This window comes from Achromobacter sp. Root170, from assembly GCF_001428165.1.
Classification (GTDB): domain Bacteria; phylum Pseudomonadota; class Gammaproteobacteria; order Burkholderiales; family Burkholderiaceae_B; genus Achromobacter; species Achromobacter mucicolens.
Genome location: NZ_LMHN01000015.1, coordinates 223530 through 279981 on the forward strand (window position 1 = coordinate 223530; position 56452 = coordinate 279981).

Here is a 56452-nt window from a genome sequence, read left to right on the forward strand (position 1 = left end):
CATCAGTTGCGTCACGATCGGTCCTTCCACTCGGAAATGCGTATCGTGGTTGGTGGCGTCGCCCGCCAGCGCGCTGACAAACGCCGCCCGCACGTTCATGCCGCCCGTAAAGCCCACCCGGCCGTCCACCACCAGCACCTTGCGGTGGCTGCGCAGATTGGCATAGGGCATGCGCAGCACTCCCATCGGATTGGTCATGAACCGCGCCACCGGCACGCCCGCCCGCGCCAGCATGCGCACGATCGGCGGACGGGAGTACTTGGACCCCACCGCGTCGATCAGCACCCGCACCTGCACGCCCCGCGCCTGCGCCTCGATCAGCGCCTCGGCCACTTCCCGCCCGATCGGATCGTTGTCGAAGATATAGCTCTGCATCGCCACCGTGTGACGGGCCTCGCGAATGGCCTGCAGCATGGCCGGATACGTCTCGTCGCCACCGGCCAGCGGCCGGACCTCGTTGCCGGCTAGCAGCTGAAACCGGCTGACCCGGTCACCCAGCACCTTCAGCGACGCGAACTGCTCCCCCGAGATCGCCACCACATCGACCGGCGCAGTCTCGACCTGCTCGGCATCTTCCTGCATGGCGTCGTCGCGCTGCTGCGACACCCGCGTCTTGTGGATCCGATTGATCCCGGCGACGAAATAGAAGAGCGCCCCAAGGATCGGCGAGAACATCGCCACCCCCACCCACCCGATGGCCGCCCGCACATCCTGCTTTGTCATCGCGGCATGCACCGCCGCGCCCGTGCCCGCCACGATGCTGATGGCAAAGGCAATATGAGGCCAATATTCGATCAAAAATGCGTGTATGCGATCCATGGCGAGGGCTTGAGACGCGGCCTCCATCGGTTATCCAAGCGCAAGGATAGCAAGGCTGCCGCGGGTGGCAAACGTGCGACTTCGGGGCGATTTCACACGCTTTAAAAAAACGTGCTAGAATTCGGCCTCTTCGTTGTTGAGCTTCCTTCGAAACACGTTTCAGAGAAGTTTGCGGCGAAAGCGCTGTAGAAGTTAAGCAGTGCTTAGCAGTACCAGTGGTGGCTGTAGCTCAGTTGGTAGAGTCCCGGATTGTGATTCCGGTTGTCGTGGGTTCGAGTCCCATCAGCCACCCCAAGAATTCCTTAGAAATCAGCCGCCTAGAGCGGCTTTTTTCTTTTGTGCGTTCTGCAAAATGGTGGCATGAATCAAGAATGGTGACATGCATTGAGCGCTGCCCTCGATTTCGGCCACCCGGCGCCCATCATCAACGCGGTGCGTCGTTGCCGCAGTCGCGTGCGTTTCCGGGTTCTCGTCCCTGCCCACCAGCACTATCGCAAAGTAGGCGTGCAGGCCGTGAAAGGTGAACCGCTCGCGGCCAGGCGTCTTAACCCAATCTCCCCTGATTTTGGAACATAGCGCCCCGAAGCCCTGTTCGGCGCATAGTTGCTGGCCATTCCAAATATTGACCAGGTACACGGATTCCCGAATGGCCAATTTAACGCCGCGCGTTATTTGGTCCAACTGAGCAAGGTCGGCAAACAGTTGGCGCAGGGCCGCAGTCCATTCGATCGGGGCGCTAGCCGAGCCTGGGATGTTCTCAATGCGTTCACTGAGGAATTTGCAGTGCGGGCACGAGATATTCTGATTGAGCTAGAGCGACGCCTGAAAGCTGCTAAAGAATTCCGCCAGTAACAGGGCGGCAGAAAATCGGTGACTATAATCGCCCGGGGCCGAAAGCAGCGGCCGCCCGATTATCACATCACGCAGATTAGAAAAACATTACGAATGTCAGACGTGCATCTGAAGTACCGGCCTGAAATCGACGGACTACGCGCTATTGCAGTGTTGGCGGTCATTCTGTTTCACGCGAAAATTCCCGGAATGGCGGGTGGTTTTGTCGGCGTTGATATTTTCTTCGTCATAAGCGGCTACCTGATCACGACGATCATCGCGCGCGAACTGGATGCCGGGTCGTTTTCGTTCGGCAGCTTTTATGAACGGCGCGCGCGGCGTATTCTTCCCGCGCTCTTGGCCGTCCTGATCGGCACCACCATTGCCGCCTGGTTTTTGCAGGGACCGTATGCACTGGTTCGTCTTGGACAGGGGCTGGTCGCGGTGACCACTTTCGTCTCCAATATCTTCTTTTGGAACACGACGAACTATTTCACCGCTGGTCTGGACAACCCGCTGCTCCACACATGGAGCCTCAGCGTCGAAGAGCAGTTCTATGTGCTATTCCCGCTGCTCATGATCGCAATTTGGCGTTTTGCACGCAGATCCGTTGTCTGGGTCTTGTTGCTTTGCGCGCTTGCATCGTTGGCGGTGAGCGAGGCGGCGGTACAAACTGGGCGTTCTCTCGCCGCGTTCTATTGGCTTCCGACCCGCGCTTATGAGCTGTTGATCGGCTCCCTCGCCGCGGTGTCTCCCTTCGGAAGATTCCTGGCTGCTCGGCCAAATATCCGCACCCTGGTTGGGTGGATCGGGGCCGCCGGCGTGTTTGGCGCCATCCTGTCTTTCGACAGCGCCGTGTTCTTCCCGGGCCTGTCCGCGCTGATTCCCGCCGTGGGTTCGGCGTTCGTTCTCTTGGGCGCCACGCGGACCAATTCGCTGGGGCGGATTCTGTCGGTGCGGCCGCTGGTGTGGGTCGGGCTAATCTCCTACAGCGCCTACCTGGTCCATCAGCCGTTGTTCACGTTCGCGCACATTATCCGGCCCGGCTTCGGGATTCGGGGCAGCTTGATCTTGACCGGACTGGCGCTGGTGCTGGGCTGGATCAGTTGGCGTGTGGTCGAAAAGCCATTTCGTGACCGTGCAAAATTCAAAACCCGGCCGGCCATGTGGACCCTAGGGCTTGGATCGTTGGCCGTCTTTGGAATCGGCATGGCGCTGTGGGTCTGGCAGGGCGCCATTGTTCGTCACAACGAGGAACAGAAGCGCTGGCAGGAGTACGACAACGTCCAGGCGCAGACGCCCTACGTCATCACTCGCTTTAACGCGCTTGAGAAGGACTTCGACGAAGTCGGCAAGCGCCGCGTGCTGGTGATCGGAGACAGCCAGGCGCAGGACTTCGTGAATATGGCTGCCGAGGCCGGCGCCTGGAAGGCCGACGAGGTCCGGACTATTTACGTGCCTGCGCAATGTCAGATTGTCTGGACGGATGACGATGTGTCGGCGCACATTCCTGCAGCCGAGCGGCACATGTGTGCGAACGCCCGCTCCTTGAAGAAGTCCACGGCTCAGGTTGCGAAGGCTGACGTGATTTTCCTGGTCGCAAACTGGCATCTATGGTCCGCATCCAGGCTGCGGGAGACAATTCAACGCATGAATTTGCGTTCGGATCAGCGCTTGTTTGTGGTCGGCACGAAGGAGTTTGCTCCACCGGACATTCGCAACATGATGAGAATGACGGCGAAGCAGCGTGCCGAGGTGCGGTCTTTCCCCAACGCTGGTCACCTGGAACTCGGCCGAACGCTGCATGAGGGCGTTGCGGGCTTTGGGACATACGTGGACTTCTTCAACGCGGTATGCGCAGATAATGGCTGCCCAGCCGTCACCCCGGACGATGAGCTGATTTCCTACGATCGCATCCACCTGACAGAAGGCGGTGCGCGGTATCTTGGCCCGATCCTTTTCAGAAACAACACACTACGTGAATTCGCGGGAGCCGAATGAGTCGTGCGTGGCGGCCGCGTACCCTGATTGCCGTGCATTCCACCGGAGCGGTATTTCAGTTCGGCCGCCCGGTGCCGTTATCTGAATATGACGATGCCTTGTCGGAGCGCAGGTAGATGAACCACATGGAAAAGTTGACCGGCGCGGATTGGGCGCTGTTTGGGCTGGCGCTTCTGTTGCTGGCCCCTCCGGTGGTGGTGATCATGTTTCTGAACGACGGCGACGCTGCTTCGTTTTTCACTTCCTCGGACGGAAGGGCGTACTTTCTTTCCTATTGCTCGTTCTGGCTTGCCGCCATGGCTGGGTTGACTGCGGGCCGTGGCGTCGTCCGGCATCAGCGGGGAACACCCAAAGCCGAGCTGGCCATCGCGTCGATCCAGGATTACATCGAAAGCGGCATGTTGCTGGTCAGTTCCGCCTGCGCGCTGGCGCTGACGGCGCATGATGATCTGCTGCCGCATCGCACTTTTTTGAATCTGTTGATTGCGTATCCCCTCGTTTACGCCGGCTACCTGCTGGTCCTGAAGATTTGGGAAAAAGGGCGGCTCAAGGGGAAAAAGGCGGTTTCATTGCCATCCGCGGGACTTCAGAATGCCAGGCGTGCCTTTTTGGTAGTTGCCTCGGTTGCGGCTGTCGTGATCTGGATCATGGACCGATCTGCCGTCCTGACCCTGATAGGGTAAATGCAGGCTCAAAACAGCAGCCAGACGATCACCGTGCCCCATGTCGTGATCAGAATATGTCCGAAGGCGACTGTGCCGGAATAGCCTATGACCGCGACGGGGCTATCGGATTTTTCTTGCACCGCGGCAAGGCCGGCTGTCATGGTTTGCACGCCGGCCAATGCGCCCAACAATAAAAGCGGCTCAAGCTTCAACAAATATCGGCCCACCAGCAAGCCAACGAACAAGGGCACCAACGTCACGACGATGCCCGCCAGAAAGATCGTCAGTCCAACTTCTTTCAGCGCGTCGACAAAAAGAGGCCCGGCTTTCAATCCGATCATGGCGACGAAACCGGCCAGCCCGATCGACTTCATGAATTCCAGGGAAGCGTGGGATATTCGGCCGAATAACGGCTTGCCAGCGTTGCGCCAGCCAACCAAAAGGCCCAGCACCAACGTTCCGACGCTGCTTCCAATGGCGATCGGCATGCCGCCGATGGGCAATACGAGCGAGGTGCCGATCACCGCGCCAAGAAACACGCCGAAGCCCAGCGCGACGAAATCGGTGGAATCCGCTTCCTGCACCACGCTCCCCACAAGCGCGGCCACGCGCTCCACCGCCGTTTCCGGGCCAACGATGGTCAGGACATCGCCGCGTTGGAGTACGGTGCCGGGGCCAATCGGGATCTTCTCACTTCCGCGCCGGATATCCCGCAGGAATACGCCTCGCACTTCCTCGGCGCGATCGGCGATTTGAGCGACCGTTTTACCGACAAACTCTCGCTTGGACAGCACGACATCAAACATGGCGCTGGGAATGTCGAGCAGCTCTCGATCGGCTTGTTCGATGGCGTTACGATCCAGCACTCTGAGAAGGACTTCGCTTTTGCCGGAGACCGCGATGACGTCGCCCGGTAGCAGGCGGGTCTCGGGGGTAGAGACAAGCAGACTGCCGTTACGTCTGATTCGCTCTATGAACAGGCGCTCCGGCGCGAAAAGTGATTCGGCCTGAGCGACCGATTTTCCTGCGATCGTGTGATTGTCCTGGACCAGATACGCGCGCAGGTCGAATCGTCTCCATGCGGAGGTCACGCCGACTTTCTCGCGTTCGATGCCATAGACCTGTTCAAGCCTCGCGCCTTCAGCTTTCAAGTCAATGTGCAACAACTTTGGTCCCAGGCTCGAGCAGAACCAGATGACGCCGAACGTACCGAAGATGTAGCACAGCGCGTCGGCCACGGCGATTTGGCTGATAAGGCGATTTTGTTCGTCGGCGCTGATCGGCAGGTGCCGGATCGCCTCGCTGCCTGTTCCGATGACCGGAGATTCGGTCAGCCCGCCTGAGATGAGGCCCACCGCATAGCCGATCTCGAGCTTCAGCAAGGTGGCAAGCGCCCACGCGGTCGCCAACCCCGCTACCGGCACGACGACGCCCAGCACCGCCCATCGCCAACCGCCGTCCTTCATTCCCCGGAAGAAGCTTGGGCCCACGGAGTATCCGATTCCGAACATGAATAGCAGAAACAGCACCTGCTTTGCGGTATCCGATATCGGAACTTGAACGAAGTATCCGATCAGCAGCCCGGCCAGCAACGATCCCGTTACAGGACCAAAGCCGACGCCGCGAACCTTGAATGCCCCCACCCAATAGCCGATCCCGATGGCAAGGAATACCGCCAGTTCCGGGTTGCGCTGCAGCAAATTGCTAAAGAAGTCCATGGCATTTGTCTCCCCGTAAGAGGAAGCTCCAGCGCTTCGAGCACGTCCGGCTTCGAGCCGGCACCCCGCTTTGATTTTGATTGTGCAGATGGCAGCGACTTGCGTCCCAAACAGTTTCAGACATGGGCCGTTGGGTATGTTGACCAATGTCAATTTCGTTGATGCGGGCTGCTCTACTCTGGCGCTGCACATCCGCGCTGCGCGGGCGTCGCACTGGATTTCCGAACCTGCATGACTCAGTGCTTTCCATTCAGGAACAGTCAAGGAGAGAATCATGAGTTGGTTTGTGGACACGCTTAAAGCCTATCCGGAAATCGCCATCTTCCTGGCGCTCGGCTTCGGATACTGGATAGGCGGCAAAAGCTTCAAGGGCTTCAGTCTGGGCGCCGTGACCTCGACGCTGCTCGTCGCAATCGTCATCGGCATACTGGGCGTCAAGATATCCCCCAACGTGAAGTCGGTCTTTTTCCTGATGTTCCTGTTTGCGGTGGGATACGGGGTGGGGCCGCAATTTGTGCGCGGCATTGCGAAGGATGGACTACCCCAGGCGATTTTTGCCGTCGTCATGGCGCTGTTGTCCCTGGGCGCGGCCGTCGTTGCCGCGATCCTTGCCGGTTACGACCTGGGTTCCGCGGCCGGCCTCTTCGCGGGGTCGCAGACCATCTCCGCGTCCATGGGGCTGGCGACCGATGCGATCGGGCGCCTTGGCCGCTCGCCCGAAGATACCCAGGCGCTGCTGGACGCCATGCCGATCGCCTATGCGGTCACGTACATTTTCGGCACCGTGGGCTCGGCGATCATCCTGGCGCAGATCGGCCCGAAGCTTCTTGGCATCGACCTGATGGCCGCCTGCAAGGCCTACGAGGTGAAACTGGGAGCCGGGCAGGGCGGGGCGGACGCGACCAACTGGTACGAGTTCGACGTCCGTGCCTACTCGGTGGCACAGAACAGCCCGTTCATCGGCAGGACCGTCAGCGAGATCGAGGCCGGCGTGCAGCCCGGATTCCGCGCGTTTGTCGAGCGGATCCGGCGAGGCGGAAAAATCATCGAGGCAGATCCGGCAACCGTCATCCAGGCGGGGGACGTGGTCGCGATCGGCGGCAAGCGCAACCAGATGATCGAACGGCTTGGCCCCAGCGGGCGCGAAGTCGAGGACGCCGAGCTGCTCGACATCAAGACCGAGGGCGTCGACATCTACATCTCGAACAAAAATGTGGATGGCAAACCGCTGGAAGAACTGGCGCATTGGCCGGGCGCCCGTGGCGTGTTCCTGAAAAAGATCCGGCGCGGTCCGACCGAGACGGTGATACCCATCCTGCCAAAGACCCAGTTGTTCCGGGGCGACGTCATCACCGTCGTCGGGCGCACCCAGGACATCAATGCCACCGCCAAGAATCTCGGATACGTTGACCGGCCGACCACGGTGACGGATGTTGCGTTCATGTCCTTGGCCATCACGATCGGCGCGCTTGTCGGCGCCGTCGTGATCAACGTCAGCGGCATCCCGCTCACGCTCTCCACCGCGGGCGGTGCGCTGATTGCCGGCATCGTCTTCGGCTGGTTCCGCGCCATCCATCCTACCTTTGGCCGCATTCCCGAGCCCACGCTCTGGTTCATGAACTCCGTCGGGCTCAACGTGTTCATCGCCGTGGTGGGTATATCAGCCGGGCCGGGTTTCGTCGCCGGGCTGCAGAAGTTGGGCATCAGCCTCTTCCTGTGGGGCATATTCGCGACCGCCGTTCCGCTCGTGCTGGGGATGCTGATCGCCAAGTTCATTTTCCGCTTCGACCCGGCCCTGATCCTGGGCATCTGCGCCGGAGCGCGCACCACCACCGCGGCGCTCGGCATGGTCTGCGAGGCCGCGAAAAGCCAGGTTCCCGGCTTGGGATACACGGTGACCTACGCCGTCGGCAATACCCTGCTGACGATCTGGGGCATGGTGGTGATCATGATTCTTTCCTAACGACACCCACGCGCCTCGGCAGGCTGTCTGCCGGGGCTTATGCCGGCCATTTGGGGACTGCCATGACATCCGACACGAACGATCACCGCCAACTTGACCACCTGCTCTCGAACTCGGCCGCGCGCCTGGACCGGTGGCGCGACCTGAATGCCAAGGCGCAAGCCTGGGCCGCCGAGGTCCGGTGCGCCAGGTCCGGCGCGGGCGCGGGACCCGTGCAGGAAGCGCTGGCGGACCTGCGCCCGATGGAGAGCTACTTCGCCTACCCTGGCGTGCGGCTGCTGCATGCGCTGGATGAGCGAATTGCGGACGGCGACGGCATGGGCGCGGCGCGTCTCATCCTGCGCATGAGCAACTCCCTGCTATCGGGCAGTTATCGCTACGACGAGGGCGAATGGCAGGCGACAGAGGAATTCTCCGCCGAAGGGCCCGACCGCACCCCGCCCGGACTGGCGGGAAGCCACGCCAGCCGGCCATACTTCGAGGCGCTATTCGTGAGCCCGGCGCCCGCCGTCCGCGCTGCGGCGATTACCCGAGAAATCCGTGAGCTTCGGCGGCACGACGACCCGCTGATCTACGAGCCCGTCCTGGTTGGAAGCGTCGAAGATGCCTTGCTTGCCACGATCCTCAACGGCAAGCTGGAAGCCGTCGTCATCTATGACGGCATCCCCATCCCTTCCAAGCACGATGCCCCGCTGCTGCGGGATTTTCTGAGCGTCTACGAGCACCTGGACGTGACGGTCGACGCGCCGCGCGAGATCGGCGTGAGGCTGGCCGACATGATTGCGCACATCCGGCCGGAGCTGGACATTTACCTGCTGACGGACAGGAACGTGGAACAACTGGCGGGCGACCCCAGCGCCTCGGCGATCCGCCGCGTCTTCTACGAGGTCGAAGAGCCCATGGAGGTGCACCTGAACATTCTGGAGGGCGTGCGCGATCGGCAATCCACGCCTCACTTCGACAATCTCAAGCAGTATGCCGCTAAGCCAATCAGCACCTTTCATGCGCTGCCCATCGCGCGGGGCAAGTCGATCATCAAGTCCAACTGGATTCGCGACTTCGGCGAATTCTACGGGTTGAACCTCTTCCTGGCGGAGACGTCCGCCACGACAGGCGGCCTGGACAGCATGCTGGAGCCCACGGGCAACATCAAGGTCGCCCAGGAGAAGTTCGCGCGCGCAGTCGGCGCGGACCACGTGTTCTTCGTGACCAATGGCACGTCCACGTCGAACAAGATGGTCTACCAGGCAGTGACCAAACCGGGCGACATCGTGATCGTGGACCGCAACTGCCACAAGTCGCACCACTACGGGATGGTGCTGTCGGGCGCGCAGCCGCTGTACGTGGAAGCCTTTCCGATGACGGAGTATTCGATGTATGGCGCGGTTCCGCTGCGCACGGTCAAAGAGGCGCTGCTGGCGCTGAAGTCGGCGGGGCGCCTGGACAGGGTGGCCATGGTCACGCTGACCAATTGCACCTTCGACGGGCACATCTACAACACCCAGCGCGTCATGGCCGAGTGCCTGGCCATCAAGCCCGACCTGATTTTCCTGTGGGACGAGGCGTGGTTCGGGTTTGCGCGTTGGTCGCCATTCTTGCGCATGCGCACGGCGATGGGCGCCGCAGCCGCGCTGCAGGCATGGCGCGACGACCCCAAGGCGCTCGAGGCCTGGCAGGCACAGTGCCGCGAACTTGGCGAGGATCTGGACCCCCAGGACCCGCGGCTGCTGGATCGCGTCCTGGTTCCCAATCCGCGGGCCATGCGCGTACGCGTCTACGAGACGGATTCGGTGCACAAATCCATGTCTAGCCTAAGACAGGGATCGATCATCGCCGTGCGCGATGAAGACTACGAGCACCATGTCTCGGCATTCCACGAAGCGGTGTTCATCCATGCATCCACCTCGCCCAATGCGCAGATCATTGCCTCGCTGGATGTGGCTCGCCGTCAGATGGAGCTGGAGGGCTACGAGTTGGTCATGCGCGCCATCGAGGTCGCCCTGGCCATCCGCCGCGAGGTCGCGAATCATCCACTGATTTCGCGGTACTTCAGCGTGCTGGGGGCCGACAAGATGATCCCCGAGGAATTTCGCGCATCGGGCTTTGCCGACTATCTGGCGCCGGGCATGAACTGGCTGACGGCCGTGAAGTCTTTCAAGGAAGACGAGTTCTGCCTGGACCCGACCCGGCTGACGCTGGTGTGCGGCACGGCGGGATACGACGGCACCACGTTCAAGAACCTGCTGGCTTCCCGCTACAACATCCAACTCAACAAGACCTCACGCAATAGCGTTTTGCTTCAGAGCAATATCAACAACACACGCAGTGACGTCGCGATGCTTATCAAGGTGCTGCTGGAAATTTCCGAGGAAATCGAATCAGGATTCAAGGAAAGCGGCGAAGCGGGCAGGGCAGAGTTCGCCGAGAAAGTCAGGAGCCTGATGGAAGATGTGCCCAGCCTTCCCAACTTCAGCCGCTTTCATGACGGCTACCGGGATGACCCGCGCAGCCCCACGCAGGAAGGCAACATGCGAGACGCCTTCTTCGCGGCCTACAACGAAGCGGATTGCGAATACCTGCCGCTGTCTAGTCAAGATATTGACAAGCGCCTGGAGGCGGGCCCCCCGCTGGTGTCAGCGAATTTCGTCATCCCCTATCCGCCGGGCTTTCCGATCATGGTGCCAGGCCAGATCATCGACGCGAACACCATTGAGTTCATGCGCAAGCTCGACGTCAAAGAGATCCATGGCTATAACGGGGCGCGCGGCATCAAGCTGATAAAGCCGTCGGTCTTCAGAGGCGCCGAAGGAAATAGAGCATGAGCAGAATCTTCGTGACGCTGTTCAAGACGCTTTTTGCAGGAAGGCGGCGCCTTGACGCTGCGTTCGGCCTTGCCCTGATCATGGCGGCCGGGCTGTTTCTTCAAGGGTGCACCGCGACGCCCGCCAGGTTGCAGGCGGTGCCGCACGGCTTGGTCGACCAGGTTGAAGTTCCTGGAATGCCTGGTGTGCGCTATCTGGTTGTGGCCGACTCGCCAAAAATCATTCAGGCGGCCTACGAGTCGTTGAAAAGGGAACAGGATTATCTTGCGAGGCAGGGGTATTCGGGCAAGCTGGGACCCGCTGTATTCCTTGCGATTTCTGGGGGTGGCGACAACGGGGCGTTTGCTGCGGGGTTGTTGAACGCATGGACGGAAACAGGCACCAGACCGGAGTTCAAGCTTGTGACCGGCATCAGCACGGGGGCACTGATTGCCCCTTTCGCTTTTGTCGGCAAGAAATACGACGCGACGCTGAAGGAAGTCTATACAACGACTTCGCCGGGCGACGTGATGATCAAGCGCAGTTTGCTTGGCGGCGTGTTGAGCGACGCGATGGCGGACAACCGTCCGCTATTGGCCCTGACCCGAAAGTTCGTGACTCAGGAATTCCTGGAGGAGATCGCCGCCGAGCACGCCAAGGGGCGCATGCTGTTGATCGGCACGACGGACCTCGATACCGGCCGTGGCGTCATCTGGGATATGGGCAAGATTGCCACTTACGGCGGTCCTGCGGCATTGGACCTGTTCATAAAGGTCATGGTCGCCTCGACGTCGATTCCGGGCGCTTTTCCTCCGATGATGATTGACGTGGAAGCCGGCGGACGACGCTACCAGGAGATGCACGTTGATGGCGGTGTGGTGGCGCAAGTTTTTGCCTATCCCGTTACCCTGCGCATCGCTGAGGAAGCGACGCTGCGCGGCGCCAATCGCGAGCGGGAACTCTATATCATCCGCAACGCCCGGCTGGACGCGGACTGGATTCAGGTGCAGCGCGCCACAATGAGCATTGCGGCGCGCGCGGTCGCGTCCATGATTCAAAGCCAAGGTATCGGCGATCTTTACCGCATCTACACGACGGCGCACCGTGATGGCGTCCAGTTCAACCTTGCGTTCATTCCATCGAGCTTTCGGGCGCCGCATCGAGAGGAGTTCGACACGGAATACATGCGATCGCTCTACGACACCGCCTATGACATGGCATTGAAGGGCTTCCCGTGGTCCCATGCGCCGCCGGGTTTCGCGTTGCCGACGGTTGATTCACCCGGCAAATAGATCGCGGGCTGCGTCGCGCGTGTCAGGGTTTGGCTCTTACGTCCGGAGACGCAGGCGCGGAGTACCAATGTTCCGGCGGCACGATCTTGGGCTGTTCGGGGTCTCCCTCGTAGGCAGGCGTCATGATTTGCACCTGGTATTCGTTGAAGACATCAATGATGTGGCGGTGCAGCTCGGCGTAGCGTTTGCCGATCATTTCTGTGTCGCGCACATAGACGTTCAGCTCGTATGAAACCGAAAAATCTCCCAGTTTGGTCAAGAGAATGAAGGGGCTCGGATCTGAAAGCACGCCGGCGGTCCGCCCGGCGGCGGTGAGCATCATGGCCTCGACCTGCCGCCACGGCACCTCGTAGCCGATTCCGACCGTGGTGTGAAGAATCAAACCTTTGGTGCCGGCAAGGGCACTGTAATTCGTGACGTCGCTGTTCAGAATCTGGGAGTTCGGTATCGTCACCTCTTCGTTTTTAGTCGTACGCAGATGCGTCACCTGAAGGCGGACGGTCACGACTTCGCCGACGACATCGCCCACCTTCACCCGATCCCCAACCTTGAAAACCCGCCGGTAGGTCATCAGGTAGCCCGCGATAAGGTTGGATATTGCCGTGGAAGAGCCTAATGACAGCATGAGACCGATGAAGATCGAGATGCCCTTGAAGGCTGCGGTTTCGGAGCCAGGAATGTAGGGGTACGCAACGACCACCGCAAACGCCAGGATCAGCACCCGGAGCAGTTTGTAGGTCGGCATGGCCCATTCCGGTTCGAACTGCGTGAAGACGACGCGCTTTTGTTCCACTGCGGCGAAGAATTTCCGGGCTCGGGCCAGCGTGAAGCGGGTCAGCAAATAGATGATGATCAGAATCAGGACGTCGGGAATGATTTCGGCTGTGGACTTTCCAAGTCTGCGGGCAGCATGGGTCGACAGGTTGAGCAAGTCGTTCGAGGCGGAACGGGTCCAGGGAAAGAGCGCGAACACGTATTGCAGGTATGCGTAGATCGACACGACGATGGTCATGATCCCGATCGCCAGGATCACGCCATGCAACGCTTTCCAGATCGTGTCCGATCGCACGACCTCGAACGACTGGATGTCCACGTCGTGAACGCGACGCTTCAGAATCCTGGAGACGGCCTTGTCCAGCCAGCGATTGAGCAACAACAAGACCGCAATGCCTGCCGCCAGCAGGACGGTGGCGCCGGCCGCGTGTAGGGCCGCCTTGATCAGGTAGTCCGTGCTGCGGGTCAGGCGGTATTCGTCGATGGCCTGGCGAATGCGCGCCAGGTGCAAGGCCGCGAGGTTCTCGCGCGTGGTTTGCTCGAGCTGGGCGTCCGCATCTGTGACGACCATCAATGCCGTCTTGCCTGCCAGGATGACCGAGCCAGTTTCGATGGTGTCCACTTTCAGTCCGGCGCTCGCGAAGGCGGCATCGGCGGCCGCTTCCTCGATTCTCCGCCCAATGGATTGCGCCCGTTTCTCGGCGGGAAACGATGACAGCCCACGGACCGTGAACAGAACGTGGCCGTCGATCTCGACGGGGGCTGTTTCCAGCGTCAATTCAAGGGCAGGGGCCGTGGAACGCGCCTCGTCGCCAGCGGCCCCGAACGCGAGCAGGGGCGCCAACAACACGGCGGCCAGGATGAACGACTTGAGTCTGCGGGCCATTTGTGTCTCCCACGCTCACCGCACCGTTGAGTCGTGCTTCACCGGCGAGCGTGCGCGCAAGGCTCGCTTCGCACGATTTATCCGGCATGACGACCATCCGGACAGAATTGCGGATTAAGACAGCGTCGATGTTGACTTCCATCATTAAAACGCCGGCAGCAGTGGATGCCGTTGCCACGCGAGGCGCTTGGGAGACGGACGGCCCAAAGAATCGAAGATTTCTGATGGGAACGCTTGTGGGCGCGTTCCTATACTTCGTCACTTGCGCGCAGTGCTACCCAGATTGCCGGGATGCGCGATTTTGCGTTCTTGCCATAACAGACGATGCCGTATTCCGAACAGTCGCTGCACTGGGGGCAGTACCACCCTCGGTTTATCCATGACGCGTTCCATGCGCCGCGCGGGGTGGCGGTGCGGGCGGCCCACGCGGACTCATTTCCCATCGGCGCGAAAGCCTACATCGTCGACGAGGACGAGTCATCGGAATGGGCCGTTCGTCGGATCCTGGCCAATTTTTCCATCGACGTCATACAGAGCCGGACAGTGCGTGATTTCCTGTCTATTTATTCCGAGGGCGAGTGCGACTGCCTGATCATGGACTTTGGAAAATTGACCGCAGATAGGGCCGTCGATCGCGATTTGGCCCAGGCAAACGCCGCTCTGCCGATGATCTTCATCAAGTCCGAGCCTGAATTCGGCGACGCCGTCGAGGCCATGCGGCGTGGTGCGGTGGACTTCTTTGCCAAGCCGCTCAATTCCAGCCGCCTCTACCATGCCATTCACTTCGCGCTTCACCTGAGCCGCAGCGCGCATCTGAACCGCGTCCGGGCAAACCAGGAAGAAGCGCGAAAGGCGCTGCTGACGCAGCGTGAGCTTGTGATCGTTCAAGGCGTGATTGCGGGTCATTCCAGCAAGGAAATCGCTGAGCATCTGCATATCTCCGTGCGAACCGTCGACAACCACAAGGCGCGTGTTTATTCCAAACTGAATATCAATTCTTCGCTTGCGTTGGCCCGGCTGTTCATCGGTCTGATAAAGCCTGGCACTGACTGGCGCACGAGCGAGGGGCAATCCGATTATGTGCTGGCAAAAGGGTAGTTTTACTCTCCATTCCAGCGTCCTGTTCTTGAAATAATGTGTCGCCCAGTCTTCCGATACGTCAGTGCTGATCGTGGCCTGCAGCCTTGCGCGGTTCTGCGATGTAAATGCAAAGAGACATGGCGGAGCTTCAAGTTTGTCTGAGGCGCACGCGGTTATTGGGTCTCGCAGGCCGAGCGTTTTTGCGCTCGGCCTGTTGAGTGATATTTAACGCGCAGAGCGCATCGTTGATTGAGTCACAAGGACTGTTATGAATAAAAAAATAATCTCCCGATTCGCGTGCTTGGGAGTCGCTGTTGGACTGATCGCAGTCAAGCCAGGCCAAGCCATCGCTGCCGAAGACTTCAAACCGCCCGTGGGCAAAATCTCGCAACGCGCCGCGCCCGTCAAGGGCACGCCTGCCGCCTCCCCGACGTCCACGGGCGGTCAAGAAATTGCCCGGTCCCGCGGCACGGCCATTGCTCCCGACAAGGGGCTGTCCATCACGTCGGGCGCAACGCTTAATTCGCAATTGATCCGTGTGCGCACCTCCGGCGGAACCGGCACCTTGAACTTCCGGTTGCTCGACACCAGCGGCAAGCCCGCCGAACTGCCCGCCGGCCTGGTGTTCGGATCCGACGGCTCGCTCTCGGGCGCCGCACCCTCCGTCGCCAGCCCCAAGACGCTTACCTACCTGATCCAGGTCGAAGACAGCGGTGGCGGCAAGGCCAGCCGGGCGGTGCAACTGACCATCAACCCGCCTTTGAATGTCGAAGGCGGTTCCATTCAAGCGACGGCGGGCGGCCGGATCAAGAGCCCCGTCAAGTTCATCAACGTCAGCGGCGGTACCGGTAATTACGCCGTGTCCTATTCCAACGCTGATGGCAGCGCCATGCGTATCCCGTCCGGCCTGGTGCTCGACGGCAGCGGCCGCGTCAGCGGCGCGGTGCCTAAGTCTCTGGAAAAAATGGCCGGCTTGACCGCCACCATCAGCGACGAAGGCGGCGCCCGCGTTTCCATTCCGGTCGACTTCAACCTGGCGCCCGCGCTCGAAATCTCGACCAACCCGATCGAACTCACCGCCGGCGCCACGATGCCGACGGCATTGCCGGTGGTGAACGCCACGGGCGGCAGCGGCGCGGTGCGCTACGCGCTCTTCGACAAGGACGGCACGACGCCTGCCCGACTTCCCGAAGGCCTGAAGTTCGACGAGGCCACCGGCACGCTGCGCGGTCTGGTGCCGCCCACCCCGCAAGAGGGCCGTTACGTGGTGCTGGCCCAAGACGCCGGTGGCGGCGAGGCAAGTGCCCGATTCGAATGGAAGATCAATCCCCAGCTTCAGATTTCATTCGAGTAAATCGAAGTATTAAGTAAAAATAAAAAACCCGCCTTCCGCATTCTGGAAGGCGGGTTTTTATTTTTTGGGGACGTATTGGAATCGCGCCCTGTGGTGCTGCACCCCGGGGTTTTCCTTTTATTGCACAACCCCCCTGTGCCCCACCGCAGCGATTCAGTACGTAACATCTCTTTCCGTATGAGCGGCTGATCCCATTTGCCGATGGCGATATGCTTGGTGCTTAACTCGTATTTACGGGAAAGCCATGAGCGCATCGATTGAAGAACAGACTGCGGCTTTCAAGCCTGAACCCCGCATTTCGACCGGTAATTCCGGGATTGACGATATTCTGGGCGGGGGTTTGGATCCCAACAGGATGTATCTCTGCGAAGGGCGTCCAGGCGCTGGCAAGACCACCATGGGCATGCAGTTTCTGCTGGAGGGTGTTCGCCAGGGCGAGCGCGCGCTGTATGTCGCGTTGTCGGAAAGTCCGGCTGAGCTCAACCTCGTCGCGCACCGCCATGGATGGTCGTTGGATGGCGTCGAGATCCTGGAAATCGTGTCGGAAGACGTGCTGGACCCCGAGCGCGAGCTCACGGTCTTGCACCCCGCAGAGATGGAGCTGACCGAAACCACGCGGCTCATTCTGGACAAGGTGGAATCGCTGAATCCGTCGCGGGTCGTCGTTGACAGCCTCTCTGAACTTCGACTGCTGGCGCAGGGCTCTCTGCGCTATCGCCGCCAGATCCTGGCAATGAAGCACTTCTTCGCGAATCGCCAATGCACCGTGATTCTGTTGGACGATCAGGCGGCCAAAGAGGACGACCTGCAGCTGCACTCCATTTCGCACGGCGTCATCGCTCTTGAGCAGGTGGCGGTCGATTACGGCGCCCAGCGGCGACGGCTGCGCGTTCTTAAAATGCGCGGCGTCGACTTTCGGGGCGGTTATCACGACTTCACGATCAAGCGGGGAGGCCTGGAGGTCTATCCGCGGCTCGTCGCTGCCGAGCATCACAGGGAGTTTCACCCGACGCCCACTCCCAGCGGCAATGCGGAGCTGGACAGCCTGTTGGGCGGCGGCCTGGACCGTGGTACCAACGCCCTGTTGATTGGCGCGGCCGGCGTGGGCAAGTCCTCGTTGGCTGCCACCTACGCGGCATCCGCAACGCAGCGAGGCGAGCATGCGGCAATTTTTGCGTTTGACGAAACCCGGTCCACATTTTTTGCGCGTGCCCGCGCGCTGGGGATGGAACTGGATACCGCGCTGGATGCCGGGTTGCTGAACTTCAAGCAAATCGACCCGGCCGAAATGTCCCCGGGCGAATTTACGGCGTTGGTGCGCCGCGCTGTCGAGCAGGGCGGCGCGCGCATCGTGATTTTCGACAGCCTGAACGGGTATATGAACGCCATGCCCGACGGACGGTTTCTGATTCTGCAGATGCACGAACTGCTCAGTTACCTTGGCCAGCAGGGGGTGACGACCGTGATGGTGCTTGCCGAGCATGGGCTGGTGGGCCCGATGGAAACGCCGCTGGACATCAGCTATCTCAGCGATACGGTAATCATGTTGCGTTACTTCGAATACGGCGGACGCGTGCGCCGTGCGATTTCGGTCGTCAAGAAACGCAGCGGCGCGCACGAACACGTGATGCGCGAGTTCACCATGTCGTCGGCAGGTCTGACCCTGGGGCCGCCCTTGACCGCCTTCCATGGACTGTTTTCGGGCACCCCGCAGTACACGGGCGAAGACCTGCGACTATTGAGCGTACCCGATGCTTCGTCCTGAGGATGCCGAAGCGCGTGTTCTGGTGTATGCCCCGATCGGTCGCGATGGCACGGCCGGCGCGCGGCTGCTGCAGCGCGCCGGCTTCTCTACATACGTGTGCAAGGATGCGGAAGACCTGCTGATGCAGGCGGAAACCGGCGCCCTGACGGCTTGCATCACCGAGGAAGGGCTGTTCGGCAAGAATCTGGACTTGGTGAGCGAATGGCTGAAGGCGCAGCCGGCCTGGTCCGGACTGCCGTTTGTCGTGCTGACCGGCAAGTCGCAGAGCGGACCCGTCGTGCGGTGGCGCAAGAAGATGACGGAGCTGCTGGGCAACGTGTCGCTGCTGGAGCGGCCGACCCAAAGCCTTGCCCTGACCACGATGGTGCAGACGGCAGCGCGCGCAAGGATGCGCCAGTATGAGATCCGTTCTCTGCTGTTGGCCGAGAAGCAGGCGGCCCAGGCGCTCGAGTCCATGGTGGCAAGCCGGACCCGGGAGCTGGAAATGGCCAATGCCGAACTTCAGCAACAGATGCTCGAGCGCAGCCGGATTGAAGAGTCGCTGCGCCAAGCCCAGAAGCTTGAGGCGCTGGGACAACTGACGGGGGGCGTGGCCCACGATTTCAATAACCTGCTGATGGTCATTTCGGGGGGACTGCAAATGCTGCAGCGTCCCATCGACGACGGGCGGCGCACACGCCTGTATGCGTCGATGCGGCAGGCGGTGGACCGGGGCGCCTCGTTGTCGCGGCAGTTGCTGACGTTTGCCCGCCGCCAGGCCTTGCGCCCACAGGTGGTGGACCTGAACACAGTCGTTCGCGACATGCTGGACATGCTGGAGCGCAGTCTGCGCGGCGACATTGTCGTTTCGCTGGCGTTGGCCGACGGCCTGTGGCCGGTGGAGGTCGATCCGGGCGAGCTTGAACTCGTCATACTGAACCTGGCGGTCAATGCGCGCGATGCCATGCCCAACGGCGGCGTGATCGAAATCCGGACCGAGAACGTGGCTGCGCCGGGGCAGGGCGAGTTGACGGTCGACCACGTTGCGTTGCGCGTGACGGATACCGGCACGGGCATGTCCGAAGAGGTGGCGGCGCGCGTGTTCGAGCCATTCTTCACCACCAAGGATGTTGGCAAGGGATCGGGCCTGGGGCTGCCGCAAGCGTATGGATTTGCCAAGCAGTCGGGCGGCGCCATCGAGCTTTCCACACAGCCGGACATGGGCACAACCGTCTCGGTGTGTCTGCCCCGGTCGGCAAAACAAGCCGCCACGCGCGGCCGCCCGGCCGATGTGCGTGCGGTTCGGGAACGCGCCTCGACGCTGAATGTCTTGCTGGTTGAAGATGACGCCGAAGTGGCCGCGTTGACGGCCAGCATGCTGCAAGAGCTGGGTTATGCGGTCACGCCCGCTTCCAGTGCCGCCGAGGCGTTGGAAGTGCTGAACGGCGATGGCCGCGTCGACGTCATGTTGACGGATGCCATGATGCCGGGCGGTAAGAACGGCATCCAATTGGCTCGGGAAGTGCGTATCCGGAACCCGGGGCTGCCGGTGGCGCTGATGACCGGGTTCATGGGCGAGGAAGTGAAAAAGGCCGGGCAGGAGGGCATTCCCCTTCTGCCCAAGCCTTACCGGCTCGAGCAACTGGCGGGCCTGTTGATCCGTTTGACTGGCGGGCGCGCGTCGGGGCGGACGTAGCCGTCCTGGCGCGGGAATGGCAATTGCTGCGCGAGCCCTGCCCGCCAGGCTTGACAGCCACGCGCCAAGGAGACGCCATGATTGCAGAACGATTGCGTAGATTGCGCCGCATCGCGGCCTTTGCCGCCGAACGCTCGGGGGACTATGTGGAGTTGGTGGGGATCGAGTTGTCCCTTTACCGCTCGGCGCTGGTGGCCACCGTGATCAGCAGCGTGGCCCTTGTGTTTTGCGGGTTGGGCACGCTGGGGTTTATCTCGGTGGCCGCGATTGTGAGCTTTTGGGATACCGAGCATCGCAAGCTGGCCGCGTGGCTGGTGGCCGGCGCCTGGCTGCTGATCACGATGATTTCGCTGGTCATTTCGACACGGAGCGCGCCGAAAGCGTCGCCCTTCGCGGAACTGAGTCATCAGGTGCGCCTGGATACCGCTGCTGCACGGAGCCATTATGCCCAAGACGACCACACTGGCTGATAAAGAGGCCCTGCTGGCCAAGATGGAGCGCGACCGCCAGGCGCTCGATGTTCCCATGCCGCGACGTTTACCGCTCAACAGAGCGGGCGGGGCGTGGGCCCGGACGGCCGCGCTGGCCGCCGGTGCGACGCTGGGATGGCCGCGCTTTTTGCGCCAGCCGCTGCGCGCCATGGCAGCGGTGGCCATGCGCGACCGGGTTGCGGAACTGATGGGCCGCATGCAGGTGCGGCGCGTCAGCGATCCGATGTCGGACCCGGAACTGGCCCGGTTGGAGAAGATGATGGCGGACGTGCGCGCCGCTGCCGCCAGGTCGGCCGACGACGCGGAGATCGAGCGGCTTCGGGCGCTTTTGGATCTTCAAGTGGCGCGGCTGCGCAAATTGCGTGTGCAGCAAGGTCAGCGCGCCCAGCACGTCCAGCAGTCTCAAGTCATGCAGACCATTCCGCCCACTCCGCGAACCCGGCAGACCCCTCCCGTGCCGACCGCGCCGGCGGGCCGGGACGTTTCATCGATTCCATAGCGCAAGGCAAACGCGAGACGCGCCCGCGCTTGCTGCACGGGCGGACCCTCGCGGGTCCAATCCCCGGGCGGATCATGGCCGGTCCAAGAGCGCCCACGGACCCGCACCCCATCACTGCCGGCGGCGACTGCGTGCGCGTTGCCGATGCTGTTTCCGCGCCCGGCTGGTCAGCGCGGACGCCAGGGCAAGCAGCTTTTCCTCGTCCAGTCGTTCAGCGTCGACCAGTTGCTCGTCGGCGCCTTTCACCGCAATCAGCAGTTCGTCCAGCTTCAGGTGCAGCGCCTCGCTGTCCTTGTTCTGGCTTTGCTGAATCAGGAAGACCATGAGAAACGTGATGATGGTGGTGCCGGTGTTGATGACAAGCTGCCATGTCTCGGAAAACCCGAAGGCCGGGCCCGAGAACGCCCACACGACCACGGCGATCAGCGCGATGCCGAATGCGACAGGCGATCCCGCTCGCTTGGTGACTTGCGATGCGAAACGGTCAAAAAAGTGGGAGATCGGGTTCACTTTTCCGGCCTTTCCGGGCCGAGATTTCGGCTCGCAGTTTGCTCGCCGCTTTGCTGCATTTCTCTTCGGCATGGCGCTCCATTCCTTCACGCTCGGACCTGCGTGACGTAAAACCCGACAGCAAGCCTCATGCCCGATTGCTTGCGCGCCACGCGGCACGGCACGTGCTAGGCTCACGGTGTTTTTCGCCCGCCATATCGCAATGAAATCCCTACTGCAGTCTGAAATGTTCCTGCTGCTGGCCTGCGGGCTTGCGGTCGCGGGGCTCTTTGTTGAGCCGCATCTGGAAGGGCTAGGCCAAGCCGGTAGCCTTGTCGAAACGGTCGTGCTGATCGCCGCGATTCTTGCCGCGTCGCTCAGTGTTGCGCGCCATGCGGAACGAATCGCGCAGAAGCTGGGCGACCCGTACGGCAGCATGATCCTGACTTTGTCCGCCGTGCTGGTCGAAGTGATCGTGCTGGTGATCGTGTCGGCGAAGGCGGGCTCGCCGACGCTGGTGCGCGACAGCATCTATTCGGCGGTGATGCTGGACATCAACGGGATCCTTGGCGTGGCCGCGCTGATCGGCGGCTTCAAGCACGGCGAGCAGGCCTACAACGACGATTCGGCGCGCACGTACAGCGTAATGATCCTGACCGCTGTCACGGTGTCGATGATCATCCCCGAGTTCGTTCCGCAGCCAAGCTGGCGGGCCTACAGCGCTTTCACGGTGGTGTCGATGCTGCTGATGTACGGCGTGTTCGTGCGCATGCAGACCGGGCCCCACAGTTATTTTTTCAGCTACAGCTATCCGGACAAGAAGACGCGCAAGCCCGCGCCGGCGGGCGCGCAGCCAAATTGGCGCCAGTCGGCAGTCGTGATGGCGGTGGGCATTGTGGCGGTGGGCGCGCTGGCCGAACTGATGTCGCACTCGCTGAATCGCGGCCTGAAAGGGATGGATGTGCCCGTCGGCCTGATCGCACTGGTCGTCGCGGGAATCTCGGCGGCGCCCGAGATGTTGACGGCGTTTCGCGCGGCGTTGGCCAACCGCATGCAATCGGTGGTCAATATTGCATTGGGCGCGTCGCTGTCCACGGTGATCCTGACCGTGCCGGCGATGGAGGCGATGGCCTTGATCACCGGTCAGCGGATCAACATGGCGATGACGCCGCTGCAGACGCTGATGATGCTGGTCACGTTGGTTGTCGCGGCCATCAACCTGAACGACGGGCAGACGAACGCCATCGAGGGCCTGACGCACTTTGTGCTGTTTGGGGCGTTCCTGATGCTGCTGTCGCTGGGGTTGTAGCGGGCGGGCCAGGTGCAAGCGCTCGCCCGGTCATGGCTGTGCCGCTTTCCGGGCGGTAAGGGCTAGTCCTTCGGGCCAGATTTCTTGGGCAGCACGGCAGGGGTGTCGTCAGCGGGCTTGAACACTCCGCCGTCGGTATCCGCTTCCGGAGCGGGATTGCCATCGATGGCCGGCGCCTTGCCGACGGACTCGCCCTCGCGTGCGCGTTCCCGGTCATTGGCCTTGTCCAGGCCCTTCTGGACACGGTCTGCGATGTCCACCTGGTCTTCGGTTGACGGTTCCGGGGCGGGATTGCCATCCGCGTTCGCGCCTGCGTGCCGCGGATCGCGGGTGCCGGATGCATCGAGGCTGCGGGAAGGGTGTGCGTTCATGGTGCTCTCCTTGAAAACGTCCCTGGGCGGCAAGTGCCGTGCCTGCCCTCGCGCATCCCGCGCTTACCCACGCTCGGACGCCATCACGGGTTCTGCCTCGGCCTCGCCATCGGCGGCGCTGACGTGGACGATGCGTTCGGGCAGCGCCAGCGCGATGCCTGCCGCCTTGAGCGACCGCATGATGCCTAGGTTGATGGACTGCTGCGTATCCATGTAGCGGTTGTAATCCGCGCTCATCAAGTAGTAGACGGCCTCGTACTCCAGCGCGCTGTCGCCGAATCGCGCCAGGTGGGCGCGGTCGAATCGCACATCGCTCTGCTCGTTGATCCGGTCGCGCAGGATGCCGGGCACTGCCGCGGCACGTTCGACGTCGGTCTTATAGCTGATGCGTACCGAGAAGACGATGCGCCGTTGCTGCATGCGCTTGTAGTTCTGGATCGTCTGCTTGAGCAGTTCGGTATTCGAGCACACGATCTGTTCGCCGCCCAGGCTGCGGATGCGCGTGGTCTTCAGGCCGATGTGCTCGATGCTGCCGGCCACTGCCCCGAACACGATGAAGTCGCCCACTTCAAACGGCTTGTCCAGGCCGATGGAAATGGAGGCGAAGAGATCGCTCAGGATGGTCTGCACGGCGAGGGCCACGGCGACCCCGCCGATGCCCAGGCTGGCGACCAGCGCCGTGATGTTCACCCCCAGGTTGTCCAGCATGGCCAGCAGCGCCACGGCCCAGACGAAGGTGCGTAGCAGCAGGCCGAGCAGGGTGGCGGTCACGCGGCTGGCGTCGCCACGTGCTAGCACCGCGCGGCGCACCAGCACGTCCACGGCGCGCTCCAGCCACAAGGCGCCCTGCAGCGCCAGCAGCACGAACCACAGATGGCTGATGGTGGCGCCGCTCCAGGGCAGGGGCGCATCGCTGACGTCGATGCCGGCCATCAGGCACAGCAGCGCCAGCACGACCCAGTTGGTCCGCCGCAGTATCTGCGACATGGCGCTGGCGAAACCATGGCCAGGCAATTGCGCGCGCGCCTCCAGCCGCGCGCGCACCACCTTCAGCACGGTCGCAAGCACCATGAAAAGCACCGCGCCCACGCCGAGTGCGATGATCCAAAGCGCCATCGGGTGCGCGCTGAGCCAATCTCCAAATATCCATGAATTCATTACGGGGCCTCCCATGCACGGAGCGCCGACCGCAGCAAATGTTGTTCCTCGTGCGCTTGGGAAGCCGAGGCAGGCCCCCGAAGCCTGAGCCTCAGGGGCGTCGAGACATTTACTTTTTCAGACCCGCCAAGGCGTCGCGCAGCATGAGCTTGGGGTTTTCGTTGCACTGCTTGACCAGCATCGGCGTGCGGGTGCTGATGCCCTCTACGTCGACCACAGCCTCTTCGGGCTTGCCTTTGTTGTTCAGCGCTTCTGCATAGCTGACGACGACGGGACGGAAGCTCTCTTGGACGTCGAGGAAGTCCTGGCATTGCCACATGCCGAGAGGCTTTTTCGCATCAGCTGCCTGGCCGGTGACCGAAAAGGTCAGCGAGCCAATGAGACCAATCATCAGTAGGTGCTTCTTCATGTTCGAGCTCCTGGGTTGGCTTGCAGATGGAATGTCTTACAGGGATAAGTGAGCCGGGAGGCTCACCGATTTACATTACTGAAATCGGATGGGCGTCGTCAACGCGGCCGACATCCAATGGCGGAGGGGGATCCGCTTATACCGGTGACGCCGCAACGCCCGGCGACATCATTGCAGCGCCGTGTCCAGCAGCATCATGAGCACGAATCCCAGCATGAGGCCGCAGGTCGCGGGAACCTCGTGGCCTTTTCGATGGGTCTCGGGAATGATTTCGTGGCTGATGACGAACAGCATGGCGCCAGCCGCAAAGCCCAATCCCCAGGGCAAGAGCGAGGCCGACCAGCCCACAATGGCCGCGCCAAGCACGGCGCCCAGCGGCTCCACCAGCCCCGATGCCATCCCGAAGCCAACGGCGAATGCGCGCCGATAGCCCGCGGCGAGCAGGGCAATGGCCACCACCAGTCCCTCGGGAACGTCCTGGATTGAAATGCCCATGGCGAGCGAACCCGCCTGCACGGGATCGGCGCCGGCGTAGCCGACGCCGATCGCCAGGCCTTCTGGAAAGTTGTGCAGCGTGATGGCGAAGACAAACAGCCAGGTACGGCGCAGGTTGCGTGCCGGTTTGCCTTCCTTGCCCTTGATGAAATGCTCGTGGGGCAGCACGCGGTCCAAGAGCAGCAACGCCAGTGCGCCGAGCAGGATGGCGCCGGCTATGGTCAGTCCCGCGGCCCAGGGGCCGCTGCCGAGTTGCCGGGCCGCGTCCAGGCCCGGAATGATCAACGAGAACGCGCAGGCGGCCAGCATGATGCCCGCGCCGAATCCCAGCAGCGTGTCCTGCACCCGCTCGGGCACGCGTTGCGAGAACGCGACCGGCAACGCGCCCAGCGCGGTCGCGCCCGCCGCGAGCAAGCCGCCCAACAAGGCGGCGCCAACTGCGGGATGGCCGGCGTCCAGGTATCGCCATAACGCGAACACGCCCAGCCCGCACACGACGAGCAGACCCGTTCCCATCAGACCTCTCAGCATCGAGGTCCGCGGGTCCGGCAGCGCCTGGCCGGCTGGGGAAGTCTGGCGGGGCACTTAATACGATCCCGAAAAGAGGCCGCGCGCTGCCGCAAGACGTGCAAGCGCAGACGCGGTCAACGTTGAATCCGGTTGTGAGCCGTGGCATGGCCGATCCATGGATGCTCCTCAGGGTGAAGACCGGAGCTTTGTTCACCAGGGGCTGCCGGCCGGGTGTGGCCGTCGAGCCCTAGCAATGCGCGTGCCTGGGCGGCCGGTAAGTCCCATGAAAAGAGCGCCCGAAGGCGCTCCAGCGGACCGCGCGCGGCGCGCGTCAGGTCAGGCAGAACTGCGGCGTGCCGCTAGGGTCGACGCGCCGGATGCCCTTGAGAATCCACTTCGCGTGCCGCTCGGCTTCATGCTGAGCCGAAAACAGCTTGCCGCTCGGAATGGGCCAGACTGCTTGCTGGTCCTCAAGGTCGCCGTCACGCCGGGTCGTGACGTCCAACCGGTACTTGCCGCTGGGCAACTCAATGACGTCGCAGTGGACTTTGAATCCATCTACGCAAATACCTTGTTCAGTATTCATCGTGCGCTCCAGAGAGTGTGGTGTATGAGAATCGTGCTGCCACGGGATTTTCCAAAAACTGCCTCCGCCAGGGTGCAACAAAGTGCAATAATTCCCAACCAACCTCAGCATGGTTTGAGCGACCGACCAGTAGTTGGCTGGCCAGGCTGCCAGGGCCCCAAGCAATTCGGGCCCTGGACGAGGTCCAGGGCCCGGCGGGACATGCACAGCAGGCGGATACTACCTGCGCGTGCTCATGAAGGGGGACGAAGGGGCGCGGCTCACTGCCCGAGATTTGACGCCGTCTTTCCAGCCGGCTTTCCACATCTCGACGCGGCTGCGCCATTCATTGACGGATTCGCCGGTGTGCGCAGGCATGGCTGCGGTGCGAAGGTAGGGGCAATCCAAAAGGGTCAACCCCTGGCGCGCGGCGTCTGCTCCCAGCTTCTGGATATCCACTTGCATGGCAACTCTCCCAAAAGATGCGAGCGCCTAGTTTGCCCAGCGCAAAACGCTCGCGCAACGAAGGGCGTGTAACTTCGCGTTTCTCTGTTACATCGCCGTAAGACCTGCCTGCCGATCCGCAAAAAAGTGCCCCGCAATGCGGGGCAAAGACTCACGGTTCAAACAAAACGCAAGGCCACAGCGACGTGGCGAGGCCGTGCCAGCCATCGGGCTCCCCAACCAGAATCCGATAACTGTGTCGCTGTGACACCTCGACGTCCGCAACTAACGTTCCCATCCCACACGTGCGCGGCCTACTGATTGCAAAGCGATTGCGCACTGCGTGACGCCCGCCTCGTGACGCGTGCGGGGTGAGGGGATTTCTACACGACCGGAAAAAATGACTGGCGTCGCGCCGCGTGCGTGAACAGCTCGCGGCACCGCCAATTGGCGCGGTTCGGTCAGGCCCGCGACTTGCGGCGGTCGGGCATCGCGTATCGACCACACGACAGGAGGACCGCATGAAGTTCACCAAAGCCACCAACGCCAAAGCGCAAGGCGACGCCATTGTGTTCGAGATGGAGACAGCCGGCGTCACGCGGCAGTTCGAAATATCCGGTGATGTGCTGCGGCGCCGTTTTGGCGCCGCGGACGATACGGCGCCGGAATTGCTGCGCGCTTTCGAGCGCAGCGAGGACGCGTTGCGCGACTTGGCGCATCGTACGCAATGGGTTCCGACCGATGGGCCGATAGCGGTGGGCGAAGGCGATTTCGGTTGAATGTGAGCCCGGCGATGCTCGCCGGGCGCGAAACGAAGCTCGCCATTGGGAATGACGTTTGCTGGAACGTGCCCGTTCGTCAGACGGCATCGCGCCGTCATCCGGCGACGCTACTTCTACTGGAGGTCCGAATGAAAAACCGTCTTTTGAAGGCAGGACTTGGCGCTGCAATTGTCCTCAGCATGGGTTCGGTTGCGCTGGCGCAGACGCCCGCCGCCCCTGGAGGGCAGGTGCCCGCCGCAACGAACAAGCTGGACAGCGAGGCTCGTGGCTTTTTGAGCGACGCGGCCGAGTCCGGTCATCTCGAGATTGCTGGCAGCAAGATGGCGCTGGAAAAGTCGCAGAACGCCGAGGTCAAGAAGTTCGCGCAGATGATGATCGACGATCACACGAAGGTGGGCCAGAAGCTCGAGGCGTTGGCCAAGAGCAAGGGTTTCGAACCGCCGAAGGACCCGTCGATGATGCAGTCCGCCAAGCTCAAGGCGATGGGCTTGCGCGACGAAGGTTTCGACAAGGCTTACGCGGACGAGATCGGCGTGGATGCGCACGAGGACGCCGTCAAGCTGTTCGAAAAGGCCTCGAAGGAAGTGAAGGATCCCGAGGTCAAGCAATTTGCGATCGAAACGCTGCCCAGTCTTCAGCAGCATCTGCAGGCCGCCAAGGCGCTGCAGCAAAGCGTGTCCGCCAGGAAGTAGCGCACACGCGTGCGCCGGCGCCCTGTGCGGCGCCGGGCCGTTCAAGCGGGCCTGCCCGCCACTCGTTGCACCAGGGCTCACCGGCATGCGCCTTGCTGTACTGGGGCTGGGCCAGGCCCGCTTTCCAATCGATCCACCTACAGGAGTGATCATGAGCCAAAAGACCTTGAAGGAATTGTTCGTGCACGAGCTGTCCGACATCTACAGCGCCGAAAAGCAATTGACGCGAGCCCTGCCGAAGATGGCCCGCGCCGCCAGCGACCCTGCGTTGGCCGACGCATTCACCGCCCACCTTGAAGAAACCCGTGGTCAGATCGAACGCATCGACAAGATCGTGGAAGGCGCGGACTTCCGTTTGAAGCGCATCAAGTGCGCCGCGATGGAAGGGCTGGTGGAAGAAGGCCGCGACGTGATTGAAGATGTCGAAGAAGGCCCGGTGCGCGATGCCGCGCTGATCGCAGCGGCGCAGAAGGTCGAGCACTACGAGATCGCCAGCTACGGAACGCTATGCACGTTTGCCAAGCAACTGGGCGAGACCGAAGCGCTGACGTTGTTGAAGGAAACGCTGGCCGAAGAAAAGGCCACCGACGAGAAGCTGAGCATGCTGGCGCTACAGCAGACCAACGCCGAGGCCGCCAAGGCAGGCAAGGCAAAGTAGTGGAAGGCGCGGCAGCGTGCCCGCTGCGGCGATGAGGGCCCTGCGCGGCACTTGCGCGTGCAGGGCCGTAATTCGTACTATGCGCTGAAATGGGGCGCCCAGGAGAGCATCATGAAACCAGCAGACGAGTCACCTTCGCGCGGCCGGCCCGCGCGGCGTGGGGCCAGGACCGGCCGCGGGCCCTGGTTGATGCTTGCCTTCTGGATAGGCGCCGTCGCCGTCTTGTTTCTGGTCGGCGTATTGATCCGCGGAATGTAGCGGCCCGGCAATCATTGGCACAACCTTGACGCCACCATGGTGACGACGGTGCCATCCGGAAGCTTGTAGTGTCCGTCGCCTTCCCAGGTCACGAGCTGGCCATCGGGAAGGCAGCAGTACGAGCGGGCTTTTCCGTCGCCGAGGGGCTGCGAAGAATATCTGTCGATGCGGTAGGTATTGCCGTCGGCGGCGGCGGCAACCACTTCCATGACGCGCTTGTAGGTTGGGTTTGACATTTCTGTCTCCTGTTCATCCGGCCGGAGTATTGGGGCATGCTGCCGGTACGGGGTCAATACGCATCGCAGCATCGGTCACGTATATGCGGTGGTCAGCAAGCGTCGTTCCGTCGCGAGTGGTTCATAGGTACGGGTTTTGCTGCACGCGCGGTACGAACAGGAGGATTCCACATGCCCGCAATTCCTTTGGCCGCCTACTGGGAGCGCGATGCCGCGCAAGAGGCGGTGCAGCTCGCCCGGCCCATGTTGGAGGCCGCCCTCTCGAATACCCGCGTTGGCGAAAGCGGATTCCTGCACGTGGTGGTCATGAATCCGCTGGCGCATCCGGGCAGCTGCGAATTCGCGGACGCGATCCTGTACGAGGAAAGCATCGGTGATCCCGCGGAGTGGGACGCGGACTATGGCGCCTACGCCCGCGGCAAGGCGCGCGTGAGCTGGCGCACGGGCTTGGGAACGCACGAGGTGATGGCGCTCAGGCCCCATCTGCTTCGCGCCCGGGATACGCAGGTCTGGGGCAGCGTGTGCCTGGACGGGATCGTGGTGGCGGTCAGCGGCGCGAACCCGTGGTTCGATGAGGCGTTTGCCGCCGCGGTCGCCTCGCTGTTCAAGGCGGCAGTGCAGGGTCGGCGGGAAGCGCTGCAGGTGCGATAGCGCGAGGCTGGTCTGCTGCGTGAGGGGCGCCTCGGAACGCCAGTTGCTGGCCCGCCGGGCTCCTCAGGAGGGCGCGATCGATGAGCGAGCCGGACAGCAGCACCAGTGATTTTTCCCGCAAGGAGGTCAATCGCACCATCCTGCGGGCGCTATGGAAATACCGCGGGCGCACGGCTGCGGCCGTAACGCTGCTTGTGGCGGCCAAGCTGCTGATGGTGGCCGTGCCGGCAGTGCTGAAGGCCATCGTCGATCTGTTCAGCGCGCCAGGACCTTTGGTGTTGCCGGTATTCCTGCTGCTGGGCTACGCACTCATGCGATTTGGGGGCGGTGTCTTCACCGAGTTGCGTGATGTCGTGTTCGCGCGGGTTGCGCTGCGCACCGTGGCGGACTTTACGGTCAGCGTGTTTTCGCGATTACAGCAGCTGGGCGCCCGGTTTCATGGCGGCAGGCCGACTGGCGCGCTGGCGCGCGACGTGGAGCGCGGCACTGCGGGCGTGGGGTTCTTGCTTGGCACGGGGCTATTCACCTTGCTGCCGACGCTGGTGGAGATCGTGTCGGTCGTGCTGATCCTGGTCATGGGGTACAGCATCTGGTTCGCCGCCATCGTGACCATCACCTTTATCGCCTATTTTTCCTACACCACGGTGCTGCTGCGCAAGCGCGTCGCCTATCAGCGCCGATTGAACGAGCTGGACTCGCGCGCAAGCGGGCAGATGGTCGACAGCCTGCTCAACTACGAGGCCGTCAAGCTCAATGCCAACGAAGCGCTGGAATCGGACCGCCTGTCGCGCGTGCTGGAGGAGTGGACGCGGGTCGGCGAGCGCAACCAGCGTTCGCTGTCGCGCCTGCACGTCGGCCAGAGCGGCATCATCGCCTGCGGCGTGGCGGCAGTCATGCTGTTGGCCGGGCAGCAGGTCGTGGGACGCGAAATGACGGTGGGCGATCTGGTGCTGGTCAATGCCTACATCATCCAGATTTGCCTGCCGTTGAATACGCTGGGCCTCATTTTCCGCCAGGCCAAGGAAGCGTTCGTCAATGCCGAGCGCGTCTGCGACCTCTTGAGATATCCGCCGGAAACGGGGGACGACGCCACGCTGCCGTCATTGCAGGCGGGAACGGGCGAAGTGCGCTTCGAAGGCGTGGATTTCGGCTATGAGCCCGGACGGCAGATCCTGTGGGACGTGGATCTGACGGTGCCTGCGGGGACGACGCTGGCCGTGGTGGGCGGCAGCGGCTCGGGAAAATCGACGCTCGGCCGCCTGCTGTTGCGCTTCTATGACCCGGATGCCGGGCGCATCCTGATCAATGGACACGATCTGCGCACCGTCAATGTGCGCAGCGTGAGGCGCGTGGTGGGCATCGTGCCGCAGGACACCATGCTGTTCAACGAGACCATCGCCTACAACATTGCGTACAGCCGGCCGGATGCGACGCGCGATCAGATCGTGCAGGCGGCGCGCGGCGCGCGCATCCACGATTTCATCGAAAGCCTGCCGGGCGGATACGAAACGCCCGTGGGCGAACGCGGCGTGAAGCTCTCGGGCGGCGAGCGCCAGCGCGTGGGCATCGCCCGCGCGATCTTGAAGGATCCGACGATCATGGTGTTCGACGAGGCGACCTCGGCGCTGGACACGCGTACCGAGCGGGCGATCCAGGCCGAACTGGAGCGGCTGTCGCGCGGCCGCACGACGCTCATCATTGCGCACCGGCTATCGACCATTGTGCATGCCGACAACATCGCGGTCCTGGACCGGGGCAGGGTCGTCGAGCAGGGACGCCACGACGATCTGCTGGCGCGCCAGGGAATCTACGCGCAGATGTGGACCTTGCAGCGGCAGCAGTCCGCCCTGGAAGAGGCAATGGGAAGGGATACCCGGCAGCCTGTCAACCTGGTTGCCGTGGTGGCTGGCGTGCTGGATGGCTCGCGGGAAATCGCGCAGGACAAAGGCGTGAATGTCTACACGCTGATCGGCAACGAGGCGGCGCGCATTACCGGCGACCCCAGCGCGTTGCAGCAGCTGGTATGGGACTTGTGCCTGCATGCGATAGCCGTCACGCCGCCGGGCGGGCGCATCGAGATCAGCCTGCGCCGCGAGGGTCCGCTGACGCGCCTGTCGGTCACGGACGGCCGCACTGAGCAGGACGCGGATCCCGCGCTGTTGCCCACCGATGGCATGCAGAACCCGACGGACGGCCTGCGCGTCGCGGCAGCGCTGGATCCGGCGGAATTGGCCGTGCGGGCGCAGCGCCAGGGGGGCACGTTCCACAGTACGGCCGCACCCTCGGGCGGACGCTGCTACTCCGTCGATTTTCCCGTGCGCGCCATGGAGCCAGCACCGCTGCGCGCGGACGTCAGCGTGCCAAATCTGAACGGCGCGCAAATCATGCTGGTGGACGATCAGGCCGAGGCGCGCGAGATGGTGGCGGAAATCCTGAAGGACAACGGCGCCGACGTGACGACGTATGCGGATGGTGAAACTGCCATGGCCGCGTTCGAGTCCATGCCCGCGGCAACCTGGCCGCAAGTGCTCATCTGCGATCTCTCGCTGGGCGACGTGGACGGCTACGAGGTCGTGGCGCGGGTGCGAGCGATGGAAGCGCAGCGTGGGGCGGCGCTCTCGCACCGTCTGCCTGCCATCGCGCTATCGGGCCACGTCAGCCAGGAGTACCGCCTGCGCACGTTGCTGGCGGGCTTTCAGGTGCATCTGTCCAAACCCGTCGATCCGCACGAATTGCTGGCCACGGTGGGCGCCTTGCTGCCGGCGGCGCCGGCTCAGCAACGGCGCGAGCCCTGATGGCTCGAGTAACCCGGCACTTTCTTACGCGTGCTTGTAAGAAGTGCCGGATAAAAGCGGTTCTTCCATTCGACGCGCGTGAAAGCGTATCGGCACACGACTTGCTCTCGACCCAGCGTATGCCCGATGCGGACGAATCGCGCGGAGTCCCCCCAAATGAGGTGCGCAACCCTCGTCCACGAATGCGAGCAGCCGTTGTCATCGGCATGCGCTTCTCCGTTGCGAGATCCGATGCCGGCACGGTTCCGGCTCGAATAACGGAGTTGCCCTCATGAAGAAGATTGCCATCATCAGCGAACACGCCTCGCCCCTTGCGCTGGCGGGCAGCGTGGATAGCGGTGGACAGAACGTGTATGTCGCAAACGTGGCGCGTGAATTGGCGCGCGCAGGCATGGAGGTCGATGTATTTACGCGCAGGGACAATGCGGCGCTGGATACCGAGTTTCGGTGGATGCGCAACGTCAAGGTGATTCATGTTCCCGCAGGGCCCGCCAGCTTTCTTCCGAAAGAGCAGATGCTGCCTTACATGGACGACTTCTCCGCGTATCTGATGCGGTACGTCGGCCGTCAGCCCGCGGGGTATGACGTCATCCACGCCAACTTTTTCATGTCGGCGATGGCGGCGCTGCCGGTGGCGCAGCTTTACGGCGTGCCGCTGGCCGTCACGTTCCACGCATTGGGCAAGGTGCGGCGGCAGTATCAGCAGTCGGCTGATCTGTTTCCGGATTCGCGCTTTGACATCGAGGACGACATCGCGCGGCGCGCGGACCGTCTCATCGCTGAGTGCCCGCAAGACCGGCGCGATCTCATCGAGCTGTACGGGGCCGATCCGCGCCGCATCGATATCGTTCCCTGCGGCTACGACGCCGCGGAAATGACCGCGCAGCCGATGGCGCTGGCTCGCAAGGCGTTGGGCTGGGACGACGGCGTGTTTACCGTGCTGCAGCTGGGAAGAATGGTGCCGCGCAAAGGCGTGGATAACGTCATTCGTGCCCTTGCGCGGCTGCGCCACCGCCATGGTGTCCAGGCACGGCTGTGCGTGGTCGGCGGCAACACGGAGGATGCCAGCGAGCTGGCCACCCCCGAGATCGGCCGATTGCGCGGTATTGCGCGCGAAGAGGGCGTGGCAGAGTGGGTCGAGTTCGCGGGGCGGCGGCGGCGCGAGGAACTGGCCGCCTACTACAGCGCGAGCGACGTGTTTGTGACTACACCCTGGTACGAGCCGTTTGGCATTACGCCCGTCGAGGCGATGGCGTGCGCACGTCCCGTGATCGGCGCGGACACGGGCGGAATACGCAGCACCGTGGTGCACGGTAGAACGGGGTTTCTCGTGCCGCCCAAGGACCCGGACAGCCTGGCCGACAGGCTTGCGGAACTGGCGGGGAACCGGGCCTTGTGCGAGCGCATGGGCGAGGCGGGACGCATGCGTGCGCGCCGCCTCTATACGTGGAAGCGCGTGGGCCAGGATTTGCAGTCCGTCTATGGGCGCATGGCGGCCGAGACGCCTCGGGAAGATCGGATCGCCGCGCGCATCGCGGCTTAAAGGAGCGGAACCATGCACGAATTCGAGAGCCTGGACGGGCGGGTAATCCTGGTCACTGGCGGCGGCAGCGGCCTGGGCGCGGCGCTTTGCGAGCAGCTGGCGGCCGAAGGCGCCCGCGTCGCGGTCAGCGACATCGACGAGCAGCGCGCCCATGCGGTCGCCACCAAGCTGAAGGAAAGCGGCGCGGACGTCATGGCCTGCATCATGGACGTCGGCGTTGCAGCAGACGTGGCCGAATGCATGGATGCCGTCGTGCGGCAGTTCGGCAAGCTGGACGCCATCGTCAATAGCGCCGGCGTTGACGTGACGGCCCCCATCGACCAGCTGGAGGCGGACGTCTGGGAGCGCGTGCTGCGCACCAATCTGACCGGACCCTTCCTGATGGCCAAGCTGGGCAAGAACCGTTTGAGCCCCGGCGGGCATATCGTCAACGTGGCGTCCACCGCAGCGCGGCGCGCCTGGCCGAACGCGTCTGCCTACCATGCCAGCAAATGGGGGTTGATGGGCTTGTCGCATGCGCTGCACGCGGAACTGCGCGGCATGGGTATCAAGGTCAGCGCCGTGATCGCGGGCGGGATGCGCACGCCGTTTCTCCTGGACCGGTTTCCCGATATCGACACCGGCACGCTGCAGGATCCCGCCAACGTGGCGCGCGCCGTGCGCTTCGTGCTGACGCAACCTCCGGAAACGGTCGTGCCTGAGGTCATGGTGTTGCCGATGAAGGAAACGTCATGGCCTTGAGGGCAGCCGTGTTTCTGGACAAGGACGGGACCGTGCTCGCGGATGTGCCTTACAACGTGGCGCCCGAGCGCATGGCGTATGCGCCCATGGCGCTGGCGGGCCTGTCCCGGCTTGCTCAGACGGACCTGAGCCTGGTGGTCATCAGCAACCAGCCGGGGGTTGCGCGGGGCCTCTTCGCGGCCGATGCCCTGAACGCGGTGGGCGTAAAACTGGCTGCAATGTTCCAAGCGGCCGGCGCGCACCTGGACGGGTTCTATTGGTGTCCACATCATCCCGAGGGCGTGGTGCAGCCTTACGCAATGGCGTGCGACTGCCGCAAGCCCAAGCCGGGGCTGTTGCTGCGGGCCGCGCAGGAGCTGGGGCTGGACCTGGCCGAGTCCTGGTTCATCGGCGACATCCTGGATGACGTGGAAGCCGGAAATCGGGCCGGATGCCGCAGCATCCTGCTTGACGTGGGCAACGAAACCGAGTGGCGCACGGGCCCAGACCGGGAGCCGTATTGCCGCGCCCCGGACCTGGATGCGGCGGCGCGGATCGTTGCCGAAGACGCCACCATGCGTCCGGGAGCGCAAGCATGAACGGGAATGCGCCGTGGCCGCGCGACGCGCATGTCCTTTGCATCCGGCTGGACAACATGGGCGATGTGCTGATGTGCACGCCGGCCATGCGCGCGCTGCGCGAGCAAGGCGCTCACCGCATCACCCTCCTGACCTCGCCATCGGGCGCGGCCCTCGCGCCTTTCATGCCGGAAGTCGACACCGTCATGGCCTATGACGCCGCTTGGGTCAAGAACGCATCGCAGGGCCGCGAGGAAGACGTGGGCGCCATCGGCCGGCTGCGCGCGCTGCGGCCTGACGCGGCTGTGGTTTTCACGACGTTCAGCCAAAGTCCCCTGCCGGCGGCGCTGCTTTGTCACCTGGCTGGCGTGCCGCGCGTGCTGGCGCATTGCCGCGAGAACCCGTATCGGCTCATCAGCGACTGGGTGCGGGAGGTCGAGCCGCAAGAGGGTATCCGGCACGAGGTGCAGCGTCAGCTCGACCTCGTGGCTACCGTGGGCGCCCGCAGCGAAGACGATTGCATGTCGTTCAGGATGCGCGAGCGCGACCGCGCGTCGCTGCGTGACAAGCTGCACCACGCGGGCGTCACCGAAACCGACGGATGGATCTGCGTGCATGCGGGCGCGACGGCGGCGTCGCGCCGGTATCCGGCCGCGCTGATGGTGCAGGCGCTGATTGCGTTGCGCGGCGACGGCCGGCGCATTTTGCTGCTCGGCGGTCACGAGGATCCCGCGTTGGCCGCAGCGCTGGCCGAGGGGCGGCGCTGGCTGCCGGGCCTGATCGACCTGTCGGATGGCCTGACCCTGGGCGAACTGGGCGCCGCGCTCGAAGGCGCGGCGGTGGTCATCTGCAACAACAGCGGCCCCGCGCACATCGCCGCCGCGGTCGGCGCGCCGATCGTGGACCTGTACGCGCTGACCAATCCGCAGCATACGCCCTGGCGCACCGACGCCCGGGTGCTGAGTAACGATGTGCCCTGCAAGTACTGCTATCGCAGCGTGTGCCCGCAGGGACACCATGCGTGCCTGGCGGGCGTACCGCCCGGGGAAGTCGCGTTTGCGGCCCGCGAGCTGCTTGGGCATCACCCACGGTTTCAGACGGGCCCGCGCGCCGTCAAGGAGACGATTTCATGTTCACTCTAGGCATCAATGCGGCGTATCACGACTGCTCCGCCACACTGGTTCATGACGGCGTCGTGGTGGCAGCCGCCGAGGAAGAACGCTTTACCCGCGTCAAGCACGGCAAGCGGCCCGTCCCGTTCACCACCTGGCAGTTGCCGTATTACGCGATCGACTATTGTCTGTCCGCGGCGGACATTCGGCTGCGCGACGTCGATCACATCGTTTATTCCTACGACCCGGCGCTGCTGGCCGGCGGTGCGGCGCTGCCGCAGGAGATCACGCTGCCCCTGGAGCCATCGCGGGCCGGCGCCGGCGCGGAAGGCGCGTCGCCGTGGGACGCGCTGTTTCTCTCGTATCTGGTGAACGCGCCGCGCCAGCTTCTGGATGGCGCCCCGCTGCATCTGAAGTCGCCACGCTTTGACGATCTGACGCTCAAGCACATCATGGATCGATGGATCTATCTGGACCATCACCTTTCGCACGAGAGCAGCGCGTTCCTGGCGGCCCCGTGCGCGGAATGCGCGGTGCTGACGATGGACGGCCGGGGTGAGCGCACGACGACGAGCTATGGGCAGTTCGCCGGCGGCGAGTACGCGCGGCTCAAGCAGATCGACCTGCCGCACTCGCTCGGCCTGTTGTACGAGGAAGTCACCACCTGGCTGGGCTTTCTGCATTCGTCGGACGAGTACAAGGTGATGGCCCTGGCCTCGTTTGGCAAGCCCGAGTACCGCAAGGAGTTCCGCGAGATCCTTCGGCTGGAAGAAGAGGGCGGCTATTCGCTGCAACCCGCACGCCTTACCGAGCGCTTCGGCCCGGCCAGACGCCGCGGCGCGCCTTTTGAAGACCGCCACAAGAATGTGGCCAGTTCATTGCAGTATGTGCTGGAGGAAACCGCGCTGCACATGGCGCAGTGGCTGCACGAGAAGACGGGCGCGAAGAGCCTGTGCATGGCCGGCGGGGTGGCGCTCAATTGCGTGATGAATGCGCGCATCGCCCGGGACGGCCCCTTCGATGAGGTGTGGGTGCAACCGGCCGCGGGCGACGCCGGCACGTCGCTGGGCGCGGCGCTGTACGTGGACTACCATCGGCGCGGGGGCAAGCGCGCGTGGACCATGGAACACGCGTATCTGGGGCCGTCATACCCGGACGAGGAGATCGAGCGCTTCCTGGACAAGGCGCACCTTTCCTATCGCAAGTTGAGCGACGTGTCGGGCGAGGCTGCGGCGTTGCTCGCGCAGGAAAAGGTGCTGGGCTGGTTCCAGGGCCGCATGGAGTTCGGCCCTCGCGCGCTGGGCGCGCGCTCCATCCTGGCGTCGCCCCGGGACAGTGCGATGCAGGCCCGGTTAAACGGTCTGAAGGACCGCGAGGACTTTCGCCCCGTGGCGCCCGTCGTGATGGAGGAGCGGGCTGCTCAGTGGTTCGACGGACGCGGCACGGCCTCGATCTGCGCACCGTTCATGTTGTTTGTCTATGACGTGTTGCCGCACCGCGCCAAGCAGATTCCGGCGGTGCGGCACATCGACGGCACGGCACGGGTGCAGACCATCCGTCGGGATCAGAATGCACGGTATTACGACTTGCTGGCCGCGTTCGAACAGCTGACGGGCGTGCCGGTCCTGGTCAATACGTCGTTCAATACGCGGGGCGAACCGGTGGTCTGCACGCCGCGCGATGCCGTTGAATGCTTCTGGACCTCGCCGCTGGATGCGCTGGTGATCGGCTCCTACCTTGTCGAGAAGCCGCGATGACGGCCCCGGGCGCAACAGTCGCGGTATCCGTGGTGGTGCCGACCTACAAGCGGCCAGACCTGCTGGCGCGCTGCCTTGAGGCGCTCTGCAGGCAGCGGCTCTCCGTGCCGTACGAGATCCTGGTGTGCGACGACGCCGCCAGCGAGGCCACGCACCGGCAGGTTGCGGCCTATTCGGCGCGTTGGGGCGATGCGCGGGCGTTGCGCTACCTGCCGGTGTCCGGCACCCGCGGGCCGTCGGGCGCCCGCAACCTGGGTTGGCGCAGTGCCAAGGCCGAGATCATCGCTTTTACCGACGACGACACGATTCCGCATCGGGACTGGCTTGCGCAGGGACTGCGCGGCTTCGCGCCGGACGTGGCGGCGGTGACCGGCGTCACGGAGATGCCCATCCCGGACCCGCCCAGCGACTACGAGCGCGACGCCTCGGGCTTGACGCGCGCCGAGTTCATCACCGCGAATTGCTTCGTCCGGCGGTCGGCGTTGCTGGCGGTCGGCGGATTCGACACGCGCTACACGATGGCCTGGCGTGAGGACTCGGACCTGCAATTTGCGCTGCTCGATGCCGGCTTGCGCATCGCGCGGTGCGAGCACGCGCGCGTGCAGCACCCGGTGCGGCCGGTGAGTTTCGCGGCTGGACTGGGCATGCAGAAAAAGGTGATGTTCGACATGTTGCTGCGCCGCAAGTACCCCGCGCTGTATCAGGAACGCATCCGCCGGCATGGCCCGCGCTTTTACCTGAGCGTTACGGGCGCCTTTTTGCTGGCTGCTGGTTTGTTCGCAACCGGCCATGCGGCAGCGGCCATCGCGCCAGCTGTCGTATGGGCCGCGCTGACCCTGTACTTTTTCATGCGCCGTATCCGGGGAACCAGCATGTCATTGCGCAACGTTGCCGACCTGGCGATCACGTCGGCATGCATTCCGTTGCTGTCGATTTTCTGGCGCACGGTCGGGTTGCTGCGCTTTGCGAGGAGCGCCGCATGAATAACCTGCTGCTCGGATCTGCCCCCGCGCCGGCGCGTATCGCGGTCTTTCGGGCGCTGCAACTGGGCGACATGCTCTGCGCGGTCCCGGCGCTTCGCGCGTTGCGCAAGGCGTTTCCCGACGCGCACATCGCCCTGATCGGTCTTGCCAACGCGCGCGAGTTCGTCGGCAGGTTTGCCTGCTACGTGGACGAGCTGATCGAGTTTCCGGGCATCGAGGCGTTTCCCGAGCAGCCTGCCCGCGAAGAGGGGCTGCCGGATTTCTATGCGCGGGTGCGCGACGCGCGGTTTGACGTGGCGCTGCAGATGCACGGCAGCGGCGAGCAAAGCAATCCCATCGTCGGGCAACTGGGCGCCAGGCGCTGCGGCGGCTTTGTGTCGCAGGCAGACCAGGGGATTCCCGGACAGTGGATGCCCTGGCCGGACGACTTGCCCGAGCCGCATCGATACTTGGCGCTGCTCCGGCATCTTGGCGTGCCGGCTGACGACGACAAGCTCGAATTCCCGTGCACGGTGGAAGACCGGCGCGCTGCCGAAGACCTGCTGAAGGTCCATTCGCTGGATGCTGCCCGCCTGGTGCTCATGCACGTCGGCGCGCGCCTGCCATCGCGCCGGTGGCCGCTGGAGCGCTACGGCCGCACGGCGACGGCCTTGCTGCTTCAGGGATGGCAGGTGGCGCTGACCGGAACGGCGGCTGAGCGGCCACTCGCGGATGAGCTGAGACGCCTGTCGGGACGCAATCTGCCGGACCTGTGCGGCAAGACCACGCTGGGCAGCCTCGCCGCGCTGGTCGAGTCGAGTCGGCTCCTGCTGTGCAACGACACTGGGGTGTCGCACATCGCCGCGGCGGTGCGCACGCCCAGCGTCGTCATCGCCAGCGGAAGCGACGCGCGGCGTTGGGCGCCCACCAACCACGATCTGCATGTAGTGCTGGCCGGCGATGCGCCGTGCCGGCCCTGCGCCTACGAGCATTGTCCGATCGGCCACCCGTGCGCGCTGGCTGTCACGGTGCCTCAGGTGCTTCGTGAAGCGAGCCGCCAGCTTGCAAGGGGAAGACAATGACGCCTGCCGTCCACCCGCAGCGCCGCCTGCGCATTCTGACCTGGCACGTGCATGGGAATTATCTGTATGCGCTCAGTCAGGTGCCGCATGATTTCATCGTGCCGGTTCTGCCCGGCCGCGCGCCCGGCTACGGGGCGTTGGGCAACCGCATCCCGTGGGGGGCAGGCCTCACCGAGGCGCCCGCCTTCAACTTGCGGGATATGGAGTTCGACTGCGTGCTGTATCAGTCGCGCCAGAATCTGGAGGACGCGCGGCTGTTGCTCAGCGACGCGCAGCGCGCCTTGCCATCCGCGTATCTGGAACACGATCCGCCCATGCCGCATCCCACGGAGACGCGCCACGTGTTCCGGCATGACAAGGGCATGATCGTGCACGTGACCCCGTACAACGCCGTGATGTGGGACTGCGCGGACATGCCCAGCCGCGTGGTCGAGCATGGTGTGCCCGAGCCGGACGTGACCTATGACGGCGGCATCGAAAAAGGCATCGTCGTGGTCAACCACCTGGCGCGCCGTGGCCGGCGCATCGGCGTCGATGTATTCGAACACGTGCGGGCCCGCACGCCGCTGGATCTGATCGGCATGGATTCCGAGCGGCTGGGCGGACTGGGCGAGGTGCCCAACATGGAAGTGGCGGCGCTCATGTCGCGCTACCGGTATTTCTTCAGCCCCATCCGGTACGCCAGTCTGGGCCTCTCGCTGGTGGAGGCGATGCTCTGCGGTGTGCCGGTAGTGGGATTTGGCGGCACGGAACTGCCGGTGCTGATACGCAACGGCGAGAACGGCTACGTGGACAACCGCCTGGACCGGCTGGTGGAGGTGGGGCGCCAGTTGCTGGCCGAGCCCGAGCTTGCGCGGGCCTGGGGCTCTGCAGGCCGCGACATGGCGCGGCAGCGCTTCGGCATGGACCGCTTTGTGTCGGATTGGCTTGGCGTGTTCGAATCGTTGATGGAGGCAGCATGATGGATGCAATCCCCCGTACCGGCCGCGCGCTGGTCGCCGGCGGTGCCGGCTTTCTCGGCTCGAACCTCTGCGCGCGGCTGCTCAACGACGGTTGGCAGGTGGTGTGCCTGGACAATTTTCAGACTGGCAGGGCATGCAACGTCGCGGCATTGGCGTCGCATCCGCGCTTCATGGTCATTCGCCACGACGTGGTCGAACCCCTGGGGGACATGGCGGTGGACCGGATCTACAACCTGGCTTGCCCGGCATCGCCGGTGCATTACCAGGCGGATCCGCTCAAGACGCTGCGCACCTGCGTGCTGGGCGCGATGCAGTTGCTGGAGCTGGCGCGACGCACCGGCGCGCGCGTGTTGCAGGCATCGACCAGCGAGGTCTACGGCGATCCGCTGGAGCATCCCCAATGCGAAGGCTACTGGGGCCACGTCAACCCCGTCGGCCCTCGGTCCTGTTATGACGAGGGCAAGCGCTGCGCCGAAACGATATTCATGGAATACGCCCGCCACGAGGGCGTGGTGGTGAAGATTGCGCGCATCTTCAATACCTACGGCCCGCACATGTCGCCCGACGATGGCCGCGTGGTGTCGAACTTCATCGTGCAGGCCTTGGCCGGCGAGCCCCTCACCGTGTACGGGGACGGCACGCAGACGCGGTCTTTCTGCTATGTGGACGACTTGATCGACGGGCTCGTGCGTCTGATGGAAAGCCCGGTCGAGGTGGACACGCCGGTGAACCTGGGCAATCCGGTGGAGCTGACGATGCTGGAAATGGCCGACATGGTGCGCGAACTGACTGGCTCGCGCGTGCCCGTCGTTCACCGTGCCTTGCCGGTGGACGACCCGACTCATCGATGTCCGGACATCTCGCTTGCCAGGCGCAGCCTGGGGTGGTCTCCGCGCGTGCATCCCGTCGACGGCATTGCGCGGACGGTCGCCTACTTCTGTGCCGACCGCGACCGCGCGCGGCGTGAGGGCCGGATGCCCCGGCCGAACGCCTGGGCAATGCCACAGACGCATCCTTGACCGGGCGGCCGTCCGGGCTCGGCGGCACAGCGCTTGCTGGCGCGCGATGTGCTGCGGCACGCACGCGCTCGCGTTCACGTGCCTTCGATTCACGCCTTCAATAAACCCCGCCGTGCCGCAAGGGCAGTGGCGGGGATAGGCTCACGCAGCGGTTTACGGTTGCTTGAACTCGTCGGGCGAGTTCACCTGCCCCAGTTCGGTGCCTGTCACCGGGTCGCTGCTGGGGTCGGAGGCGGTCCGTGCCGCCATTGCCTGCAAGGCCAGCGCTTCCTCTTCGGTCAGGTTCACGTTGGGCATGCCGTCGCCATCGATGGCTCCCTGTTGCTCCCGGTCGGACACGTATTCAAAATTCGCGTCGCTGTTCCACGGTCCGCGCGTGTCGCCTTCGCCCTGCGACATGTTGAAGTAGACCGAGGCAAACCGCGGATCGCCCGGCAGCTTTCCGGGCGGGAAGTTCGGCTCCATCGAGTACAGCGCCTTTTCGAAGGAGCGCTGGTGCGACACTTCACGGGTCATCAGAAAGCCCAGGGCGTCCTTGACGCCGGGATCGTCCGTCGCGTTGATGAGCCGCTCGTAGATGATCTTGGCGCGCGCCTCGGCGGCGATGTTGGACCGCAGGTCGGCGGATGGATCGCCGATGGTGTCGATGTAGCCGGCATTCCACAGCTGGCCTCCTGAGTTGACCAGCGCGGGGCCTCCGCCGTAAAGCACCTGCGTGACGTGCGAATCGTTGCCAGGTCCGTTCAGCCGCCGGTAGATTTCCGCCTCGGATTCCGTGGCCTCGGCCAGCACACCCTTGGCGCCCTTGTTCAGCATGGCGACCATCGTGCCGATGACTTCCAGATGGCTGAGTTCTTCGGTGGCGATGTCCAGCAGCATGTCCTTGCGGCCGGGATCGTCCTCGGCCAGTGCCTGCGTGAAATAGCGACAAGCCGCGGCAAGCTCGCCTTGCGGGCCGCCAAACTGTTCCAGCAGCAGGTTGGCTAGACCTGGATTGGTCTCGCTGACTCGAACGGTGTATTGCAGCCGTTTGTTATGGGCAAACATAGTGATCTCCTGTTCCCGAGTACCTTTCGGGATTTGTGGTGCGCGGTAGCATCGAAAGCCGGCGCGCGGGATTCGGACGCCATGGTTGCCGTTGCCTATGCCTCATTCATCCTTTCGGGAAATTGGCGGGCGGCGATAGACGTGCCCCATTCGATCCGGTGCGCCGGTGCCGCAACAAGCGTTCCTGGCGGGCAGCCGGATGCGCCTTTTTTCAAGCAGGCTTGAAGATCATCAGATAGAAGATCGCCAGGAACGCGACGAAGGCGACCACCCCCAACGCGACCCACCACGCAAAGCTGCGCCAGAACCCGGAGGAAAGGGGCTCGCCGGAGCGATCCGCCGCCGCGGCAGCATCGCGCATCCGCATCTGCAGCCACACCACGGGCAACCAGCAGGCGATGGCCACGCCGTACAGCGCGAGCGACCAGCCGATCCACGGTGTGGCCAGCGGCAATTGCATGAGATGAACCAGATAGAGGCCGGTGAGCGGTTGCAGAACGGCGGTGGACGCCGTGAACAGCCAGTCGGCGATGACCACCAGCCGCGCCACGCCGGCGATCACATGGACATCGCGCCGGAGCACGACGCACAGCAGATAGAAGGCCGACCCGATGCCTGTGCCGAACAGCAGCGTGGCCGAGATCACGTGGACGAGCTTGAGGATCAGGTATTCCATTGGCGTTTCCTGGCCGTGGCGGGTTCATGCAGGTAAAGCAGTGCCAACGCTGCAAGCATCGGTAAATTTTTCGACAACGGTCCGAACGGGTGCATCCAGAATTCCGGTAGCCGCACCGTGATGATCGCGGTATAGCCCACGATGAGAACCGCCTGTGCGATCCACAGCCACTGCCGGGCGCGGCCGCGCAGCGCGAGCGTCAGCACGCCGAAGGCCAGGTCCAGCGTGGCCGCGCCGTATAGCGTGATCGGCGCGAGGGAGTCGGGCACGCCGGTGCGGCGCAACAGGTCCAGGCTGGCTGCAGCCGGGTACAGGCCGAAGGACACCGCGGCCGTCCACAACCACACCAGCGCGATACTGAACCGCAGCAGAGGCAACGTGACGTCGAGCAGTGCGCTGGCACGCAGACTGTCGCGCGTCTGCGGGACGATGAAGCGGTCGGGTGCCCGCGCCGCACGCCCGAGCAAGGCAGAAAATGGGGCGGGGTCGGCGGTGTTGCCGCGCTCCAGCATCGATAGCGCCGTGGGATCGATCAGACTGCCCGGCAGCAGCGAGGCGGCGGCAGCCAGGCCCGTTGCCATCGTCATGGGAATGGGGACGACGCGTAGCGGCGTGTCCAGGCCCAGCGCGCGGCGCAGCGTGGCCAGGTACCCGCGCAAGGTGATTGGCGTGGGGCCGCAGAACGCGATCGTCACAGGCGTCGGCGGCGGGCTGTTCAGCAACGCCAGCACGCCGTCCACCACGTCGTCCAGATGGACCGGCTGCACCGGCTGGCGTCCGCCGCCAGCGAGCGGCAGCAACGGCAGCACGGCAAGCCGATTGAAAAGCGCCGCGCTCGCGCCGCCCGGACCATACACCAGCGATGGCTGCACAATCGCGGCGGGCATGCCGGACATGCGCAAGTCGTCGTCGGCGGCGCGCTTGCTCAGATGAAAGCCGCTGGCCGCGCCCGCGTCGGCCCCAAGCGCCGAAAACTGGATCACGCACCGGACGCCCTGCCGCCGGGCGGCGTGAAACAGCGCCTGCGGAGCGCGCACGTGCACTGCGGCGAAGTCGCCCGCGCGCCGTTCTCGAAAGAGGCCCACGGTGTTGATGACGGCGTCCACGTTTTTCAGCAGCGGCATCCAGGCGTCTTCCGACAGCGCCCCGCTGAAATCCATGGGTACGAAAGTTGCGTCGGGCGCGTTATGCCCTGACGGCGGGCGGCGCACGGGGCAGACCAGTGTGTGTCCCTCGGCCAGCAAGGCATGAACGAGGCGGCTGCCTATGAAGCCATTGGCGCCCGTCAACAAGATCTTCAAGCCAAATCTCCCTGGCGGACGCGACCGCGCGCCGCCTTTCATTGCCCGGGGCCGCAAGCTGCGTTCCCGTTCACCTCGACAAGGAATGCTCATGAACCCATGGCTCACCGCTTTGCGCGAGGGCGCGGTCAGCGGCTCTGCCGCCAGCGTGCTTTCAACACTTGTCCTGGCTGTCGCGGGACGCAGGCAGGCCGCAAGTTGGACTGCGCCGACGAATTCGACAAGCCATTGGGTGTGGGGAAGCCCGGCGCTGCGGGCCGATGCGCCCAGCTGGCGGCATACCGCCACCGGCTATGCAATCCACCATACGGCGGCGGTGTTCTGGGGCGTGCTGCATGCGCGCGCCACGCAGGCGATGCCCGCCACGTATCGGCCGGGACCGGGCGTCGTGGCCGGATTGACCGCGGCGGCAATCGCCTGCCTGGTGGATTACCGGGCGACGCCGCAACGTCTGACGCCCGGTTTTGAGCACCGGCTTGGCACGTGGGCGCTGGCGCTGGTGTATGGGGCTTTCGGGCTGGGGATGGCGCTGGGATCGCTGGCTTGGCGCGCTCGGGAGCAACGGCAGCCGGCTGGGGCTGACGGCTCCGCATATACGGCGCGAACCAGGAATGGAGATTGCTGGCCCCGCCGCCAGCGCGATTCTCGCGTTGCCAACCGGGAGCACTCAATGAAACTCAAACTGAAACCGCTACGCGACCAGGTGATGGTCATCACGGGCGCGAGCAGCGGCATTGGCGCCGCAACGGCCAGGATGGCCGCCGAGCGCGGCGCCAAGGTCGTGCTGGTCGCTCGCCAGGAAGAGGCGCTGAAGGCCGTGCTGGACGACATTGTGCGCGGCGGCGGGTCCGCCATCAGCGTGGCCGCGGACGTGGGCGTGCAGGATGATCACGATCGCATTCTGGAGCGAGCGATCCAGAGCTATGGCCGCGTCGATACGTGGGTCAACAATGCGGGCGTGTCGATCTTCGGAAAGCTCGAATCGGTACCGCTGGAAGACCAGCGAAAACTGTTCGACACGGATTACTGGGGCGTGGTCTACGGATCGATGGTGGCGGTGCGGCACCTGAAGAAATCCGGGGGCGCCCTGATCAACGTGGGCAGTGAAGTGTCGGACCGCGCCGTGCCGTTGCAGGGCGCTTATTCCGCAGCCAAACATGCGGTCAAGGGCTTTACCGACGCGCTGCGCATGGAATTGCGCGAAGAAGGCGCTCCCGTTTCCGTCACGCTTATCAAGCCCGCGTCGATTGCCACCGGCTTTACGTCGCACGCGCGCAATTACATGGACGTGCAGCCGACGCTGCCGCCGCCGGTATATGCGCCCGAAGCGGTGGCCGACGCCATCTTGCACGCGGCCGAGCATCCGGCTCGCGACCTGTATGTCGGTAGCGCGTCGCGCGCCATCTCGACGTTGGGCCAAAACATGCCGTCCCTGGCCGATCGCATGGCCGGGTGGCTGTTTCGCCAGCAACGCGGCGGCACGCCAGCTGGGGGCGGATCGGATTCGCTCTACGAAGGCGGCGGGTCGCATCCCGCGGAGCAGCAGGCAGGCCGCCGCAGCGTATATACGAAGGTCGCCATGAACCAACCCAGCACGTCGCTTGTGGCGGCTGCGGTGGTGATCGGCGGGGCGGCGTGCTGGTTATTGCGCGCGCGCCGCTGACGGTAATGGGCGGGCAGTGCTGACCAGCCGGCTGCGTCAACCGGACGCGTCAGCTCGAGGCCCCGGCCGTCAGCCATGCCGAACATCCCGCCGGCGCGACCGACCCGCTGACGTACATCGCGCCGGCCGCAAATAGGCGCAGTTTTTGCGCGGTGGGGACGGCGGTCATGACCCAGACGGATCCTTGTGGATCCGACCAGACGATGCGTGCATCGGTTGCGGCCAGCGCCTGGAACATCGCGGCGGGGGACGCGCCCGGGCGCAGCGCGACCACCGTGGTGTCCGCGTCGGCACGCAAGGGAAAGAGGTTCAGCATCCCGCCCGCCAGCACCGCTGCCGCGAGCAGGCCGACGAGCGATTTGCCGGTGCGGCCCGTGGGCGGCGGGCGGCGATGATTGCGGGTCTTCCAGCCGGCCAGCAGCGGCGCCAGGCCAAATACGACAAACCAGGCGATGTCCCAGATCAGCGGCTGTTCCGCGTCCATCTTGATGCGATGAATGCCGGTGATCCAGTGCGAGAGCAGCGCATCGATGATGTGCCAGGAGCCGAAACCGATCCAGAAGTGGCCCCAGCGCGGGCGGATCGGCGTGCCCGGCGATGCGGCTGACCGGGCGCGGAACAATTCGATGAGCCCGGCGGCGGCGATGACGTACATGATGGCGTGAAAGACGCCATCGGCGGCGACCTGGGCGCCCAGCGACCCCAGCGGCCCGGCCCGCACGTTCGAGAGCAGATGGTGCCATTGCAAAATCTGATGCAGCAGGATGCCATCAAAGAAGCCGCCCATGGCGAAACCCAGCAAAAAGCTGGCTCGCCGCAGGCGGCGAGGGGCGGCAGGGTCATCGGGAGTGCGGACGAGTTCCATGGCAGTTTCCTTGAGTGGCGTCGCAAGCGCGCCGTCGGCGGCGCGGTCCGCATGTCCTGTTCCTGCATGCGCGCGCGGGAACGCACGCCCGGGCAGGCGTTCAGGCAGGGGCGGACACCGTGCGCAGGGCTTCCTGGCCGCCACGCCCATCATGTCCCGACTGCAGGTCCCACAGCGCGCGTAGCGGGCCGCGTGCGGCCAGCAGTTCGTCCAGCGGGCCGTTTTCCACGATGCGGCCCGCGTCCACCACCACAATCCGGTCGTAACGCGTCAGGGACGACAGGCGGTGCGCCACCGCCACGACGGTGCGGCTGCGCATCAATTCGGCCAGCGCCTCCTTGATGAGCTGCTCGGAGTAGCTGTCCAGCGCGGACGTGGCCTCGTCCAGCAGCAGGATCGGCGCATCCTTCAGGAAAGCGCGCGCGATGCCGATGCGCTGCCGCTCGCCGCCTGACAGCAACGCGCCGCGCTCGCCGACGATCGTGTCGTAGCCTTGCGGCAGCCGCTTGATGAACGGCTCGCAATGGGACTGGCGCGCGGCGGCGATCACTTCGTCCTCGGTTGCCTCGGGGCGGCCATAGCGGATGTTCTCCATGATGGAGCGGCGAAACAGACTGACGTCCTGCGGCACGACGGAGATCGCGGCCTTAAGGCTTTCCAGCGTCACGGCGCGTATGTCCTGGCCGCCGATCAGGATCCGCCCCTGCTGCGGCTCGTCGGCGCGCTGCAGAAGCGACAGCAGGGTCGACTTGCCCGCGCCGGACGCGCCGACCAGCCCCACCTTCAGCCCGGGCCGGATGGACAGCGTGATGCTGCGCAACGCGTGGCAGCCGTCCGGATAGGTGTAGTGGACCCCTTCGAAGGTGATGGCGCCGGCCGGATCGCGCAGCGGATGCGCGCCGCGTACGTCGGGCACTGAGTGCGGCCGTCCTACCAGGCGCAGCATTTCGGCAATGACCCCGAATTGCTGAGCGGTGCCCACCAGCGCCAGCGCCAGATCGCGCGAGCCGTGCAGGATTCGGAAGGTCAGCGCGCTGACCACCACCACATCGCCGGGACTGGCGCGGCCCGCCTCCCACGCCCGCAGCACCCAAAACAACATGGCGCCAGCCACGAGCCAGAGGCAGGCGTCATGGATGACGCGCGCCTTCTCGACGTACATCCAGCTTCTGCGCTGGGCGCGCGCCTCCTCGCCCAAAGCCTTTTCCAGCCGGGCGCGCTCGCGCGCCTGCGCGGAAAAGGCCTGCACGGCCCAGATATTGGAAATGGCGTCCACGATTTCGCCGCCCACGTGCGCGGCCTGCTCGCCGTACTGCTGATGCAGGCTGCGCCCGCGCGCGCCGAACGACACGATGCTGGCAGCCAGCACCAGCACGAAGCCCAGCAGCGCGGCCGCCATGCGCCAGTCCACGGTGCCCAGGACCACGACGGCGCCCAGGAAATCGACGCACGGCGGCACGATGCTCCAGACCATGGCGCCGTAGATGGCGCCGGCGGCGCTGGCGGTGGACGAGATGCGGTTAGCCAGCGCGCCCGAGTGATGCTGGCGGAAATAGCGGGTCGAATGGTGGCTCAGGTGTTCGAAGACTTCGACCCGCAGCGCCGCGCAGGCGGCGACGATGTTGCGGCAGCCTAGCCATCCGCCGCATCGCCACAGCGCGGCCTCGACCGCGATCAGCCCCAGGAACAGGCCAAGCGCCCACCATACCTGCACGGACGCGGAGGCGCCCAGCGCCAAGGCGTCCACAATGAGCTTCATGGCGTATTGCACCGTGACCGAGCACACCCCGGCCAGGACGACGATCATCGCCAGCAGGCCAAAGGCCCAGGGCCGCTGGCGGACGTATCGCCAGAGAAAGGCCGCAGGCTGCGACGGTAGGGCGGGCAGGTCGGGCATGTTCAATCTCCGTCGGCGCGGGGGGCGGGCGCCGCAAGCAGGCCGCTGGGGCCGAGTCCCGCGCGGGCCGCCTGCGCGCGAACCTCGATTTCGAGCGGGGCGTACACGCTGCGGCGGCCGTCGGCGGCAGGGGCGCTCAAAAGACCGGTTGGGCAGTGGCGGTCGTCCTCCCATCCGGGGTAGTCCGTCACGGGATACAGACAGATACCCGACACGTCGACGCCGCGTGCCCGCGCCGACGCGACCTGGTCCGCGACATACCGTATCCAGGGTGTGCGCGCCAGGCCCTCGGCGCCCGTCTCGGCAATGAAGAGCGGTTTGCCGTAACGGTGCGCGCAGCTTTGCAGGAGCTGGGCGAGCGGCGTGTAACGCGGGTCGTCCCACGGCAGCGGCGGGCCGCGGTGCAGCCACTGGTTGTGGGGGTAGTAGTTCAGGCCGACCACGTCCACATAGCGCGCGTCGCCGCCCAGATCCGCATGCGCGAGTCCGCACAGCATGTCCAGCGCCTCGAACTGCGCCTCGCTGGCGGCGGCAGCCTCACGGGCGTCGCCGGGAAGCGCCGGCTGGACGGCGATCAGCGGTTCCGCGCAGACCAGCCGGGCGGCGGGGTCGGCTTCAAGGATTGCGTCGCTGGCCTGAATCGCGGCTCGCGCCAATTGCCGCTTCAATTCAAGGCCGCGGCCCAGCGTGCACGGCCCGAAGTGCGCCCTGTCGCCGCCGGCCCAGCTCCAATAAGAGATTTCATTGATCGGGCAATACCAGGTTGGCATTCCAGTTTCTCCGGCGATCAGGCGGGCCGTGGCGGCGGCATAGCGGGCGAACGTCTCGGGAAAGGCGGACGACCAGATGTCCAGCCACGGCGGCCAGCCATAGTGGCAAAGGTCCCAGATCACCTCGACGCCGCTGTCGCGGGCCGCGCGCACCAGCGGCAGGACCGCGGACCAGTCGTACACGTTGGCGGCGGGACACACGAGATGCCAGCGCACCCCGTCGCGGGCCGTCCGCAGCCCCAGCGCGGCGATGGCGGCGTAGTCCTGCGCCGCCCACTTTGCGTGCCCCGTCGATTCGATGAGATCCAGCTGCCGCCCGTCTGGAAACCGGTGGCACGAACACTCGAACCCGGCCTGCAGGAAACTTCGGAAGCGCATGCCCGGACTCATTCGGCCATCATTGCGTTGCGCGGCTCCGATTGGCGGCTTGCCATTTGCTCATACGTAGCCAGGGCCTGCGCCACGACCTGGTCCATGTTGTAGTAGCGGTAGGTGGCCAGACGCCCAACGAAGTGCACGCCCTCACACGCGTCCGCCAGTTCCTGGTACCGGCGAAAGAGCGCGGCGTTCTCGGGCCGGGGAACGGGGTAGTACGGATCGCCCTGCGCGCTGGGGTATTCGTAGGTCACCGCCGTCTTGGGATGGCGCTGGCCCGTCAGGTGCTTGTACTCGGTGATGCGGGTGTAGGGAACGTCTTCGGCCGGGTAGTTGACCACGCCCACGGGCTGGTGCCACTCTTCGTCCAGCGTTTCGTGCCGGAACTTGAGCGACCGGTAAGGCAATGGGCCAAAGCAGTAGCCGAAGTACTCGTCGATCGGGCCGGTATAGACCAGCTCGTCGTACTGGAAGGCGGACCTGGCCTCCTCGAAATCCATGCCCAGCGCCAGCGAGATGTTCGAATGGTCCAGCATGCGCTCGAACATGCGCGTGTAGCCCATGAGCGGCATGCATTGGTGCCGGTCGGTGAAGTAGCGGTCGTCTCGCGACAGCCGTGTTGGCACGCGCGCCGCCACGGACCGATCCAGCTGCGAGGGATCCAGGCCCCATTGCTTGCGCGTGTAGCCGCGAAAGAATTTCTCGTACAGGACGCGTCCGATCTGCGAGACCACGTAGTCCTCGGCGCTGGAGACGACCGACGCCGGTTCGGCCACCGTCTGCAGGAACTGCTCGGCCTGGGCCGCGGTAAAGCTGCGGCCGTTCAAGCGCTCGAGCGTGGTGAGGTTGATCGGCATCGGCACCAGCATCCCGTCGGCGCGCGCCAGCACCCGGTGTTCATAGGGACGCCACTGCGTGAACTGTGACAGGTATTGCAGAACCTTGTCCGAGTTCGTGTGAAAGATATGAGGCCCGTAACGGTGCACGAGCAGTCCCGACTCGTTATGGAAGTCGTACGCGTTGCCGGCAATGTGCGGGCGCCGGTCCACCACCATGACACGTTTGCCGCTGCCACGAGCCAGGCGCTCGGCCAGCACGCTGCCGGCATACCCCGCTCCCACGATCAAAAAGTCGTAACGCTGGGAAGGCATCTTGCGTGCCATGCGAACGGCGCTTGGCCCCGCGGGACCTTGTCGCAGACCGCGCGGGGAGCTGGTCCAGGCGCGATTCATCGCGTCGCAGATGCCTTCCCAGCTGCGTTCCCACGACATGCCTTCCAGCGCGCGGTCGGCGTGCTGGGCGACCGTGTCCGGCGTGGCCGAAGACGCGAGCGCGCGCGAGATGGCCTGCGCAAAGTCCGCCGCGTTGGCGGCGATCTGCACGATGGGGCAGCCGCCATAGGCGCGCACCACGTCCGCGATTGGCGTGGACACGACGGGCCTGCCGGCCGCCAGGTATTCCGGCGTCTTGGTGGGACTGATGTAGCGCGTCGATTCGTTCATGGCGAACGGCATCAAGGCGACGTCCCATCCCGCCAGATAACCGGGAAGCTGGTCATACCCCCGCGCGCCGAGATAGTGGATGTTGGGCGCCTGCGGCAGCGTTGCCGGATCGATCTTGACGACCGGGCCGATCAGCACGAACTGCCAATCGGGCCGCAGCCCGGCAACTGTCGCGAGCAGACCGGTATCGAAGCGCTCGTCCAGCACGCCGTAAAAGCCCAGGCGCGGCGTCGGGATTGCGAGCAGATCGGACGGGATGCTGACCGAGGCCCGGGCCCGCGCGAAATGGTCCCGGTCCACGCTGCTGGGGACGGCATGCACGTTGGGGTGCAGGCGGCGCTTGGCTTCGTACAGACTGTGGCCGCCTGTGAAGACGACGTCGGCACGCGCGAGCAACTGATGTTCCAGTCCAACCAGGTCTGGCGGCGCTCCACGAAACGCGGACAGCTCGTCCATGCAGTCGTACACGACGAGCCCGGCCTCGATGTCTTCGGTAAAGGGCAGACTCATCGGCGTGTAGTACCACAGGACCGGCGCGTTGAGCCCGTGTTCATGCAAGAGGTCGCTTAACAGGCGGCGCTGGTCTTGCACCGCCTGTTCCCGCGCGACATGCGGCGTGATCACGGTGACGCCGTCCACGTGGCTGGACTCGAGCCAGCCGTGTTGTGCCGCGTCTTCCCAGACGGGCTCTTCGATATAGAAGACGGCGTGGCCACGCGCAAAGCGCGTCATCAGATGCTGCGGCCGCTGGTGCACGAAGTTCCAGCGCAAATGGGAAAAGCACAATATCGCAGGGCGCTCGCGCGTCAGCCATCCATTCGCTGCGGGTGATTGCGGCGAAGCGGAAGCGTGAGCGTGAGGCGCGCCGCCAATCGAGGCATCGACGGTACGCATGGAAACTCCAGAAAGGAAGCGGGGTGGTGATGATGGGAGCGGCTGGCGCCGAAGGGGCCACCGAAGCGTGTGCAACGTCGTCGCAAGCTACGTGCCGAAGCCCTGGGCTGCCGGGGACGGCACGTGATGCCCGGCACCCCACGCGTGGCCGCGCGGCGCGTGGGGTGTCTTGGATATTTTTTGACCGACGTTGCAAGTTCTGCGTTCATCCGCGTGCCGCGGTCACGCTCCGATGGACTTCACGAGGCGACGCGGCGGCATGGCAGTTGCTGCGCCAGGCCTGATCGCGTGTTGCGGTCACGTCAAAGGAGATTCCAATGAAAGCACTTTGCTGGCACGGCAAACACGACATCCGCTACGACACGGTGCCCGATCCGATCCTGGAGCATCCGCGCGACGCGATCATCAAGGTGAGCGCGTGCGCGATATGCGGATCGGACCTGCATCTGTTCGACGGGTTCATGCCCGGCATGAAGTCCGGGGACGTCATGGGTCACGAGTTCATGGGTGAAGTCGTGGACGTCGGCGCCCAGGCGCAGAACCTGAAGGTGGGGGACCGGGTCGTGATTCCGTTCACCATCACCTGCGGCGAATGCGACCAATGCAAGAAGGGCAACTTTTCAGTCTGCGAGCGCACGAACCGCAACGCGGACCAGGCGGCCAAGATGTTCGGGCATACGACGGCGGGGCTGTTCGGCTACACCCATCTGACCGGCGGCTATGCCGGCGGCCAGGCGGAATACGTGCGCGTGCCGTTTGCCGATTCGACCCATGTGCAGGTGCCCGACGAGCTGTCGGATGAACAGGTTCTTTTCCTGGGCGACATCCTGCCCACCGGTTGGCAGGCGGCCAAGCAGTGCGACATCGAATCGACCGACACCGTCGCCGTGTGGGGCGGCGGACCCGTGGGCCAGATGGCGATCCAGAGCGCGATCCTGTTGGGCGCGCGCCAGGTGATCTGCATCGAATCCGTGCCGGAGCGGCTGAAGATGGCGCGCGATTGCGGCGCGATCACGATCAACTTTCAGGACGAGGATGTGGTGGAGCGGCTAAAGGAGCTGACCCACGGCAAGGGCCCGGAGAAGTGCATCGACGCGGTCGGGATGGAGTCGCACGCCAGCAGTTCGATGGAGCACCTTTACGACCGGATGAAGCAGGCAGTGGGCGCCGAGACCGACCGGCCGCACGTGCTGCGCGAGATGATGTATGTGTGCCGGCCCGCCGGCATCCTGTCGGTCCCCGGCGTCTACGGGGGAATGATCGACAAGATTCCGTTTGGCGCGTCGATGAACAAGGGACTGACGTGGCGCATGGGCCAGACTCACGTGCGGCGCTGGACGGACGAGCTGCTCGACCTGATTGTGCAGGGCAGGATCGATCCGTCGTTTGTCATCACGCACCGCGCAAAGCTTGAGGCCGGACCCGATATGTACAAGACCTTCCGCGACAAGGAGGATCGGTGCATCAAGGTGGTGCTCACGCCTTGACGCCTGGCGCGCGTCAGGCCCCGGCCTGGGATGGGGTCTGTTGCGCGGCAGGCTGCACGGTGTCGCACAGGGCATCCAATTCCCGCGTGACCTCGTGCCAGGACCAGCGGATCAGATCCACCGCCACCCGTTCGTCACACGTGAAGCCGCCGCCGCTGGCGGCTTCCTGCACCACGGCGTCCAGCTGAGCAAATTGTTGACTGGTGCAGCACAGGGGCGCGTCGGCGCCCCGTTCGCGAATGGCGCGCGCCAGGCCGTCGATCTGCCTTTGCGCCGCCTGCGCAACCGCATGCAGGGCAGGGCCCAGACGGCGTGAGACGTTCTCGGTGACTTGCACGCCGCCCACGCGCTCCATCAGCGGGACGGTAAGCCATAGCTCCTCGATCCGCTCCTGCAATCGCTGCGCCTGGGTGTCGCGGCCCACAAAGTCGATGGGCAGCGATCGGGACTGGCGTGCCATGTCGATCGCCCGCCAGTGCGCGCGTTCCAGGGCGGGCTTGTCGCGCGGCCGCGGGCGTTCTCGGCCTTCGTTCAGGGCGGCGGCCCATTCGACCAGCAATTCCCCGTACAGCTGCAACGAGGCGGCAAGGTTGTAGCGCATGCTGTGACGGGCCGACAGCGGCAGCACGGCAAAGGCGGCCAGGATGCCGGCGGCCGAGCCCACGACGATCGCAAGTGTCTTGTTGACGGCGCCTGCAACGAGGTCGGCGTCCGGGGTCACGGTCAGGATGGTCGCCGTGACGAGACTGTAGTTCAAGGAGGGCCAGCGTAACGTCAGGCAAGCGGCGGCACCTACGCCGACCACGATGCTCCATGGCGCCGGCAGGCCGGTGACCGAGGCAAGTGGCACAAGCGCAATGCCCAGCGCCACGCCGATCATTGCGCCCAGGATGCGGGCGGCTGCTTCGCCGACCGTGCCCTCCACCGTGGCCCGCACCACAAATAGCGCGGAAAAGGCGCCCCATGCCAGATCCGGCATCTGCTGCCACCGCATCCAGCCATAGGCCAGCAAGACGGCGGTAATGGTTTGCAGGGGTAGGCGGACATTGTCTTGTCCGATCGCGTCGCGATAGGCGGCGGCGCGTTTAAGAAATTGGGCGTAAAGAGGAAACATCTGAGCTTGGCCGCCCGCGCGCCAATCAGGCGTCTGCGTCGGCGGGAAAGGGAAGGTACATGGCGATGCGATGGCCCAGGAAACCGCGAAGCGTGTGCGCGGTCTCCTGGGCCTTCCGGTCAGGTATGGTCAGGACTCGGATTTCTTGGGGCGTCCGTACGGATCCTTGCCCGCGGGCGCCTGGGACCCGCCGGCGGGATACCCCGAATTGGTGTCGGGGTTCTGATTGACGTCCCCCGTGGGCGGGCCGTCCTCGGTCGGTTGACCCGTGTAGCCGGTCTCTGCGCGATCCACGTGAGGCGACGGCGGCGGATTGGGCGGTGGGGCGGCTTTCGAATCGGTCATGGGGTAGGTTCCTTTGTAAAGATGGGAGCGCGTGCCCGCGCGGTCAACCCAGGTTGTGATACTTGCGTCCAATTTCCATCGTGGCACGATAGAAGCCTTCCTTGCTGCCGCAGTCGTAGCGCACGCCCTCGTATTCGAAGCCGAAGACGTTTCGGGCCTTGAGCAGGGCGGCGATGCCGTCGGTCAGCTGGATTTCTCCACCCACGCCCGCCTGGGTGCTCTCCAGCAGCGCGAAAATTTCGGGCTCCAGGATGTAGCGCCCGACGACCGCCAGGTCGGTCGGCGCATCCTCGGGCTTGGGCTTTTCCACGATGCCCGTCAGGCTCATCACGCCGTGCGCCTTGC

At 64.3% G+C, this 56452-nt stretch carries 50 protein-coding genes and 1 tRNA gene (2 of these 51 only partly in view); 29 read left to right on the top strand and 22 right to left on the bottom strand.

Translation table 11 applies throughout. The features are described 5' to 3' along the window. Positions 1 to 819, bottom strand: the 5' portion of a protein-coding gene (gene cls / locus ASD87_RS15440; RefSeq protein ID WP_056324554.1) for a cardiolipin synthase. The gene continues 639 nt to the left of window position 1, outside the view; 819 of the gene's 1458 nt are visible here — the first part of the coding sequence; the start codon lies at positions 817 to 819; its stop codon lies beyond the left edge, outside the window. 218 nt (positions 820 to 1037) lie between these two features. On the opposite strand from cls, the gene ASD87_RS15445 reads away from it, so the two are divergent. After that, a tRNA-His gene (locus ASD87_RS15445) sits at positions 1038 to 1113 on the top strand. A 15-nt stretch (positions 1114 to 1128) separates the two neighbouring features. On the opposite strand, the gene ASD87_RS15450 is transcribed toward ASD87_RS15445, so the two are convergent. Then, complete coding sequence (locus ASD87_RS15450; RefSeq protein WP_156403432.1) at positions 1129 to 1455, bottom strand: hypothetical protein; 327 nt, start codon at positions 1453 to 1455, stop codon at positions 1129 to 1131. A gap of 309 nt (positions 1456 to 1764) precedes the next feature. On the opposite strand from ASD87_RS15450, the gene ASD87_RS15455 reads away from it, so the two are divergent. Both ASD87_RS15455 and ASD87_RS15460 read left to right on the top strand, forming a co-directional pair. Further along, positions 1765 to 3651 (top strand): acyltransferase family protein, encoded by a 1887-nt coding sequence (locus tag ASD87_RS15455; protein WP_056323234.1) that lies wholly within the window; start codon positions 1765 to 1767, stop codon positions 3649 to 3651. A 116-nt stretch (positions 3652 to 3767) separates the two neighbouring features. Next, positions 3768 to 4334 carry a hypothetical protein gene (locus ASD87_RS15460; protein ID WP_056323236.1) on the top strand — a complete coding sequence of 189 codons (567 nt, stop codon included), beginning with the start codon at positions 3768 to 3770 and terminating at the stop codon, positions 4332 to 4334. An 8-nt stretch (positions 4335 to 4342) separates the two neighbouring features. Here the strand turns inward: ASD87_RS15460 and aspT (ASD87_RS15465) are convergent, their stop codons facing one another. Continuing rightward, positions 4343 to 6034 (bottom strand): aspartate-alanine antiporter, encoded by a 1692-nt coding sequence (aspT, locus tag ASD87_RS15465; RefSeq protein ID WP_056323238.1) that lies wholly within the window; start codon positions 6032 to 6034, stop codon positions 4343 to 4345. Between the two features lie 274 nt (positions 6035 to 6308). On the opposite strand from aspT (ASD87_RS15465), the gene aspT (ASD87_RS15470) reads away from it, so the two are divergent. The 3 genes from aspT (ASD87_RS15470) (at position 6309) to ASD87_RS15480 (ending at position 12090) form a co-directional block, all read left to right on the top strand. After that, positions 6309 to 7997 carry an aspartate-alanine antiporter gene (gene aspT / locus ASD87_RS15470; protein WP_056323242.1) on the top strand — a complete coding sequence of 563 codons (1689 nt, stop codon included), beginning with the start codon at positions 6309 to 6311 and terminating at the stop codon, positions 7995 to 7997. 62 nt (positions 7998 to 8059) lie between these two features. Then, on the top strand, positions 8060 to 10819 hold the full coding sequence (locus tag ASD87_RS15475) for a decarboxylase (RefSeq protein WP_056323244.1): 2760 nt from the start codon (positions 8060 to 8062) through the stop codon (positions 10817 to 10819). Further along, a complete protein-coding gene (locus ASD87_RS15480; protein WP_200952201.1) occupies positions 10816 to 12090 on the top strand; it encodes a patatin-like phospholipase family protein in 1275 nt (424 codons plus the stop codon). The genes ASD87_RS15475 and ASD87_RS15480 overlap by 4 nt, the downstream gene beginning before the upstream one ends. Before the next feature lie 22 nt (positions 12091 to 12112). Here ASD87_RS15480 and ASD87_RS15485 read toward each other — a convergent pair whose 3' ends face one another. Then, positions 12113 to 13750 (bottom strand): mechanosensitive ion channel family protein, encoded by a 1638-nt coding sequence (locus ASD87_RS15485; protein ID WP_082586304.1) that lies wholly within the window; start codon positions 13748 to 13750, stop codon positions 12113 to 12115. Positions 13751 to 14074: 324 nt separating this feature from the next. On the opposite strand from ASD87_RS15485, the gene ASD87_RS15490 reads away from it, so the two are divergent. The 6 genes from ASD87_RS15490 (at position 14075) to ASD87_RS15515 (ending at position 20614) form a co-directional block, all read left to right on the top strand. Continuing rightward, the gene (locus ASD87_RS15490) at positions 14075 to 14848 is read left to right on the top strand and encodes a response regulator transcription factor (protein WP_056323247.1); all 774 of its coding nucleotides are present in this window, start codon (positions 14075 to 14077) and stop codon (positions 14846 to 14848) included. Between the two features lie 283 nt (positions 14849 to 15131). Continuing rightward, positions 15132 to 16184 carry an Ig domain-containing protein gene (locus ASD87_RS15495; protein WP_056323250.1) on the top strand — a complete coding sequence of 351 codons (1053 nt, stop codon included), beginning with the start codon at positions 15132 to 15134 and terminating at the stop codon, positions 16182 to 16184. Between the two features lie 244 nt (positions 16185 to 16428). After that, on the top strand, positions 16429 to 17949 hold the full coding sequence (locus ASD87_RS15500; RefSeq protein WP_056323253.1) for an ATPase domain-containing protein: 1521 nt from the start codon (positions 16429 to 16431) through the stop codon (positions 17947 to 17949). Continuing rightward, entirely contained in the window at positions 17936 to 19624 is a 1689-nt protein-coding gene (locus ASD87_RS15505) for an ATP-binding protein (RefSeq protein WP_056323255.1), read from the top strand. Before ASD87_RS15500 ends, ASD87_RS15505 begins: the two co-directional genes overlap by 14 nt. Positions 19625 to 19701: 77 nt before the next feature. Further along, positions 19702 to 20094, top strand: coding sequence for a phage holin family protein (locus ASD87_RS15510; protein WP_056323258.1), 393 nt, complete (start codon positions 19702 to 19704; stop codon positions 20092 to 20094). Further along, positions 20069 to 20614, top strand: coding sequence for a hypothetical protein (locus tag ASD87_RS15515; RefSeq protein WP_056323261.1), 546 nt, complete (start codon positions 20069 to 20071; stop codon positions 20612 to 20614). Before ASD87_RS15510 ends, ASD87_RS15515 begins: the two co-directional genes overlap by 26 nt. 111 nt (positions 20615 to 20725) lie before the next feature. Here the strand turns inward: ASD87_RS15515 and ASD87_RS15520 are convergent, their stop codons facing one another. Further along, positions 20726 to 21196, bottom strand: a complete 471-nt coding sequence (locus tag ASD87_RS15520; RefSeq protein ID WP_082586305.1) for a low affinity iron permease family protein — start codon at positions 21194 to 21196, stop codon at positions 20726 to 20728. 130 nt (positions 21197 to 21326) lie between these two features. Between ASD87_RS15520 and ASD87_RS15525 the strand changes: the two genes are divergently transcribed. Further along, entirely contained in the window at positions 21327 to 22412 is a 1086-nt protein-coding gene (locus ASD87_RS15525) for a calcium:proton antiporter (RefSeq protein WP_056323262.1), read from the top strand. 62 nt (positions 22413 to 22474) lie between these two features. On the opposite strand, the gene ASD87_RS15530 is transcribed toward ASD87_RS15525, so the two are convergent. From ASD87_RS15530 to ASD87_RS15555, 6 genes are all read right to left on the bottom strand, one after another. Next, on the bottom strand, positions 22475 to 22783 hold the full coding sequence (locus ASD87_RS15530; RefSeq protein WP_186350995.1) for a hypothetical protein: 309 nt from the start codon (positions 22781 to 22783) through the stop codon (positions 22475 to 22477). 63 nt (positions 22784 to 22846) lie between these two features. After that, entirely contained in the window at positions 22847 to 23941 is a 1095-nt protein-coding gene (locus ASD87_RS15535) for a mechanosensitive ion channel family protein (RefSeq protein WP_235512717.1), read from the bottom strand. Between the two features lie 109 nt (positions 23942 to 24050). Continuing rightward, on the bottom strand, positions 24051 to 24350 hold the full coding sequence (hdeA, locus tag ASD87_RS15540) for an acid-activated periplasmic chaperone HdeA (protein WP_056323268.1): 300 nt from the start codon (positions 24348 to 24350) through the stop codon (positions 24051 to 24053). A 168-nt stretch (positions 24351 to 24518) separates the two neighbouring features. Next, positions 24519 to 25361, bottom strand: coding sequence for a ZIP family metal transporter (locus ASD87_RS15545; protein ID WP_235512718.1), 843 nt, complete (start codon positions 25359 to 25361; stop codon positions 24519 to 24521). Between the two features lie 325 nt (positions 25362 to 25686). Further along, positions 25687 to 25941, bottom strand: coding sequence for a hypothetical protein (locus ASD87_RS15550; protein ID WP_056323270.1), 255 nt, complete (start codon positions 25939 to 25941; stop codon positions 25687 to 25689). Between the two features lie 219 nt (positions 25942 to 26160). Then, positions 26161 to 26385, bottom strand: coding sequence for a CrpP-related protein (locus tag ASD87_RS15555; protein ID WP_056323273.1), 225 nt, complete (start codon positions 26383 to 26385; stop codon positions 26161 to 26163). Between the two features lie 500 nt (positions 26386 to 26885). On the opposite strand from ASD87_RS15555, the gene ASD87_RS15560 reads away from it, so the two are divergent. The 3 genes from ASD87_RS15560 to ASD87_RS15570 all read left to right on the top strand — a co-directional run bounded on the left by ASD87_RS15560 (position 26886) and on the right by ASD87_RS15570 (position 28496). After that, complete coding sequence (locus ASD87_RS15560; protein WP_056323276.1) at positions 26886 to 27143, top strand: DUF1488 family protein; 258 nt, start codon at positions 26886 to 26888, stop codon at positions 27141 to 27143. Between the two features lie 131 nt (positions 27144 to 27274). Next, a complete protein-coding gene (locus tag ASD87_RS15565) occupies positions 27275 to 27838 on the top strand; it encodes a DUF4142 domain-containing protein (protein ID WP_056323278.1) in 564 nt (187 codons plus the stop codon). Between the two features lie 151 nt (positions 27839 to 27989). Then, entirely contained in the window at positions 27990 to 28496 is a 507-nt protein-coding gene (locus ASD87_RS15570) for a ferritin-like domain-containing protein (protein ID WP_056323281.1), read from the top strand. Positions 28497 to 28765: 269 nt separating this feature from the next. Here the strand turns inward: ASD87_RS15570 and ASD87_RS15575 are convergent, their stop codons facing one another. Further along, a complete protein-coding gene (locus tag ASD87_RS15575; protein WP_056323283.1) occupies positions 28766 to 28990 on the bottom strand; it encodes a hypothetical protein in 225 nt (74 codons plus the stop codon). Positions 28991 to 29161: 171 nt separating this feature from the next. Here ASD87_RS15575 and ASD87_RS15580 point away from each other — a divergent pair, with 171 nt between their 5' ends. From ASD87_RS15580 to ASD87_RS15630, 11 genes are all read left to right on the top strand, one after another. Then, a complete protein-coding gene (locus ASD87_RS15580; RefSeq protein WP_056323286.1) occupies positions 29162 to 29641 on the top strand; it encodes a hypothetical protein in 480 nt (159 codons plus the stop codon). 80 nt (positions 29642 to 29721) lie between these two features. Beyond that, positions 29722 to 32436 (top strand): ATP-binding cassette domain-containing protein, encoded by a 2715-nt coding sequence (locus ASD87_RS15585; protein WP_056323287.1) that lies wholly within the window; start codon positions 29722 to 29724, stop codon positions 32434 to 32436. A gap of 271 nt (positions 32437 to 32707) precedes the next feature. Next, on the top strand, positions 32708 to 33979 hold the full coding sequence (locus tag ASD87_RS15590) for a glycosyltransferase (protein WP_056323289.1): 1272 nt from the start codon (positions 32708 to 32710) through the stop codon (positions 33977 to 33979). Positions 33980 to 33991: 12 nt separating this feature from the next. Next, the gene (locus tag ASD87_RS15595) at positions 33992 to 34720 is read left to right on the top strand and encodes an SDR family oxidoreductase (RefSeq protein ID WP_056323292.1); all 729 of its coding nucleotides are present in this window, start codon (positions 33992 to 33994) and stop codon (positions 34718 to 34720) included. Next, the gene (locus ASD87_RS15600; protein ID WP_056323294.1) at positions 34711 to 35298 is read left to right on the top strand and encodes an HAD-IIIA family hydrolase; all 588 of its coding nucleotides are present in this window, start codon (positions 34711 to 34713) and stop codon (positions 35296 to 35298) included. Before ASD87_RS15595 ends, ASD87_RS15600 begins: the two co-directional genes overlap by 10 nt. Further along, positions 35295 to 36419: a glycosyltransferase family 9 protein gene (locus ASD87_RS15605; protein WP_056323297.1), complete on the top strand. Its 1125-nt coding sequence runs from the start codon at positions 35295 to 35297 to the stop codon at positions 36417 to 36419. The genes ASD87_RS15600 and ASD87_RS15605 overlap by 4 nt, the downstream gene beginning before the upstream one ends. Next, positions 36407 to 38146: a carbamoyltransferase C-terminal domain-containing protein gene (locus ASD87_RS15610; RefSeq protein WP_056323299.1), complete on the top strand. Its 1740-nt coding sequence runs from the start codon at positions 36407 to 36409 to the stop codon at positions 38144 to 38146. Before ASD87_RS15605 ends, ASD87_RS15610 begins: the two co-directional genes overlap by 13 nt. Then, positions 38143 to 39129 (top strand): glycosyltransferase family 2 protein, encoded by a 987-nt coding sequence (locus ASD87_RS15615; protein WP_056323302.1) that lies wholly within the window; start codon positions 38143 to 38145, stop codon positions 39127 to 39129. The genes ASD87_RS15610 and ASD87_RS15615 overlap by 4 nt, the downstream gene beginning before the upstream one ends. Then, a complete protein-coding gene (locus tag ASD87_RS15620; RefSeq protein WP_056323303.1) occupies positions 39126 to 40190 on the top strand; it encodes a glycosyltransferase family 9 protein in 1065 nt (354 codons plus the stop codon). The genes ASD87_RS15615 and ASD87_RS15620 overlap by 4 nt, the downstream gene beginning before the upstream one ends. Then, the gene (locus tag ASD87_RS15625; RefSeq protein WP_056323306.1) at positions 40187 to 41152 is read left to right on the top strand and encodes a glycosyltransferase; all 966 of its coding nucleotides are present in this window, start codon (positions 40187 to 40189) and stop codon (positions 41150 to 41152) included. The genes ASD87_RS15620 and ASD87_RS15625 overlap by 4 nt, the downstream gene beginning before the upstream one ends. Continuing rightward, a complete protein-coding gene (locus ASD87_RS15630; RefSeq protein WP_056323308.1) occupies positions 41149 to 42171 on the top strand; it encodes a UDP-glucuronic acid decarboxylase family protein in 1023 nt (340 codons plus the stop codon). Before ASD87_RS15625 ends, ASD87_RS15630 begins: the two co-directional genes overlap by 4 nt. Before the next feature lie 153 nt (positions 42172 to 42324). On the opposite strand, the gene ASD87_RS15635 is transcribed toward ASD87_RS15630, so the two are convergent. The 3 genes from ASD87_RS15635 to ASD87_RS15645 form a co-directional block, all read right to left on the bottom strand. Continuing rightward, positions 42325 to 43218 (bottom strand): manganese catalase family protein, encoded by an 894-nt coding sequence (locus tag ASD87_RS15635; RefSeq protein ID WP_056323310.1) that lies wholly within the window; start codon positions 43216 to 43218, stop codon positions 42325 to 42327. Between the two features lie 211 nt (positions 43219 to 43429). Beyond that, entirely contained in the window at positions 43430 to 43894 is a 465-nt protein-coding gene (locus ASD87_RS15640) for a DUF2269 domain-containing protein (RefSeq protein ID WP_056323312.1), read from the bottom strand. Continuing rightward, positions 43882 to 45195, bottom strand: coding sequence for an SDR family oxidoreductase (locus tag ASD87_RS15645; RefSeq protein WP_056323313.1), 1314 nt, complete (start codon positions 45193 to 45195; stop codon positions 43882 to 43884). Before ASD87_RS15645 ends, ASD87_RS15640 begins: the two co-directional genes overlap by 13 nt. A 91-nt stretch (positions 45196 to 45286) precedes the next feature. Between ASD87_RS15645 and ASD87_RS27600 the strand changes: the two genes are divergently transcribed. Further along, a complete protein-coding gene (locus ASD87_RS27600; RefSeq protein WP_341465768.1) occupies positions 45287 to 46858 on the top strand; it encodes an SDR family oxidoreductase in 1572 nt (523 codons plus the stop codon). Positions 46859 to 46907: 49 nt separating this feature from the next. On the opposite strand, the gene ASD87_RS15655 is transcribed toward ASD87_RS27600, so the two are convergent. The 4 genes from ASD87_RS15655 to glf all read right to left on the bottom strand — a co-directional run bounded on the left by ASD87_RS15655 (position 46908) and on the right by glf (position 53161). Continuing rightward, positions 46908 to 47723, bottom strand: a complete 816-nt coding sequence (locus tag ASD87_RS15655) for a DUF2243 domain-containing protein (RefSeq protein ID WP_056323317.1) — start codon at positions 47721 to 47723, stop codon at positions 46908 to 46910. A gap of 100 nt (positions 47724 to 47823) precedes the next feature. Further along, positions 47824 to 49620 carry an ABC transporter ATP-binding protein gene (locus tag ASD87_RS15660; protein WP_056323320.1) on the bottom strand — a complete coding sequence of 599 codons (1797 nt, stop codon included), beginning with the start codon at positions 49618 to 49620 and terminating at the stop codon, positions 47824 to 47826. Positions 49621 to 49622: 2 nt separating this feature from the next. Next, positions 49623 to 50768 carry a beta-glucosidase gene (locus tag ASD87_RS15665; protein ID WP_156403434.1) on the bottom strand — a complete coding sequence of 382 codons (1146 nt, stop codon included), beginning with the start codon at positions 50766 to 50768 and terminating at the stop codon, positions 49623 to 49625. A gap of 8 nt (positions 50769 to 50776) precedes the next feature. Continuing rightward, on the bottom strand, positions 50777 to 53161 hold the full coding sequence (gene glf, locus ASD87_RS27605; protein ID WP_056323325.1) for a UDP-galactopyranose mutase: 2385 nt from the start codon (positions 53159 to 53161) through the stop codon (positions 50777 to 50779). 317 nt (positions 53162 to 53478) lie between these two features. Here glf and ASD87_RS15675 point away from each other — a divergent pair, with 317 nt between their 5' ends. Further along, complete coding sequence (locus ASD87_RS15675; RefSeq protein ID WP_056323327.1) at positions 53479 to 54648, top strand: zinc-dependent alcohol dehydrogenase; 1170 nt, start codon at positions 53479 to 53481, stop codon at positions 54646 to 54648. A gap of 13 nt (positions 54649 to 54661) precedes the next feature. On the opposite strand, the gene ASD87_RS15680 is transcribed toward ASD87_RS15675, so the two are convergent. From ASD87_RS15680 to galU, 3 genes are all read right to left on the bottom strand, one after another. Next, positions 54662 to 55762 (bottom strand): aromatic acid exporter family protein, encoded by a 1101-nt coding sequence (locus ASD87_RS15680; protein ID WP_235512720.1) that lies wholly within the window; start codon positions 55760 to 55762, stop codon positions 54662 to 54664. A gap of 129 nt (positions 55763 to 55891) precedes the next feature. Next, a complete protein-coding gene (locus ASD87_RS15685; RefSeq protein WP_056323330.1) occupies positions 55892 to 56107 on the bottom strand; it encodes a hypothetical protein in 216 nt (71 codons plus the stop codon). A 43-nt stretch (positions 56108 to 56150) separates the two neighbouring features. Next, positions 56151 to 56452, bottom strand: partial view of a UTP--glucose-1-phosphate uridylyltransferase GalU gene (gene galU / locus ASD87_RS15690; protein WP_056323333.1) — the end only. It continues 532 nt past the right edge of the window; the window shows 302 of its 834 coding nt (coding positions 533–834); the start codon falls outside the window, past its right edge; its stop codon occupies positions 56151 to 56153.

Excerpts from the sequence above, each read along its gene's own strand:
- ASD87_RS15455 (WP_056323234.1), top strand. The coding sequence starts at position 1,765 with ATGTCAGACGTGCATCTGAAGTACCGGCCTGAAATCGACGGACTACGC.
- ASD87_RS15460 (WP_056323236.1), top strand. The coding sequence starts at position 3,768 with ATGAACCACATGGAAAAGTTGACCGGCGCGGATTGGGCGCTGTTTGGG.
- aspT (WP_056323238.1), bottom strand. The coding sequence starts at position 6,034 with ATGGACTTCTTTAGCAATTTGCTGCAGCGCAACCCGGAACTGGCGGTA.
- aspT (WP_056323242.1), top strand. The coding sequence starts at position 6,309 with ATGAGTTGGTTTGTGGACACGCTTAAAGCCTATCCGGAAATCGCCATC.
- ASD87_RS15475 (WP_056323244.1), top strand. The coding sequence starts at position 8,060 with ATGACATCCGACACGAACGATCACCGCCAACTTGACCACCTGCTCTCG.
- ASD87_RS15480 (WP_200952201.1), top strand. The coding sequence starts at position 10,816 with ATGAGCAGAATCTTCGTGACGCTGTTCAAGACGCTTTTTGCAGGAAGG.
- ASD87_RS15485 (WP_082586304.1), bottom strand. The coding sequence starts at position 13,750 with ATGGCCCGCAGACTCAAGTCGTTCATCCTGGCCGCCGTGTTGTTGGCG.
- ASD87_RS15490 (WP_056323247.1), top strand. The coding sequence starts at position 14,075 with ATGCCGTATTCCGAACAGTCGCTGCACTGGGGGCAGTACCACCCTCGG.
- ASD87_RS15500 (WP_056323253.1), top strand. The coding sequence starts at position 16,429 with ATGAGCGCATCGATTGAAGAACAGACTGCGGCTTTCAAGCCTGAACCC.
- ASD87_RS15505 (WP_056323255.1), top strand. The coding sequence starts at position 17,936 with ATGCTTCGTCCTGAGGATGCCGAAGCGCGTGTTCTGGTGTATGCCCCG.
- ASD87_RS15510 (WP_056323258.1), top strand. The coding sequence starts at position 19,702 with ATGATTGCAGAACGATTGCGTAGATTGCGCCGCATCGCGGCCTTTGCC.
- ASD87_RS15515 (WP_056323261.1), top strand. The coding sequence starts at position 20,069 with ATGCCCAAGACGACCACACTGGCTGATAAAGAGGCCCTGCTGGCCAAG.
- ASD87_RS15520 (WP_082586305.1), bottom strand. The coding sequence starts at position 21,196 with ATGCCGAAGAGAAATGCAGCAAAGCGGCGAGCAAACTGCGAGCCGAAA.
- ASD87_RS15525 (WP_056323262.1), top strand. The coding sequence starts at position 21,327 with ATGAAATCCCTACTGCAGTCTGAAATGTTCCTGCTGCTGGCCTGCGGG.
- ASD87_RS15530 (WP_186350995.1), bottom strand. The coding sequence starts at position 22,783 with ATGAACGCACACCCTTCCCGCAGCCTCGATGCATCCGGCACCCGCGAT.
- ASD87_RS15535 (WP_235512717.1), bottom strand. The coding sequence starts at position 23,941 with ATGAATTCATGGATATTTGGAGATTGGCTCAGCGCGCACCCGATGGCG.
- hdeA (WP_056323268.1), bottom strand. The coding sequence starts at position 24,350 with ATGAAGAAGCACCTACTGATGATTGGTCTCATTGGCTCGCTGACCTTT.
- ASD87_RS15545 (WP_235512718.1), bottom strand. The coding sequence starts at position 25,361 with ATGGGAACGGGTCTGCTCGTCGTGTGCGGGCTGGGCGTGTTCGCGTTA.
- ASD87_RS15550 (WP_056323270.1), bottom strand. The coding sequence starts at position 25,941 with ATGAATACTGAACAAGGTATTTGCGTAGATGGATTCAAAGTCCACTGC.
- ASD87_RS15555 (WP_056323273.1), bottom strand. The coding sequence starts at position 26,385 with ATGCAAGTGGATATCCAGAAGCTGGGAGCAGACGCCGCGCGCCAGGGG.
- ASD87_RS15560 (WP_056323276.1), top strand. The coding sequence starts at position 26,886 with ATGAAGTTCACCAAAGCCACCAACGCCAAAGCGCAAGGCGACGCCATT.
- ASD87_RS15565 (WP_056323278.1), top strand. The coding sequence starts at position 27,275 with ATGAAAAACCGTCTTTTGAAGGCAGGACTTGGCGCTGCAATTGTCCTC.
- ASD87_RS15570 (WP_056323281.1), top strand. The coding sequence starts at position 27,990 with ATGAGCCAAAAGACCTTGAAGGAATTGTTCGTGCACGAGCTGTCCGAC.
- ASD87_RS15575 (WP_056323283.1), bottom strand. The coding sequence starts at position 28,990 with ATGTCAAACCCAACCTACAAGCGCGTCATGGAAGTGGTTGCCGCCGCC.
- ASD87_RS15580 (WP_056323286.1), top strand. The coding sequence starts at position 29,162 with ATGCCCGCAATTCCTTTGGCCGCCTACTGGGAGCGCGATGCCGCGCAA.
- ASD87_RS15585 (WP_056323287.1), top strand. The coding sequence starts at position 29,722 with ATGAGCGAGCCGGACAGCAGCACCAGTGATTTTTCCCGCAAGGAGGTC.
- ASD87_RS15590 (WP_056323289.1), top strand. The coding sequence starts at position 32,708 with ATGAAGAAGATTGCCATCATCAGCGAACACGCCTCGCCCCTTGCGCTG.
- ASD87_RS15595 (WP_056323292.1), top strand. The coding sequence starts at position 33,992 with ATGCACGAATTCGAGAGCCTGGACGGGCGGGTAATCCTGGTCACTGGC.
- ASD87_RS15600 (WP_056323294.1), top strand. The coding sequence starts at position 34,711 with ATGGCCTTGAGGGCAGCCGTGTTTCTGGACAAGGACGGGACCGTGCTC.
- ASD87_RS15605 (WP_056323297.1), top strand. The coding sequence starts at position 35,295 with ATGAACGGGAATGCGCCGTGGCCGCGCGACGCGCATGTCCTTTGCATC.
- ASD87_RS15610 (WP_056323299.1), top strand. The coding sequence starts at position 36,407 with ATGTTCACTCTAGGCATCAATGCGGCGTATCACGACTGCTCCGCCACA.
- ASD87_RS15615 (WP_056323302.1), top strand. The coding sequence starts at position 38,143 with ATGACGGCCCCGGGCGCAACAGTCGCGGTATCCGTGGTGGTGCCGACC.
- ASD87_RS15620 (WP_056323303.1), top strand. The coding sequence starts at position 39,126 with ATGAATAACCTGCTGCTCGGATCTGCCCCCGCGCCGGCGCGTATCGCG.
- ASD87_RS15625 (WP_056323306.1), top strand. The coding sequence starts at position 40,187 with ATGACGCCTGCCGTCCACCCGCAGCGCCGCCTGCGCATTCTGACCTGG.
- ASD87_RS15630 (WP_056323308.1), top strand. The coding sequence starts at position 41,149 with ATGATGGATGCAATCCCCCGTACCGGCCGCGCGCTGGTCGCCGGCGGT.
- ASD87_RS15635 (WP_056323310.1), bottom strand. The coding sequence starts at position 43,218 with ATGTTTGCCCATAACAAACGGCTGCAATACACCGTTCGAGTCAGCGAG.
- ASD87_RS15640 (WP_056323312.1), bottom strand. The coding sequence starts at position 43,894 with ATGGAATACCTGATCCTCAAGCTCGTCCACGTGATCTCGGCCACGCTG.
- ASD87_RS27600 (WP_341465768.1), top strand. The coding sequence starts at position 45,287 with ATGAACCCATGGCTCACCGCTTTGCGCGAGGGCGCGGTCAGCGGCTCT.
- ASD87_RS15655 (WP_056323317.1), bottom strand. The coding sequence starts at position 47,723 with ATGGAACTCGTCCGCACTCCCGATGACCCTGCCGCCCCTCGCCGCCTG.
- ASD87_RS15660 (WP_056323320.1), bottom strand. The coding sequence starts at position 49,620 with ATGCCCGACCTGCCCGCCCTACCGTCGCAGCCTGCGGCCTTTCTCTGG.
- ASD87_RS15665 (WP_156403434.1), bottom strand. The coding sequence starts at position 50,768 with ATGCGCTTCCGAAGTTTCCTGCAGGCCGGGTTCGAGTGTTCGTGCCAC.
- glf (WP_056323325.1), bottom strand. The coding sequence starts at position 53,161 with ATGCGTACCGTCGATGCCTCGATTGGCGGCGCGCCTCACGCTCACGCT.
- ASD87_RS15675 (WP_056323327.1), top strand. The coding sequence starts at position 53,479 with ATGAAAGCACTTTGCTGGCACGGCAAACACGACATCCGCTACGACACG.
- ASD87_RS15680 (WP_235512720.1), bottom strand. The coding sequence starts at position 55,762 with ATGTTTCCTCTTTACGCCCAATTTCTTAAACGCGCCGCCGCCTATCGC.
- ASD87_RS15685 (WP_056323330.1), bottom strand. The coding sequence starts at position 56,107 with ATGACCGATTCGAAAGCCGCCCCACCGCCCAATCCGCCGCCGTCGCCT.